This is a genomic window from Seohaeicola zhoushanensis, assembly GCF_014656415.1.
Classification (GTDB): Bacteria; Pseudomonadota; Alphaproteobacteria; order Rhodobacterales; family Rhodobacteraceae; genus Seohaeicola_A; species Seohaeicola_A zhoushanensis.
This window is the reverse complement of sequence record NZ_BNCJ01000002.1, coordinates 234860-278187: the sequence shown is the minus strand read 5'-3', so window position 1 is coordinate 278187 and position 43328 is coordinate 234860. Positions and strand designations below refer to the sequence as shown.

At 66.7% G+C, this 43328-nt stretch carries 43 protein-coding genes; 27 read left to right on the top strand and 16 right to left on the bottom strand.

Annotated features, from left to right (window positions below):
• Nucleotides 1-69: 69 nt before the first annotated feature.
• Nucleotides 70-2022, bottom strand: a complete 1953-nt coding sequence (gene urtB, locus IE266_RS05375) for an urea ABC transporter permease subunit UrtB (protein ID WP_229863929.1) — start codon at nt 2020-2022, stop codon at nt 70-72.
• Between the two features lie 59 nt (nt 2023-2081).
• Nucleotides 2082-3359, bottom strand: a complete 1278-nt coding sequence (gene urtA, locus IE266_RS05370) for an urea ABC transporter substrate-binding protein (protein WP_189679012.1) — start codon at nt 3357-3359, stop codon at nt 2082-2084.
• Nucleotides 3360-3816: 457 nt separating this feature from the next.
• On the opposite strand from urtA, the gene IE266_RS05365 reads away from it, so the two are divergent.
• The 4 genes from IE266_RS05365 to IE266_RS05350 are packed head-to-tail and all read left to right on the top strand — an operon-like array spanning nt 3817 to nt 5390.
• Nucleotides 3817-4599, top strand: a complete 783-nt coding sequence (locus IE266_RS05365; RefSeq protein WP_189679011.1) for an urease accessory protein UreD — start codon at nt 3817-3819, stop codon at nt 4597-4599.
• A gap of 3 nt (nt 4600-4602) precedes the next feature.
• Entirely contained in the window at nt 4603-4905 is a 303-nt protein-coding gene (locus IE266_RS05360; protein WP_189679010.1) for an urease subunit gamma, read from the top strand.
• Between the two features lie 12 nt (nt 4906-4917).
• Nucleotides 4918-5088, top strand: a complete 171-nt coding sequence (locus IE266_RS05355) for a hypothetical protein (RefSeq protein ID WP_189679009.1) — start codon at nt 4918-4920, stop codon at nt 5086-5088.
• Nucleotides 5085-5390, top strand: a complete 306-nt coding sequence (locus tag IE266_RS05350; RefSeq protein ID WP_189679008.1) for an urease subunit beta — start codon at nt 5085-5087, stop codon at nt 5388-5390. Before IE266_RS05355 ends, IE266_RS05350 begins: the two co-directional genes overlap by 4 nt.
• A gap of 23 nt (nt 5391-5413) precedes the next feature.
• On the opposite strand, the gene IE266_RS05345 is transcribed toward IE266_RS05350, so the two are convergent.
• On the bottom strand, nt 5414-6247 hold the full coding sequence (locus IE266_RS05345) for a c-type cytochrome (RefSeq protein ID WP_189679007.1): 834 nt from the start codon (nt 6245-6247) through the stop codon (nt 5414-5416).
• A 149-nt stretch (nt 6248-6396) separates the two neighbouring features.
• On the opposite strand from IE266_RS05345, the gene IE266_RS05340 reads away from it, so the two are divergent.
• The 7 genes from IE266_RS05340 to ureG all read left to right on the top strand — a co-directional run bounded on the left by IE266_RS05340 (nt 6397) and on the right by ureG (nt 11707).
• Complete coding sequence (locus IE266_RS05340; RefSeq protein ID WP_229863903.1) at nt 6397-6738, top strand: antifreeze protein; 342 nt, start codon at nt 6397-6399, stop codon at nt 6736-6738.
• Between the two features lie 10 nt (nt 6739-6748).
• Complete coding sequence (gene ureC / locus IE266_RS05335; RefSeq protein ID WP_189679006.1) at nt 6749-8485, top strand: urease subunit alpha; 1737 nt, start codon at nt 6749-6751, stop codon at nt 8483-8485.
• Nucleotides 8486-8620: 135 nt separating this feature from the next.
• Entirely contained in the window at nt 8621-8848 is a 228-nt protein-coding gene (locus IE266_RS05330) for a hypothetical protein (protein WP_229863902.1), read from the top strand.
• 406 nt (nt 8849-9254) lie between these two features.
• Nucleotides 9255-9857, top strand: coding sequence for a hypothetical protein (locus IE266_RS05325; RefSeq protein ID WP_189679005.1), 603 nt, complete (start codon nt 9255-9257; stop codon nt 9855-9857).
• Nucleotides 9858-9865: 8 nt separating this feature from the next.
• Entirely contained in the window at nt 9866-10318 is a 453-nt protein-coding gene (gene ureE, locus IE266_RS05320) for an urease accessory protein UreE (RefSeq protein ID WP_189679465.1), read from the top strand.
• Nucleotides 10319-10427: 109 nt separating this feature from the next.
• Entirely contained in the window at nt 10428-11081 is a 654-nt protein-coding gene (locus tag IE266_RS05315; RefSeq protein WP_189679464.1) for an urease accessory protein UreF, read from the top strand.
• Nucleotides 11078-11707, top strand: coding sequence for an urease accessory protein UreG (ureG, locus tag IE266_RS05310; protein ID WP_189679004.1), 630 nt, complete (start codon nt 11078-11080; stop codon nt 11705-11707). Before IE266_RS05315 ends, ureG begins: the two co-directional genes overlap by 4 nt.
• A 50-nt stretch (nt 11708-11757) precedes the next feature.
• Here the strand turns inward: ureG and IE266_RS05305 are convergent, their stop codons facing one another.
• Genes IE266_RS05305 through IE266_RS05295 form a run of 3 tightly spaced genes read right to left on the bottom strand, consistent with a single transcriptional unit; the run spans nt 11758 to nt 14033 of the window.
• Nucleotides 11758-12195, bottom strand: coding sequence for a response regulator (locus tag IE266_RS05305; RefSeq protein ID WP_189679003.1), 438 nt, complete (start codon nt 12193-12195; stop codon nt 11758-11760).
• On the bottom strand, nt 12192-13322 hold the full coding sequence (locus IE266_RS05300) for a sensor histidine kinase (RefSeq protein WP_189679002.1): 1131 nt from the start codon (nt 13320-13322) through the stop codon (nt 12192-12194). Before IE266_RS05300 ends, IE266_RS05305 begins: the two co-directional genes overlap by 4 nt.
• An 18-nt stretch (nt 13323-13340) precedes the next feature.
• Entirely contained in the window at nt 13341-14033 is a 693-nt protein-coding gene (locus tag IE266_RS05295; protein WP_189679001.1) for a response regulator, read from the bottom strand.
• A gap of 201 nt (nt 14034-14234) precedes the next feature.
• Here IE266_RS05295 and IE266_RS05290 point away from each other — a divergent pair, with 201 nt between their 5' ends.
• Complete coding sequence (locus IE266_RS05290) at nt 14235-14972, top strand: sensor histidine kinase (protein ID WP_189679000.1); 738 nt, start codon at nt 14235-14237, stop codon at nt 14970-14972.
• Here the strand turns inward: IE266_RS05290 and IE266_RS05285 are convergent.
• Complete coding sequence (locus IE266_RS05285) at nt 14969-15241, bottom strand: DUF1467 family protein (protein WP_189678999.1); 273 nt, start codon at nt 15239-15241, stop codon at nt 14969-14971. The two genes, IE266_RS05290 and IE266_RS05285, sit on opposite strands and share 4 nt — an antisense overlap.
• A gap of 3 nt (nt 15242-15244) precedes the next feature.
• Complete coding sequence (gene mce, locus IE266_RS05280) at nt 15245-15649, bottom strand: methylmalonyl-CoA epimerase (protein WP_189678998.1); 405 nt, start codon at nt 15647-15649, stop codon at nt 15245-15247.
• A 144-nt stretch (nt 15650-15793) separates the two neighbouring features.
• Here mce and IE266_RS05275 point away from each other — a divergent pair, with 144 nt between their 5' ends.
• Nucleotides 15794-16510, top strand: a complete 717-nt coding sequence (locus IE266_RS05275; protein WP_189678997.1) for a response regulator — start codon at nt 15794-15796, stop codon at nt 16508-16510.
• Between the two features lie 181 nt (nt 16511-16691).
• On the opposite strand, the gene IE266_RS05270 is transcribed toward IE266_RS05275, so the two are convergent.
• Genes IE266_RS05270 through IE266_RS05260 form a run of 3 tightly spaced genes read right to left on the bottom strand, consistent with a single transcriptional unit; the run spans nt 16692 to nt 20028 of the window.
• Nucleotides 16692-17408, bottom strand: a complete 717-nt coding sequence (locus IE266_RS05270) for a GNAT family N-acetyltransferase (RefSeq protein WP_189678996.1) — start codon at nt 17406-17408, stop codon at nt 16692-16694.
• Nucleotides 17409-17462: 54 nt separating this feature from the next.
• The gene (locus tag IE266_RS05265; protein ID WP_189678995.1) at nt 17463-18632 is read right to left on the bottom strand and encodes a DUF1501 domain-containing protein; all 1170 of its coding nucleotides are present in this window, start codon (nt 18630-18632) and stop codon (nt 17463-17465) included.
• Between the two features lie 10 nt (nt 18633-18642).
• Complete coding sequence (locus IE266_RS05260) at nt 18643-20028, bottom strand: DUF1800 domain-containing protein (protein WP_189678994.1); 1386 nt, start codon at nt 20026-20028, stop codon at nt 18643-18645.
• Between the two features lie 208 nt (nt 20029-20236).
• Between IE266_RS05260 and IE266_RS05255 the strand changes: the two genes are divergently transcribed.
• Complete coding sequence (locus IE266_RS05255; RefSeq protein ID WP_189678993.1) at nt 20237-21127, top strand: DNA-methyltransferase; 891 nt, start codon at nt 20237-20239, stop codon at nt 21125-21127.
• Here IE266_RS05255 and aspS read toward each other — a convergent pair.
• On the bottom strand, nt 21111-22892 hold the full coding sequence (aspS, locus tag IE266_RS05250; RefSeq protein ID WP_189678992.1) for an aspartate--tRNA ligase: 1782 nt from the start codon (nt 22890-22892) through the stop codon (nt 21111-21113). The two genes, IE266_RS05255 and aspS, sit on opposite strands and share 17 nt — an antisense overlap.
• Nucleotides 22893-23070: 178 nt before the next feature.
• On the opposite strand from aspS, the gene IE266_RS05245 reads away from it, so the two are divergent.
• The 12 genes from IE266_RS05245 to IE266_RS05190 all read left to right on the top strand — a co-directional run bounded on the left by IE266_RS05245 (nt 23071) and on the right by IE266_RS05190 (nt 37745).
• Nucleotides 23071-24300 carry an SAM-dependent methyltransferase gene (locus tag IE266_RS05245; RefSeq protein WP_189678991.1) on the top strand — a complete coding sequence of 410 codons (1230 nt, stop codon included), beginning with the start codon at nt 23071-23073 and terminating at the stop codon, nt 24298-24300.
• Nucleotides 24301-24459: 159 nt separating this feature from the next.
• Nucleotides 24460-27792 carry a carbamoyl-phosphate synthase large subunit gene (gene carB, locus IE266_RS05240; protein ID WP_189678990.1) on the top strand — a complete coding sequence of 1111 codons (3333 nt, stop codon included), beginning with the start codon at nt 24460-24462 and terminating at the stop codon, nt 27790-27792.
• A gap of 140 nt (nt 27793-27932) precedes the next feature.
• Nucleotides 27933-28577, top strand: coding sequence for a DUF433 domain-containing protein (locus IE266_RS05235; RefSeq protein WP_189678989.1), 645 nt, complete (start codon nt 27933-27935; stop codon nt 28575-28577).
• Nucleotides 28477-28950 carry a PIN-like domain-containing protein gene (locus tag IE266_RS27275; RefSeq protein ID WP_373310508.1) on the top strand — a complete coding sequence of 158 codons (474 nt, stop codon included), beginning with the start codon at nt 28477-28479 and terminating at the stop codon, nt 28948-28950. Before IE266_RS05235 ends, IE266_RS27275 begins: the two co-directional genes overlap by 101 nt.
• Before the next feature lie 281 nt (nt 28951-29231).
• Nucleotides 29232-30179: an ABC transporter permease gene (locus tag IE266_RS05225; protein ID WP_189678987.1), complete on the top strand. Its 948-nt coding sequence runs from the start codon at nt 29232-29234 to the stop codon at nt 30177-30179.
• Complete coding sequence (locus tag IE266_RS05220; protein WP_189678986.1) at nt 30176-30991, top strand: ABC transporter permease; 816 nt, start codon at nt 30176-30178, stop codon at nt 30989-30991. Before IE266_RS05225 ends, IE266_RS05220 begins: the two co-directional genes overlap by 4 nt.
• On the top strand, nt 30988-32595 hold the full coding sequence (locus IE266_RS05215) for an ABC transporter ATP-binding protein (RefSeq protein WP_189678985.1): 1608 nt from the start codon (nt 30988-30990) through the stop codon (nt 32593-32595). The genes IE266_RS05220 and IE266_RS05215 overlap by 4 nt, the downstream gene beginning before the upstream one ends.
• A complete protein-coding gene (locus IE266_RS05210; protein ID WP_189678984.1) occupies nt 32592-33449 on the top strand; it encodes an alpha/beta fold hydrolase in 858 nt (285 codons plus the stop codon). Before IE266_RS05215 ends, IE266_RS05210 begins: the two co-directional genes overlap by 4 nt.
• Nucleotides 33446-34918: an aldehyde dehydrogenase family protein gene (locus IE266_RS05205; protein WP_189678983.1), complete on the top strand. Its 1473-nt coding sequence runs from the start codon at nt 33446-33448 to the stop codon at nt 34916-34918. The genes IE266_RS05210 and IE266_RS05205 overlap by 4 nt, the downstream gene beginning before the upstream one ends.
• A complete protein-coding gene (locus IE266_RS05200) occupies nt 34911-35432 on the top strand; it encodes a signal peptide-containing protein (protein ID WP_189678982.1) in 522 nt (173 codons plus the stop codon). Before IE266_RS05205 ends, IE266_RS05200 begins: the two co-directional genes overlap by 8 nt.
• Nucleotides 35429-36334, top strand: a complete 906-nt coding sequence (locus tag IE266_RS05195) for a DMT family transporter (protein WP_229863901.1) — start codon at nt 35429-35431, stop codon at nt 36332-36334. The genes IE266_RS05200 and IE266_RS05195 overlap by 4 nt, the downstream gene beginning before the upstream one ends.
• Nucleotides 36335-36425: 91 nt before the next feature.
• Nucleotides 36426-37745 (top strand): sensor histidine kinase, encoded by a 1320-nt coding sequence (locus IE266_RS05190; RefSeq protein ID WP_189678981.1) that lies wholly within the window; start codon nt 36426-36428, stop codon nt 37743-37745.
• 4 nt (nt 37746-37749) lie between these two features.
• On the opposite strand, the gene pncB is transcribed toward IE266_RS05190, so the two are convergent.
• Both pncB and pncA read right to left on the bottom strand, forming a co-directional pair.
• Nucleotides 37750-39039, bottom strand: coding sequence for a nicotinate phosphoribosyltransferase (pncB, locus tag IE266_RS05185; RefSeq protein ID WP_189678980.1), 1290 nt, complete (start codon nt 39037-39039; stop codon nt 37750-37752).
• Between the two features lie 141 nt (nt 39040-39180).
• Nucleotides 39181-39774, bottom strand: coding sequence for a bifunctional nicotinamidase/pyrazinamidase (gene pncA, locus IE266_RS05180; protein WP_189678979.1), 594 nt, complete (start codon nt 39772-39774; stop codon nt 39181-39183).
• A gap of 97 nt (nt 39775-39871) precedes the next feature.
• Between pncA and trhO the strand changes: the two genes are divergently transcribed.
• Nucleotides 39872-40783 carry an oxygen-dependent tRNA uridine(34) hydroxylase TrhO gene (gene trhO, locus IE266_RS05175; RefSeq protein ID WP_189678978.1) on the top strand — a complete coding sequence of 304 codons (912 nt, stop codon included), beginning with the start codon at nt 39872-39874 and terminating at the stop codon, nt 40781-40783.
• A 76-nt stretch (nt 40784-40859) separates the two neighbouring features.
• On the opposite strand, the gene IE266_RS05170 is transcribed toward trhO, so the two are convergent.
• Both IE266_RS05170 and IE266_RS05165 read right to left on the bottom strand, forming a co-directional pair.
• Nucleotides 40860-42080, bottom strand: a complete 1221-nt coding sequence (locus IE266_RS05170) for an MFS transporter (RefSeq protein ID WP_189678977.1) — start codon at nt 42078-42080, stop codon at nt 40860-40862.
• Between the two features lie 69 nt (nt 42081-42149).
• A complete protein-coding gene (locus IE266_RS05165) occupies nt 42150-43304 on the bottom strand; it encodes a lytic murein transglycosylase (RefSeq protein WP_229863900.1) in 1155 nt (384 codons plus the stop codon).
• Between the last annotated feature and the right edge of the window lie 24 nt (nt 43305-43328).

Below are 43328 nucleotides of genomic sequence, written 5' to 3'. Positions count from 1 at the left end.
GCCCCCCCCCCCCCCCGCCCGTGCCGGGCGTCTCCCCCCGGAGATATTTATGAAGAAGAGAAGCCATGGTCAGTCTCCTGCCGCGCGGCCCTTGAGGGCGATGATGCCCCGTGGCCGGAACTGGATGAAGATGATGATGAAGATGATCATGTAGGTCTGCGCGGCGAGGGTGTTCGAGGGGTTCATCCATTCGACGCCCTTCTGGAAGAAGCCGATCATCGTGGCCCCCGCCAGTGCGCCCCAGATATTGCCGACGCCGCCGACCACCACGGTCATGAAGCTTTGCACGATGTAATCCTGGCCCAGTTCCGAGGTGACCTTGGCGAAGAGGCCGATGGCCACCCCGGCGATTCCCGCGATGCCGGAGCCGAGGCCGAAGGTCAGCATGTTCACCCGGTCGGGGTTGATGCCCATGCTCGACGCCATGCGGGCGTTCTGGGTCACCGCGCGGGTTTCGAGCCCGAGGCGCGTCTTCTTCATGATGAAGAGGAAGAGCGCGAGGAAGATCAGAGCGAGGATGAAGATGGCGATGCGGATGTAGCTGATGCCGACCACGTCGTTCAGCACCCAGGCGCCGTCAAGCCAGGCCGGCGCGGTGAGCGGGCGGGCCTGGGTGCCGAAGATGTTCTTGGCGATCTGCTGCAGGGCGATCGAGATGCCGAAGGTGGCGAGCAGGGTTTCCAGCGGGCGGTCGTAGAGCCAGCGGATCACCAGCCGCTCCATCGCCACGCCGGCGGCGAAGGTGACGGCGAAGGCCAGCGGCAGGGCGACGAGGATCGAGACGGTGTAATTCGGGATGAACTGCTGCACCACGTAGCCGGTATAGGCGCCCATCATGATGAATTCGCCATGGGCCATGTTGATGACGCCCATCACGCCGAAGGTGATGGCGAGGCCGATGGCCGCGAGGAAGAAGATCGAGGCCAGCGAGAGCGCGTCGAGCCCGAGGTCGAGCGCCTGCATCATCCCGACGTTGCGGTTGATCGCCGACATGGCGGCGACGGCGGCCGTGGTCACGGCGCGCGAGGGTTCTGCGTAGACCTCGTAGAAGACATGGCCGTCGAGTGCGGCGTCGAACTCCGCATCGGTGACGGTGGGCGGCGCCTTGCCTTCGGCGGCGAGCGCCGCATAGGCGCGGTCGCGCGCGGCGGGGTCGGTCAGGCGGGCGACGAGTTCGCCGCCGACGCGGCCATCGGCGATATTGGCGGCAAGGGCTGCCAGCCGGTCGGCGGCGGGCACATGCGGCTTGGCCAGCCCGCTCTCGGCGAGCAGCCTGTAGGCATCGTCGCGGCTGAGCGCTGTGCTGCCGGGTTTGAGCTGGCGGGCGACGTTCTCGCCCTCGGGGACGGCGCCCGGCGCGGCCTTGAGCCTGGTCGCCAGCAGAGGGTTCAGCGCGGCGCGCACGTCGAGCGCGATGTCGCCGGCCAGCGCCTCGATGGCCTCGACGCGGCGGGCCTCGTTCTCGCCGTGGCGGATCGAGAGCAGCGCCTCGGTGCGTTCCTTCAGCGCCTTGATGGCCGGGTCGGTCTCGGTCTCGATCGAGGCGCGCAGGGGTTCGAGGTGGCTGGCGTCGCCGTCGCGCTGGATCGTCTGAAGCGCGGCGCGGCGGCGCTCGGGGTTCGGATCGTTCAGCTGGAACTGCACCAGCGCGGCGCGCAGCAGCGCGCGGATGCCGCTGTTGGGCTTGAGCTGCTGCAGGGCGGATTCGGGCTCGTCGCCGAGTTTCGTGCCGCTGTCGAAATCGTAGAGGGTCTGTACCTTGCCGCCGGCGGATTCACCCCGGTAGAAGCGGCCGTCGCTGCTGCGCAGCCACATCTCCTTGTTTTCCCAGGCCCGCAGCACGGCCTGGGCCGGCTCAAGCCCGCTGCCAGCAAGGGCGGCGATGGCGGGTTCGATGGTCTTGCGCGAGCTTTCGAGGATGATGTCGCGGTGCTGCTGGAGCAGCGCCTGGACCGGGGCCTCCTGCGCCGAAACGGGCAGACTCAGAGACAGCACTGCGGCCAGAGCCAGGAGAATGCGCATCATGAATGAATTTCCCGTGTTGAGAGGAGGCATGACGCCTCCTCTCGCCTGGTCAGGGTTCAGTAGTTCGACTGGATCTGCACGCAGGTCTTGGTCTGCGTGTTGTACATCCCGCAGCCGAGGCCCGGCCAGTCGGACTCGAGGACGGCGGATTCCGGCAGGAAGTCGGTCCATGCATCGCCCGGCACCGGCTCGGTCTGCGAGATGATGTCGAACTGGCCGTCGGCACGGATCTCGCCGATCAGCACCGGCTTGGTCAGGTGGTGGTTCGGCAGCATCTTGGCGATCCCGCCGGTCAGGTTCGGCGTTTCCTGGCCGTACATGGCCTCGCGGACCTTATCGACCTCGGTGGTGCCGGCCTTCTCGACCGCCTGGACCCACATGTTGAAGCCGATGACATGGGCTTCCATCGGGTCGTTGGTCACGCGCTTCTCGCCGGCGAAGGCCTTCCACTTCTTGATGAACTCTTCGTTGACCGGCACATCGGCGGACTGGAAGTAGTTCCAGGCGGCCAGGTGGCCGACGAGGTTCGAGGTGTCGAGGCCCGAGAGCTCTTCCTCACCCACCGAGAAGGCGACAACCGGAATGTCGTCCGCCGAGATGCCCGCGGCGGCGAGTTCCTTGTAGAAGCCGATGTTGGCATCGCCGTTGATCGTGCTGATCACGCCGACCTTCTTGCCGTCGGCGCCCAGCGCCACCACGTCAGCCACGATCTTGGACCAGTCGGAATGGCCGAAGGGGGTGTAGTTGACGAAGATGTCTTCCTTGGGGATGCCCTTGGAGATCAGGTAGCTTTCCAGGATGTTGTTGGTCGTGCGCGGATAGACGTAGTCGGTGCCGAGCAGCGCGAACTTCTGGATCCCGAGTTCGTCGAGGAAGTAATCGGTGGCCGGGATCGCCTGCTGGTTCGGCGCGGCGCCGGTGTAGAAGACGTTCTTGGAGCTCTCTTCACCCTCGTATTGCACCGGGTAGAACAGCAGGCCGTTCAGCTCTTCGATGACCGGCAGAACCGACTTCCGCGAGACCGAGGTCCAGCAGCCGAACATCACGTCGACCTTCTCGACCGTCAGCAGCTCGCGTGCCTTTTCGGCAAAGAGCGGCCAGTCCGAGGCCGGGTCGACCACCACGGCTTCCAGCTTCTTGCCGAGCACGCCACCCTTGGCGTTCTGCTCGTCGATCAGCATGAGCATGGTGTCTTTCAGCGTGGTTTCGGAGATCGCCATCGTGCCCGAGAGCGAGTGAAGAACGCCGACCTTGATGGTGTCTTGCGCCCAGGCCGGAAGGGCCAGCGCGCCCAGCGCCAGGCCGGCTGCCAATGCGGATTTGAAAACCGTCATGTATTCCTCCAGGCGGGGAAACGGAGAGCGGTCCTTGCCGAACAAGGCGCTTCGTTCTACCTGATCCCCCGCAACATATTTTGTTGCACCCGTGTGGCGTCTTGCCCGATGTCCAAGTCATGCAGGACGTCACACACCCGCTTTTTCTCGATTCACGCCAAGGTGACGCTTAGGCAGGCATCAACATCCATGCGTTCTCGCCGCGATGCGGCAACATCCATGTGCCGATTCCGCCGGACTTTGGTCCGATGCGATTAATTTCTAGGCAATCACCCCTGAGATGCCCTTTTTTCGGGCGCGATCGGCGCGGATTTGGGCGTTTTGGGCAATTCGGTCGTGAATTCGGCCCTCATCCCGGTCAAACCTGACTCAGGACAGGCGCCGAGGAGAGGAGGCGGAGATCACCATTGCAACGCCCATTCCCGCGCCGAGGATCGAAGCGCGCCAGCCGCGCGCGGTGGGCCGGTCGCGTGTCGCTGCCCGGCTGCGCGACGGGCGGTCGGTGCTGAGCGACCTCTACCAGCAGGGCGCCTCCAAGGTGCTGGTGCCGCGCACCGCCGGCACCGCGCTGACCGCCGTCACGCTGAACACCGCAGGCGGAATGACCGGCGGCGACAGCTTTACCGTCGAGGGGCAGGCCGAGGCCGGCGCGCATCTGGTGATGACGACCCAGGCTGCCGAGCGGGTCTATCGCGCGCAGCCCGGCGAGGTTGCCACACTGACCTGCAAGCTGGAAGTCGGCGAAGGCGCGCGGCTGGACTGGCTGCCGCAGGAGACGATCCTGTACGACGCCTGCGCCCTGTCGCGCCGCCTGACCGCCGATCTTGCCCCCGGCGCGCGCTTCCTGATGGTCGAGCCGCTGATCTTCGGCCGCGCCGCGATGGGCGAGCGGCTGAGATCGGGCCTGTTCCGCGAACGTATCGAGGTGCGCCGCGACGGCGCGCTGGTCTTTGCCGATGCCACCCGGCTCGGCGGCGACATCGACGCGCAGCTGGACGAGACCGCGATCGGCGGCGGCGCCCGCGCGATGGCCTCGCTGCTCTTCGTCTGCGACACCGCCGAGGCGCAGCTGGGCGCTTTGCGCGCGCTGCTTCCCGCCACGGGCGGCGCCAGCCTGATCCGCCCCGGCGTGCTCTTCGCCCGCGTGCTGGCCCGCGATGGCTATACGCTCCGCCAAAGCCTGCTGCCGGCCATCGAGCGGCTGTCGGGCGCCCCCCTTCCCCGAACATGGATGCTCTGAACGATGCAACTGACGCCCCGAGAAAAGGACAAGCTGCTGGTCGCGATGGCCGCCGAGGTCGCCCGCAAGAGGCTCGCCCGGGGCGTCAAGCTGAACTACCCCGAGGCCGTGGCGCTGATCACCGACGCCGTGGTCGAAGGCGCGCGCGACGGGCGCTCGGTCGCAGAGATGATGCAGGCCGGCGCGCAGGTCATCACCCGCGAGCAATGCATGGAGGGCGTCCCCGAGATGATCCACGACGTGCAGGTCGAGGCCACCTTCCCCGACGGCACCAAGCTTGTCACCGTTCACAACCCCATTCGCTGAAAGGATACCCCGATGAAACGTCTTGCCCTTCTCGCCGGTCTCGCCGCCACGCCCGCCCTCGCCCATCCGGGCGCGCACCTGCATCCGCATGGCAGCGGCGACTGGCTGGCCCTGGTCATGGGCCTTGCCGTGGTCGCCGCAGCCGGCGGGCTGGCCTATGCCCGGTCGCGTAGCCGCAAATGATCCCCGGAGAGCTTTTCCCCGCCGAAGGCGACCTCGTGCTGAACGAGGGCGTCGAGGCGATCACCCTGCAGGTCGCCAATACCGGCGACCGGCCGGTGCAGGTCGGTTCGCACTATCATTTCGCCGAGACCAACCCCGCGCTCGACTTCGACCGCGCCGCCGCGCGCGGGATGCGGCTGGACATCGCCGCCGGTACCGCCGTGCGCTTCGAACCCGGCCAGCGCCGCGACGTGCGGCTTATCCCGGTTTCGGGCGCGCGCACCATCTATGGCTTCAACCAGGACGTGATGGGGGCGCTGTGAAGCAATACCCGCCCCCATCCTCGTCAGTTGACATCCGGCAGCGGTGGCACGCTGCGGATGTAGAGGATGATGGCGTCCAGGTCCTGGTCGGTCATTTTCGCCAGGAAGGGGAAGGGCATCGGCGGCAGCATGGCCGAGCCGTCGGGACGTGTGCCGGTGGTGATGATCTTCTTCAGATCGTCGTCGGAGAAACCCGCGATCCCGTCGGCATGGGGCGTGATGTTGGGCGCCACCGAAAGCCCCCAGGGACCGGGAAACTCCCAGCCGCCCTGCCCGTATCCGTTGACGATATCCGGCCCCATCTCGCCGGGCCGCGAGTGGCACTCCATGCAATGCGAAAGGTCGGCCATGTATTTCCCCCACTCGAGCGTGACGCCGGGTTCGGGTGCCTTGACCGACCCGACCGGCGGCCCGTAGGCGGGCGGCAATGGCATCTTGTAGGTACTGGCGGGCGGTTCGTTCTGCACGGCCGGCAAGGTGCGCAGGAAGGCCACGATCGAGGCGAGATCGTCGTCACCGATGTTGCGGTAGAAGGCAAAGGGCATCGGCGGGCCGATCAGCGACCCGTCGGGACGCAGGCCTTCGCGGATGGCGCGGCCAAGCTCGGCATCGCTCCATTGCGCCACCCGCCCGCCCGGGGTGATGTTGGCGGAATAGGCCGTCATCATCGGGTTCTCGTCGACCAGTCGCCCGGCCAGTTCCTTGTCCATCTCGAAGCCGGCCGGTCCGATCGGCGTGTGGCAGTTGCCGCAGCCCATCGGACCACGCACCAGGTATTCGCCGCGCTCGACCGAGCCTTCGGCCATGGCCATGCCCGCCATAACGGCGCCGGCACAGGCCAGTGTCATGACTTTCATTGCAATCACTCCCGCGAATCGCCGGTTTTTGTGCGCCGGCCTGCCGCGCATATTGCCAGAGCCTTTCCCCGCGCCATCTCGAATTGTGAGGCCGCACCGGATGAATCCGGCGGCTCCCCCTTGTCAGTGACAGCGAGATGAGACGCGCCATGAAACGCACCAGCCCCTACGGCCACCTGTTCCAGCACCAGATCGACGCGATGGCCAGCCTCGGCCATGCCATGATGCTGATGGCCGAGACCCAGGCCGTTATCGGTTTCCGCCTGCTCGGCATGGCCGGGGTCTGGTCGGTCACCGCGACCGAGAACCGCCGGATGATCGAGGAAAAGCTGCCCGCATTCACCGAATCGCTTGTCGCCGCCACGCTGGCCGGATCGCGGGGCGGTTCGCCCGCGCAGGTGCTCCACGCCTCGATCAAGCCGCTGCGCAAGCGCACCCGCCAGAATTCCCGCCGCCTTGCCAGGCGCGGCCCCCGCATTCCCAAGCCCTGAAGGATCGCCCATGCCCACCCGCATCGCCCGCGCCGACTATGCCGCCATGTATGGCCCGACCACGGGCGACCGGCTGCGCCTTGCCGACACCGACCTCATCATCGAGGTGGAGCGCGACCTGACCGCGCTTGGCGCCGGGGGCAACCATCCCCGCTATGGCGAAGAGGTCAAGTTCGGCGGCGGCAAGGTGATCCGCGACGGCATGGGGCAAAGCCAGGTGACGCGGGCGGCGGGCGCGGTCGATACCGTGATCACCAATGCGCTGATCGTCGACCATACCGGCATCTACAAGGCCGACGTCGGGCTGAAGGACGGGCGCATCCACAAGATTGGCAAGGCCGGAAACCCGGATACCCAGCCCGGCGTCGACATCATCGTCGGCCCCGGCACCGAGGCCATCGCGGGCGAGGGCCGGATCCTGACCGCCGGCGGGTTCGATTCGCACATCCACTACATCTGCCCGCAGCAGATCGAGGATGCGTTGCATTCGGGCCTGACCACCATGCTGGGCGGCGGCACCGGACCGGCGCATGGCACGCTGGCCACCACATGCACACCGGGCCCCTGGCACATGGCGCGGATGCTGCAGGCGGCGGATGCCTTCCCGATGAACCTGGCATTCGCCGGCAAGGGCAATGCCTCGCTGCCCGCCGCGCTCGAGGAGCAGGTTCTGGGCGGCGCTTGCGCGCTGAAGCTGCACGAGGACTGGGGCACCACGCCGGCCGCCATCGACTGCTGCCTCTCGGTGGCCGATGCGATGGACGTGCAGGTGATGATCCACACCGACACGCTGAACGAAAGCGGCTTCGTCGAGCATACGCTGAAGGCGATGAAGGGGCGCACCATCCACGCCTTCCACACCGAGGGCGCGGGCGGCGGCCATGCGCCCGACATCATCCGCGTCTGCGGCGAGCAGCACGTGCTGCCAAGCTCGACCAACCCGACCCGGCCCTTCACGGTGAACACGCTGGAAGAGCACCTCGACATGCTGATGGTCTGCCACCATCTCGACAAGTCGATCCCCGAGGACGTGGCATTCGCCGAAAGCCGGATAAGGCGCGAGACCATCGCGGCCGAGGACATCCTGCACGACATGGGCGCGTTTTCGATCATCGCGAGCGATTCCCAGGCGATGGGACGCGTGGGCGAGGTGCTGATCCGCACCTGGCAGACCGCCGACAAGATGAAGAAGCAGCGCGGCCGCCTGCCCGAGGAACAGGGCGACAACGACAACTTCCGCGTCCGCCGCTATATCGCCAAATACACCATCAACCCGGCCATCGCCCATGGCATCAGCCGCGAGATCGGGTCCATCGAAGAGGGCAAGCGCGCCGACCTGGTGCTGTGGAACCCGGCCTTCTTCGGGGTGAAGCCCGAGATGGTGCTGATGGCCGGCACCATCGTCTGCGCCCAGATGGGCGACCCCAATGCCTCGATCCCGACGCCGCAGCCGGTCTATACCCGGCCGATGTGGGGCGCCTATGGCCGTTCGGTCGAGCATTCGGCCGTCACCTTCGTGTCGGCCGCGGCCCAGGACAGCGGGATTCGCGCGCGGCTGGGCCTGGCCAAGCAGACCGTCGCGGTGAGCAATACCCGCAATATCGGCAAGTCCGACCTGGTGCTGAATTCGGCCACGCCGCATATCGAGGTGAACCCCGAAACCTATGAAGTGCGCGCCGACGGAGAGCTTCTGACCTGCCAGCCGGCCGAGGTTCTGCCCATGGCGCAGCGCTATTTCCTGTTTTGAATCAACTGGCCACGGCACAAATGCTGCAACTGCATAATAGGTATGCTGCAACTGCACTACTGCACCGCAGCATTCTGGCCTACCTTGGTTGGCAAGGGGGGGAACCCGCTCCAACAGTCAACGAGGTTTCCAGATATGAATACCGCAGTCACGCAGCAAGCCATCAAGTCCGGCCGTTCCAGCCAGGGTTTCGCAGGCTTTCTCGACGCACTCGGCCGGGGCTTTCGCGCCTATGCCGAACAACGCTCGCGCTCGGCCGAGATCAACGCGCTGAACGCGCTGACCGACGAACAGCTGGCCGCCAAGGGCCTGCGCCGCGAAGACATTCCCTACCACGTCTTCCGCGACCTGTTCTACGTCTGATTGCCCCGCCGGCCCGTCGCGGCCGGCCTGACGCGGTCCCACGGCCAGCGGACCGGCCCGACCTGAGGCGGGCCTGTCCGGGCTGGTCTTTTGCCCGGACGTTGGCCAGAGGCTCACAGGGTGAGTTGCGGCCTTCCTGTGCCTTCGCGCTCGCAATCCTCCTTATGCGCCGACCGGTGGTGATGGAGACGTCGCGCAATGCGTCGAGCCTTGGCCCTGCCCCTGGGGCTGCAGCGCCTCGCGGCTGCATCAACCGCTCCCCGGCCCGGCGCGGAGCTTCCCCTGTCGGGACGTCTCGCCCCAAGTTGTCGCGCCCCCCGGCCCGATGCGGCGGCCCCCGCAAATTCCTGTCATGCGCAGCATTATCCGATAGTCTGGCCCGAACCATAACAGATGGGCCTGCCGCATGATCCGATTCCCGCTGACCGCTCTCCTTCTTGCTGCCACTGGCATCGCCGGGGGCGCCCAGGCCGGCTGCCCGACCGGCGCGGACATGACCTCTGGCGTCACCTTCCGCCTGTCGACCGGCGAAACCGAGTCCTTCCGACGCCTCGACAACGGCCTGATCCAGGGCCTTTTCGCCTACGAGCCCGACCAGGCCTCCCGCACCTTGCTCGCCCGCGGGATCTACCTGCTCGAGGTGGTGACCCTCGAGAATGGCAAGCCCGATTTCACGACCCGGACCACCTACAGTTTTCCCCAGCCGCCTTCGGAACTTCCTCTGCCCGCTTCTGGCGGCGAATGGTCGGTGACGGCCGCAACTTATGGCGAGGGTCATATCGCGACCGAACGGCAGCACTACGCCTTTGGCGAGATGACCTGGCAGTCCTATGGGGCTTGCAACTATGACATGATCCCGATCACAATCCGTTATCCCGAACTGGACGACGAACAGCGGCACGACGTGCTGCATTTCCTGCCCGAACTCGGGCTCTCCTACCTGGCCGAGTTCCACGACAAGGACGGCTCGGACATCTACGATTACATCAGCATAGAGACCTCCCAGTGACTGAACCTGTGACCGAACTTCCCGCCTCCCGACAGCTGCGCCGCAAGGGCCACTGGTCCGGTCCCGTCGCCAGTTGCACGCTGACCTACGACGAACGCTTCCTGCGCCGGAAAGTGCTGACCACCGGCGAAGGCAGTCGCTTTCTCGTCGATCTCGAACACACCGAGTCGGTCGACCAGGGAGACGCCTTCGAACTGGGCGACGGCCGGCTGATCGCCGTGCAGGCAGCGGCCGAGGAACTGCTGGAGGTCCGGGGCGACGACCTCGTCCGCCTCGCCTGGCATATCGGCAACCGCCACACCCCCTGCCAGATCGAGCCCGACCGCCTGCTGATCCAGCGCAACCACGTCCTGCTCGACATGCTTACCCATCTCGGTGCCCAACTGCGCGAGGTGGTCGAACCCTTCACCCCCGAGGGCGGTGCCTACGGGCATGGCCGGACCCATGGCCACGAACACTGACCATATCATTGCCGCGAGGGCCGGTGCGGAGGGGACGAGTGCCCGGGCGGCCGGTCCGGCTGGCAAAGGCCTGGCCAGCGGCACGGTGACGGGAATGCCGCGCAGCGCCATGCCCCCGGCGCCCCTCGGCACGGATGCGGCGCTGCTCACGCTTGCACAATGGTTCTCCCCTGCCTTCCCGATTGGCGCATTCAGCTTCAGCCATGGATTGGACTGGGTGATCAGCGCAGGCCAGTTGCGTTCCGCGGCGGCGGTGGAACGCTGGATCGCCCATGTCCTGGCCCAGGGCAGTGGTCGCAACGACCTCATTTTCCTGGCCCATGCCTGGCGCGGCGAAGATCCGGCCGGCCTCGACACGCTTGCCCGCGCGCTCGCCCCCTCGGCCGAACGGCTGACCGAGACGGCCGAACAGGGCGCCTCCTTCGTCCGGGCCGTCAATGCCGTCTGGTCCCTCGACCTGCCGCCGCTGGTATATCCGGTGGCCGTTGGCGCCGCGGCCCGTGCCTGCAGCCTGCCGCTGGAGGCGACCGCCCGGATGTATCTCCACGCCTTTGCCGCCGCGCTGACGTCGGCCGCCGTGCGCGCCACCCCCTTGGGCCAGACCGAGGGCCAGGCCATTCTCGCGGCAACCAGCACTCTCATAGACCGGCTCTGCAAAGACACACTCGACACCCCGCTCGACGACCTCGGCGGCGCGGTATTTGCCGCTGACATCGCCTCGATGAACCACGAAACCCAATATTCCAGGATGTTCCGCACATGACCTCTCCGAACGGCCCTCTGCGCATCGGCATCGGCGGCCCGGTCGGCGCCGGCAAGACCACGCTGACCGCCGCGCTTTGCCGCGCCCTGCGCGACCGCTACTCGATCGCTGCGATCACAAATGACATCTACACGCAGGAGGACGCCGAGGCGCTGCTGCGACTGCAGGTGCTGCCCGCCGACAGAATTCTCGGTGTCGAAACAGGGGGTTGCCCGCATACCGCGATCCGCGAGGATGCCTCGATCAACCTGGCGGCGGTAGCAAAGATGCGCGAGCGGCATCCCGAGCTCGACATCGTGCTGATCGAATCCGGCGGCGACAACCTGTCCGCGACCTTTTCGCCCGAACTCGCCGACCTCACCATTTATGTCATCGACGTGGCCGCCGGCGAGGAGATTCCCCGCAAAGGCGGGCCGGCGATTACCCGTTCGGACATCCTGGTCATCAACAAGACCGACCTTGCCCCCCATGTTGGTGCCTCGCTTGAGGTAATGGAGCGCGACAGCATCAGGATGCGGGCCGGCCGCCCATTCCATTTCACTGCGCTGCGCCATGGAAAGGGGCTCGACCGTGTCATCGCCGATATCGAGACGATGGGCGGCCTGCATCCGGGCCAGGCGGCCTAGACGCCCGGACATCAAGGCCAGGAGCGCAGTGACGGCAAGTCGGATGCGCCTCAAGCCGCCATCCCATTGCTCCGGAGGAACTCCGTGTAGAGATCACAGAGCGCCTCCGCGCCAGCGGTATCCAGCGGCTTTTCGGCATAGCCCTGGACCAACCGCAGGGCTGACGCCCTTTCGCGGTCCCTCGGGCTGGACGAGGAGGTGAACATCGTCACCACAAGACTTGGCGGGGCAAGTCCGGCGGCGTTGCGCCTTTCAAGTTCCGCAACCGTGGCGAACCCGTCGCGGCCCGGCATGTTGATGTCCATCAGGATCAGCATGGGCAAAGTGCCCTTTGGCCAGGCGTTTGGCTTGGTGCAATATTCGTCGAGGAAAGCATCGCCCGAAACGGCCTCGCGGATCTCGCCGAAGCCGCCATGCCGGTCGAGCCGGCGGCGGGCGGTATAGCGATCAACCTGCTCGTCATCGACGACGATAACCGGAATCTTCATGTCAGAACGCTTTCGGATTGCGGAATGGACAGGGTGAAAACGCTGCCGACACCGGGTTTGGAACTGAAGGTGACCGAGCCGCCCAACCGCTCGGCTGCCCGGCGCACCAGCGTCAGGCCGATCCCGTCGCCGCTGTTGGAATGCAGCCGATCGAACGGATAGAAGACGCGATGCTGCACGTCGCCGGGCACACCGACGCCGTTGTCCGCCACGGACAGCCGCAGTCCGGGCGCGGCACGACAGGCCGAGACAGTGACCTCGGCTCGTTTCTTGGCAGGGTCGGCGAAGCGGCAGGCGTTCGACAGCATATGGCCGAGCATCATCGTCAGGGTCTTGCGGTCGGCGGTGATCGGTTCACCTGCCGCAACGTCGATCACAAGCCGGGGCGGATGAGGGATCGTCGCAGTGACCTCCGACCAGAGATCCCTGACCACGTCCCGCAGAGAGAAGCTTTCCACAGCGGAACTCGGGCCGCGGGTCATATCATTGACTGCCTCGATCAGCCTTGTTCCGCGACGCCCGATCTTCAGGGCCGCTTCGAGGATGCGCCGCGCCTCTTCTGAATTGCCCTCGTCGATATCGTCGACGGCAAGGCTCAACAGTCCACAGATCGAGGTAAGTGGCGATTTCAGCCCGTGGCTAGCGCTGCGGGCGATGTGCTTCAGATCGGCGTTCAGGCCCTCCAGCTCGACAGAACGACGTTCCAGTTCCGCCTCGACCGCCAGACGCGCACTGACGTCTACGGCCGTCACCAGGATGCTCGACCGGCCACCCGCGGTCACCGGCGCGAGGCCAAGTTCGAGCCGTCGGGTCTGGCCCATCCGCGTGACGCCGAACAAATCGAACCCGCCCCCCATGGGCCGCCGCGTGGGCGCTTTGAGGAAGCCATTGCGGCGGTGGGCATGAGACACACGCAGGTTCTCGGGCACCAGCATGTCGACCGGTGCGCCGATCATGCCACCAGGGGGGTAGTCGAACAATTGATCGCATTCACCGTTGGTCATCAGGATGACGCCATCTTCCGAGACCAGCAGCAGAGGCACGGGGCAGATTGCGAACATCAGCGTGAAGACCTGCAAGTCGGCAGGCTCCAGAGCGCTTTCCTCCACCGCCTTGCCTGCCGACATGAAAGATTCGCCCATGCTCTAGTGCCGGCGGTCGCCGGCCTCTCCCATCGCCTTGGGGTCGAGCAATGTCGCCCAGATCTGAATGCACTGACGCTCGATCCGCTCGAGCTCACCCGCCGTCTCGCCACTCGGGTCACGAACCGATTTGCGCAGCGACCGCATCTCGCGGATCACCCGGGCGAGTTTGGGCTGCAGGGTGCTGGTATATTTCGCCATGATCGAGGCCGTGGCCTCTTCGACATCGGCGCGCGCCAGCGGTTCCTGCCCCGCCACGTTAAGGCGCTCGATCGCCCCGATGATGCTGCGACGCAGCCGGTCGGCGGTCATCTGGTCCTTGGCAATGTAGTCGGCGCAACCCATCTTCAGCGCCTTGACCGCGACATCGGACTTGTCGTCGCCCGTGACCATGATGGTCGGGCAACTACCGTTGACCTCGTGCCGTCGGATCTTCATCAGCGCGTCGATCCCGTCTCCGCCGGGCAGGTTGTAATCGATCAGGATCACGTCGAAGCGATCCTGGTCCAGCATTGCCTCAAGCGCGTCGAGCGAGGCGATCTCGTCCATTATTATGCCCAGGCGGGTATCATGCGAGATGCGCCTGATCCGCCGCCGGTCGAAGACGCTGTCGTCCAGGACCAGCGCCTTGATGCCCGCTGCTGCATACGGCAGGCTGCGGGCATGCTTCTCCATTTCGTCAGCAAGCTGTTGCATCGAATCGTCCTCGTTAGCCCCGGATGACCTCACTTCGCCAACCTGACGGCAGAGCGTTACCCTCCGGTTAATCCCGCAACCTGAATTCCCTGAATTTGAATCGATCTCATGTGAATTCGGCGCATCCAACCGGGCGCGGTTAAGACCGTGTTAGGGCTTGTCCGCTAGCACTTGCGGCACAGTCTTGGCGCGAGGACACACATGGAACCACGAAAACGTCACGAATCGGGCCCGTCATCCCCCGGCGCCACGGCGCAGGAGTTCGAGAATTTCATCTATCTCGTTAGTCATGACGTGCGCAGTTCGGTTCGCGCCCTGCTGGAGCTGCCACAATGGATCGAGGAGGACCTTCGCGAGGCCGGAATTCGCATCGACGGATCCCTGAAGGAGAATCTGGCGCTGATGAATACCCATATGCGCCGGCTCGATCGCATGTTGATCGATCTGCTGATCTATTCCCGGATCGGCCGGATGCAGAGCGATGACGACGTACCCTGGGACGAGGCGATCGAGTCGGTCCTGGACCATCTGCGAATGCCGCCCGGGTTACGGTTGATCCGCGATATCGGCGCCCGCAGCATCCGGATCGGCCGCAACGACGCGGTGACCCTGGTCTCGTCCTTGCTGTCCAACGCGATCAAGCATCACGACCGCGACAAGGGCACCATACGGCTTTCAACCCGCGAGGAAGACGGTTGTATCTGTCTGGAGATTGCCGACGACGGGCCCGGTATTCCGCCAGATTCCCGCGCCCGTGTGTTCGAGGTGATGACGACGCTGAAACCGCGCGACCAGGTGGAGGGCAGCGGCATGGGTCTGGCAAATGTGCGCAAGATCGCCACCCATTACGGCGGCCGGATCGAGTGGGTCGATCCGGAGGCCGAACGTGGATGCCACCTGGTGTTGCGCTTCCCCAAGGCCGCGCCGCCACTCCATTAATCCCAGCGTGTCGGCCGGAAGACGTCGATGTCGTCCATGGTGATCCAGCCCGACAGGATGATCGTGGCGACGATTGCCCAGATCACCAGCGCGACGACGGATACGATGATCGCCTTGCGCTTGAGGTGATGCACTTCAGGCGCCCCGGAATGCGTGCCCGGAACGACGCTGCCGCTATCTCCCTGGGTCCGCAGCCGCATCGGCAGGGCCACGAAGAAGCAAAGGAACCAGATGATGACGTAAAGGACGATGCCAGAAACCGGACCCATGGCTCAGACCTGTTCCAGCTCGACGAGGCAGCCGTTGAAATCCTTTGGATGCAGGAACAATACGGGCTTGCCATGCGCGCCGATCTTCGGCTCACCCGAACCAAGCACCCGCGCGCCTGTTGCCTTCAGGTGATCGCGCGCCGCGAGGATATCGTCCACCTCGTAGCAGACGTGGTGAATGCCGCCAGCGGGGTTCTTCTCGAGGAAACCGGCAATCGGGCTGTTCTCCCCAAGCGGATAGAGCAGTTCGATCTTGGTGTTGGGCAGTTCTATGAAGACAACCGTCACGCCGTGGTCGGGTTCGTCCTGCGGCGCACCGACCTTGGCGCCCAGCGCATCGCGATACTGCGCCGACGCCGCATCGAGGTCGGGCACCGCGATGGCGACATGGTTGAGGCGTCCGATCATCCTGTTCTCCCTCCGATTGGGTCCGGCAACGCTTATGCGGCGGGGGCTGGCCAAGGGCAAGTGGACGTTTCAGCGCGGCCCGGCGTTAACCGGGCATTAGCTTGCCGAGGCTAGCCTGGAGGTGATCGCACAAGGGAGAGGATCATGGATGATTCGGACCGCCTGCCCGCCCCCTATCCCGGCCCCACGGCCGGCAGGCCCCTGCTTGGGCTGACCGTCCTGGTGGTGGAGGACAGCCGCTATGCCAGCGAGGCCCTACGCCTGCTCTGTCTGCGCAGCGGGGCGCGCATCCGCCGCGCGGACAGCCTGCGCGCGGCGCGACGGCACCTGCAGGTCTATCGCCCCACGGCGGTGATCGTCGACCTCGGCCTGCCCGACGGGTCGGGCACCGAACTGATCCGCGAACTCGACCGGGCGGTGCCGCGGATCTCGGTCCTGCTTGGCGCCTCGGCTGATCCTGGGGGCGAGGTCGAGGCGGCGGCCGCCGGGGCCGATGCATTCCTGGCCAAGCCGATCACCTCGCTTGCGCTGTTCCAGGCCGCGATCCTGTCGCGCCTGCCCGCTGACCGCCAACCGGCGGGGCCGCGCGGCATCAGCGACGAACACGTGGTGCCGGATCCGCTGGCGCTGCAGGACGACTTCACACTGGTCGCAAGCCGGCTCGAGGATCCGTGCGGGGCGGACATCGATTACATCGCGCAATTCGTGGCTGGCCTCGCATACAGCAGCAATGACGCTGCGCTGGCCGATGCGGCCAGCGCTCTGGCCCGTGCCCGCGGCTCCGGCAACCTAGCTGGGGCCGAGCGCAGCCAGTTGGCCGGAGTGCTTCAAGCCCGCCTGGCCGAACCGAGGGCAATCTGATGGTGGAAAGCTTCGTAATCGCAATTGCAACACTGCTTATCGCACTCTACCTGCAGGCCCGGCGCGCCGCGCGAGAAATCCGGGAGCGCGGCGAAAAGCATCCTCGGCTGATCCGGATCTTAGCCCCACGCGAGCGGTCATGACTCCGCTCCCAGCTCAGCTGGAACGGTGCTATCTAGCCTCAGCTGAGGGAGGGATCGCACGCAACCAGCACCGGCGCAGTCAGGTTGGAAAGGCTCTGTTTCTGAGCGCCGGAGGCCTCGAAATTCACCGGATCCAGCCAGGTCTCGAAGGCGGCGCGCAGCGCCGGCCATTCCTTGTCGATACAGGCGAACCAGGCCGTGTCGCGGTTGCGCCCCTTCACGACCAGCGCCTGCCGGAAGATGCCCTCGTAGCTGAAGCCGAGCCGCTGGGCCGCCAGGCGCGATGGCCGGTTCAGCGCGTTGCACTTCCATTCATAGCGGCGATATCCCGCGTCGAAAGCCCAGCCCATCATCAGCGCCATCGCCTCGGTCGCAGCGCGCGTGCGCTGCAGCGCAGGCGAAAAGCAGATATTGCCGACCTCGATCGACCCGGCCTCGGGCGCGATCCTGAGGTAACTGGCGGCCCCTGTAACCGAGTCGGTTTCCTTGTCGATGATCGCGTAGAAGAACGGATCTGCGCCCCGCGCGGCCGCCTCGGCCCAGTCGCGGTATTGCTGCGCTGTCTCGAACGGGCCCTGCGGCATGTAATCCCACAGCCAATGATGCCCGGCGAAGGCATCGAAAAGGGCCTGGGCATGCCTGGCCGGGTCAAGCCGTTCGAGGCGTGCATAACGCCCCTCCATCGCCTCGCCGCTCGGGCGTGGTGGCGGGGTCCAGTTCTCGACGATCGGGCCAATAGGTCTGTCAATGCTCATGACCGCGACACTAGGGGGCGAACGGCCGGCATGGAAGATGGATTCTCGGCGCGCCTAACGCAGGAACCCGGCATCGCGCCCCATGTCGAGGCCCGGGAAGACCACCTGCTCGATTGCCGCCCTGTCGAGGCCTGTGAGGCCATGCAGCAGCCAGGCCGCCGGCGCGCGTACATCAGCCGTTGGCATCAGGTCGCGCCGTTCGAACAGGGACGCCTCGTCGAGACCAGGCCAGGTGCCGTGGACCTTTCCACCGCGGATGGCACCGCCGGCGAGCACCATGGCGCCGCCGGTACCGTGGTCGGTCCCCCCGGTACCATTGATCCGCACGGTGCGCCCGAATTCGGTCATCGCGACCACGGCGGTCTTGCCCCAGACCGCCGGGCCCAGGGTGTCGCGCAGGGACGTAAGCGTGCCGGCCAGGCGTTCGAGGGCCGGTATCAGTGTCTTGTGCTGTCGCCCGTGCGTGTCCCAGCCATTGATCGAAAAGGCTGCGATCCGGGTGTCGCCACGCAACTGCTCGGCCGCGAATTTCGCGACTTCCAGGTGGGCGCCGGCCTTGTCCGCCCCGCCCATGCCTCCGCCGGCCAACATGGAAGCCTCGGCGAAGGCGGCGTGAAAGGCCGGGTCCTCCTGCATGATCCGCTCGGCCAGTTGCATGGCCTGCGGGCTGAGCGCCAGGTCGACCTCGGGGGTCCAGTCTGCCACCGGGGCCGCGCCGCCAAGGATCTTCATCTCGCCATGGCCGATGGCGAAGGCCGTGCGCGTTTCCACCCCTGGCAGTCGGGTCAGCAGCCGGTTCAGCCAGCCATCGCGCACCGCGCCCAGGGTGTCGGTGCCGGCCTCGAGGATGTCCTGCCCGTCGAAGTGGCTGCGCTTCTCGCGGTAGGGGGTCGAGACGGCGTGCACGAAACCCAGCTCGCCCGCGGCCCAGAGCGGCATCAGGGTGCCCAGTGCCGGGTGCAGGGAGAAGAAGCCATCGAGTTCGGCGGCACCGTTCTGCGGCCCGCCTGCCAGGGCGCCGCGCGCGCGGGCATAGTCCGGGTCGCCATAGGGCTGCACCACGTCCAGCCCGTCCATCGCGCCACGCAGAACGATCACCACCAGGCGCGCGTCCCAGGGGGCGGCGGCCAGGCTGATGCGGGTCAGGAAGGGGCTCGCGGCCGCCGAACAGCCAATCAGCGCAGAGCGGGCGAGGAAGCCGCGGCGGGTGAAGGGACGGGTCATGGCAGGCTCCTCAACGGCGCTGAAAGGCGGGCGAGGCCAAAACGAGGCCCACCGCCTCGGCCTGGCTCTCGGCGGCGGCGGCGGCAAAGCGCACCGCATCGGTGGCGAACCGGCCAAGCGCCTGATCGACGAAGGCGCGCGGATCGGGCAGCTGGGGGCGCAGGGTCTGCGGCACGTTCACCGCCCAGAGCAGCCGGGCGGCTACGCCCTGCGGGGTCACCCAGGCCTCGTCCTGCTCGGGAAAGCCGTCGGGGCCGTTCGGGGTCAGCCAGGGCTGGCCCATGGTGGCCAGGGGCCTGTCGAATCCCTGGCGAATCTCGCGCGGGCGCATCGCCGCCACCCGCTCGGGCGTCACCGCAAGTGCGCGCCAGGCCGAACCGACGAAATGCTGGGGCGGCTTCACGTTCCGCAGGGGTTCTGCCCAGGCGGCGGGATGGCCCAGCAGAACTGAGTAGACTTTGACGAGGTCGCCCCCGGTGTCGAGAAACCGGGCCGTCATTGCCGAAACGAGATCCGGATCAGGAGTATCGGAGACGAAATGCACCGCCAGCTTCCGCGAGATATGTTCCGCCGTGGCCGGATGCAGCGCCAGGTCGCGCAGGGCCGCATGTACCGAATCCAGCCTTGCCGGATCACCGCCGTAGCGCCGGCCCAGGATCGTTTCCGCACCCGGCTCGGCGTAGGCCGGGCGAAAGGCGAAACCGGATTGCTTGTTGACGCTGAGCCCGGTGAAGAGCTCGGCCAGCTGTCGCACGTCGTCCTGCGTATAGGGGCCGCCGACGCCCAGCGTGTGCAGCTCCATCACCTCGCGGGCGAGGTTCTCGTTCAGCCCGCCCAGCGCCTCGCGCCGCCTGGCGGCGCGGCTGTTGGGGCCGACCGAGGTGACCTGGTCCAGATAGTGCAGCATCAGCGGGCTGGTCACGGCCGCGATCACCAGGTCGGGAAAGCTGGCAGCGACATGCGGGCGGATCGAGGTTTCGACATAGGGCGCGACGCCGGTGCGCATCAGCACGTTCTTGCCCATGGCGGTGAAATGGTCGGCCCAGAAGGAGACGAGCCGTTCGCGGAATCCCGTGCCGGTCCAGGTCCAGCGCAGCTGCGCCTGCATCGCCCAGCCGAGCGAGGCCAAAGCCTGGTCGCGTCGCGCCTTCTTGAAGGCTTCGAGCGCCTGCATCTTGTCGCGCTTGTCCTGCGGATCCTCGCCCTTGCGCAAATGGCGTGTTGCCGTCAGCCAGGTCTCGTAGTCGGCATAGCTGTCTATGGCAAAGCGCTGCGCCATCTCGTCGGGGCCCTGCAGGCCCTGCAGCATGGCCTGGGTCGATGTTGGCGGCGCGATCGTCGGCGACAGGCCGCAACCAAACCGGATTTCCGCCAGATCGGGAGAAAAACCCGCCATGTGACCCCACTATTCAGATTGCCGGCAGCGGCCGGCCCTGCGCCAAGAATAGGGCCTTTCCGGCCCGCGTCATGCCTGAAACGCGCGGCCGCGGGGGTTCCGTCGGCGGATTGGCGGAATGCCGCGGATGCCCGCCCGGGCGTGACATCGCCGGCCCGGTCGGTCTATACCCCGCGGGCGCGGCGACGAGAAGGACAGGCAGGCAGAGATGAACCGGATCGTGTCCCTGCCCGACCAGCCGCCCGGACACAGCCTGGCCGTCTGCGACAACCGCGACTTCCTGGCGCGGCTGCCCGCCGGCGCCTTCAACCTGATCGTGACCTCGCCGCCCTACAACAACGGCAAGCCATACGAACGCCGCTCGACGCTCGGGGCCTATGTCGAGGAGCAGCGGGCGGTGATCGGCGAATGCGTCCGCCTGCTGGCCGAGACCGGGTCGATCTGCTGGCAGGTCGGCAACCATGTCGACGATGGCGAGGTGGTGCCGCTGGATGCGCTGCTCTACCCGGTTTTCAAGTCCTTCGGGCTGAGGCTGCGCAACCGCATCGTCTGGCATTACGGACACGGGCTGCATTGTTCGCGCCGCCTGTCGGGGCGCTACGAGACCATCCTGTGGTTCACCAAGTCCGACGATTACGTCTTCAACCTCGACGCGATCCGGATGCCGGCGAAGTTTCCGGGCAAGCGGCATTACAAGGGGCCGAAGGCGGGTGCCCTGTCGGGCAACCCGCTGGGCAAGAACCCGAGCGACATCTGGGAGATTCCCAACGTCAAGGCCGCCCATGTCGAGAAGACGCTGCACCCCTGCCAATTCCCGGTCGAGCTGGTCGAACGGTTGGTGCTGGCGCTGACCGATCCCGGCGACTCGGTGCTCGACCCCTATGTCGGCGTCGGCAGCAGTGTCATCGCGGCGCTCAAGCACCGCCGCTGGGGGTTCGGTTGCGATATTTCCGAGGAGTATGTCGCCATCGCGCGCACGCGGATTGCCCAGCTGGAGCGGGGCGAGCTGCGGCTGCGCGAGCGGGACACGCCGATCTACGACCCCGCGCTGCCGCGCGGGGGGCACAATCGGCGCAAGCGGCCTATTCCTTCGGAATGACCCGCAGGCCCAGTTCCATCAGCTGGTCGCTGGTGGGCTCGGAGGGCGCGTTCATCATCAGGTCTTCGGCGCGCTGGTTCATCGGGAAGAGGATGACCTCGCGGATGTTGGCGGTATCGGCCAGCAGCATGACGATGCGGTCGATGCCCGCCGCGCAGCCGCCGTGCGGGGGCGCGCCATACTGGAAGGCGTTGACCATCCCGCCAAAGCGGCGGCGCACCTCGTCCTCGCCATAGCCGGCGAGTTCGAAGGCCTTGAACATGATCTCGGGCTTGTGGTTCCGGATCGCGCCGGAAATCAGCTCGTAGCCGTTGCAGGCGAGGTCATACTGGAAGCCGAGCACCTTGAGCGGGTCGCCCGCCAGCGCCTCGATCCCGCCCTGCGGCATCGAGAAGGGATTGTGAGAGAAGTCGATCTTGCCGCTGTCGGCGTCCTTCTCGTACATCGGGAAGTCGACGATCCAGGCGAAGGCGAAACGGTCCTTCTCGGTCAGGCCGAGTTCCTCGCCAATCACGGTGCGGGCCTTGCCGGCGACCTTCTCGAACGCCTCGGGCTTGCCGCCCAGGAAGAAGGCGGCGTCGCCAACACCCAGGCCCAGCTGGAGGCGGATCGCCTCGGTGCGCTCGGGGCCGATGTTCTTGGCCAGGGGGCCCGCGGCTTCCATGCCGTTGTCGCCGTCACGCCAGAAGATGTAGCCCATCCCCGGCAGGCCCTCTTTCTGGGCGAAGGCGTTCATGCGGTCACAGAACTTGCGGCTGCCGCCGGTGGGCGCGGGGATGGCGCGGATCTCGGTGCCTTCCTGCTCGAGCAGTTTCGAGAAGATGGCAAAGCCCGAGCCGGCGAAATGTTCGGAGACGACCTGCATCTTGATCGGGTTGCGCAGGTCGGGCTTGTCGGTGCCATACCAGAGCGCCGAGTCGCGGTAGGAGATCAGCGGCCAGTCGGCGGGGGCGTCGACCTTCCTGCCCTTGCCGAATTCCTCGAAGATGCCCGCGATCACCGGCGAGACGGTGTCGAAGACGTCCTGCTGGGTGACAAAGCTCATCTCGAGGTCGAGCTGGTAGAAGTCGGTCGGCGAACGGTCGGCGCGCGGGTCCTCGTCGCGGAAGCAGGGCGCGATCTGGAAATACTTGTCGAAGCCCGAGACCATCAGCAGCTGCTTGAACTGCTGGGGTGCCTGCGGCAGGGCGTAGAACTTGCCCGGATGCAGCCGCGAGGGCACCAGGAAGTCGCGCGCGCCCTCGGGCGAGGAGGCGGTGATGATCGGCGTCTGGAACTCGCGGAAGCCCTTGTCCCACATCCGCTTGCGGATCGAGGAGACGACGTCCGAGCGCAGCACCATGTTCTTCTGCATCGTTTCGCGGCGCAGGTCGAGGAAGCGATAGCGCAGGCGGGTTTCCTCGGGGTATTCCTGTTCGCCGAAGACCATCAGCGGCAGCTCGCCGGCGGCGCCCAGCACCTCGAGGTCGCGGGCATAGACCTCGATCTCGCCGGTGGCGAGCTTGGGGTTCACCAGCGACGCATCGCGCGCCTTGACCGTGCCGTCGATGCGGATGCACCACTCGCTGCGGACCTTCTCGACTGCCTTGAAGGCCGGCGAGTCGGGGTCGCAGATGACCTGGGTGATGCCGTAGTGGTCGCGCAGGTCGATGAAGAGCACGCCGCCGTGATCTCGCACCCGATGGACCCATCCGGACAGACGGACGGACTCGCCCACGTTGGCGGCGGTCAGATCGGCGCAGGTATGGCTGCGATAGGCGTGCATGGCGGGTCCCTTCGGACGGATTTGGACGATCGCGCCGATACACCTTGCCGGGCGGGCCATGTCAAGGGGAACCCGACCCCCTGCCGGATCGTTAACAATTGTTTGGAAATTGCGCCAACCGGTGTATGATCCCGTTCGGGTTGGGAAAAACTCATCGGAAAAGCGCGGGGGGCCTGTGATGTGGCAGTCCGTTTTTGACAAGATGGTGCGCCGTCTGATCTCCGAGGGAAGCCTCGAGGTGATCTTTCCTGACGGTGTCAGACATACCTACGGCCCCGGCGGCGGGCTATCTGCTTCGGTGCATCTGCACAGTCCGGAGGTGGTCAAGGCGCTGTGCCTGCGCCCGGAACTGGCGCTTGGCGAGGGCTACATGGATGGCGCGATCACCATCGCGGGCGACGACATAGACTCGCTGGTGCGGATGATCCTGCGGAACGGCTATGCCAACAGGACCCCGCTCTGGGCGCGGACGGTCGATGCCGCGCGGTTCCGGCTGGGCCGGATCCTGCAGCGCAACGACCCCGAGCGGTCGCGGTCGAACGTGGCGCATCACTATGACATCTCGAACGATCTCTACCGGCTCTTCCTCGACCGGGACATGCAGTATTCCTGCGCCTATTTCACCGATCCCGAGATGAGCCTGGAGGCCGCGCAGGTGGCCAAGAAGGCGCATATCGCCGCCAAGCTGCGGATCGAGCCGGGGATGCGCGTGCTCGACATCGGCTGCGGCTGGGGCGGCATGGCGATCACGCTGGCGCGCGACTGGGGCGCGCGGGTGGTGGGCGTGACGCTGTCGCAGAACCAGCTGGCGCTGGCGCGCGAGCGGGTGGCCGAGGCGGGGCTGGAGGACCGGATCGACCTGCGGCTGCTCGACTATCGCCTGCTGGACGAGCCCTTCGACCGCATCGTCTCGGTCGGAATGCTCGAACATGTGGGCCTGCCGCAGTTCGACACCTATTTCGCCAAGGTCGCCGACCTGCTGACGCCGGACGGCGTGGCGCTGATCCACACCATCGGGCGCACCGGGGTGCCGATGGCGCAGTCGGAATGGATCAACCGCTATATCTTCCCCGGCGGCTATGTGCCGTCGCTGTCGGAACTGGCGCCCTCGATCGAGCGCTCGGGCCTGTGGAACTGCGATCTCGAGGTGTTGCGGCTGCATTATGCGCTGACCCTGCGCCACTGGCTGGCGCGGTTCGACGAGAACCTCGACACCGTGCGCAAGATGTATGACGACCGCTTCATCCGGATGTGGCGCTATTACCTGACGGTCTGCTACCTCGCCTTCGAGGAACAGGCGCAGGCGGTGTTCCAGTTCCAGCTGAGCCACAAGCGGGACGCGGTGCCACTGACGCGCGACTATCTCTACCCGACGCCACAGGCGCAGGCACGGCAGGCCGCCGAGTAGCTCGGCCCTGCCCCGTTACGGGCGGTGTTCGGGCCTTTCCCGAGACCTTGCGGGATCGGCCCTGCTTCCCCCTTGCGCCCGCGACGTCCATGCCTATAACGCAGGCAATTTGCGCGCCCCCTCCGGGGTGCGCTTTCTCACACGCAAAGAGGGGCTGCCATGCCGAAGAGAACCGATATCAAGTCGATCATGATCATCGGGGCCGGCCCCATCGTCATCGGTCAGGCCTGCGAGTTCGACTACTCGGGCGCCCAGGCCTGCAAGGCGCTGCGCGAAGAGGGCTACCGGGTCATTCTGGTCAACTCGAACCCGGCCACCATCATGACCGACCCCGAGCTGGCCGACGCCACCTATATCGAGCCGATCACCCCCGAGATCGTCGCCAAGATCATCGAGAAGGAGCGCCCCGACGCGCTGCTGCCGACGATGGGCGGGCAGACCGGGCTGAACACCTCGCTGGCGCTGGAAGAGATGGGCGTGCTGGAGAAATTCGGCGTCGAGATGATCGGCGCCAAGCGCGCCGCCATCGAGATGGCCGAGGACCGCGCCCTGTTCCGCGAGGCGATGGACCGGATCGGGCTGGAGAACCCCAAGGCCACCATCGTCACCGCGCCGAAGCTGCCGAACGGCAAGCGCGACCTGAAGGCCGGCGTGCAGATCGCGCTGGAGGCGCTGGAAGAGATCGGCCTGCCCGCCATCATCCGCCCCGCCTTCACCCTGGGCGGCACCGGCGGCGGCGTGGCCTACAACCGCGAGGATTACGAGCACTACTGCCGCTCGGGCATGGATGCCTCGCCGGTCGGCCAGATCCTGATCGACGAGTCGCTGCTGGGCTGGAAGGAATACGAGATGGAAGTCGTGCGCGACCGCGCCGACAACGCCATCATCGTCTGCTCGATCGAGAACGTCGATCCGATGGGCGTTCACACCGGCGACTCGATCACCGTGGCCCCGGCCCTGACGCTGACCGACAAGGAATACCAGGCGATGCGCAACGGCTCGATCGCCGTGCTGCGCGAGATCGGCGTCGAGACCGGCGGGTCGAACGTGCAATGGGCGATCAACCCGGCCGATGGCCGCATGGTGGTGATCGAGATGAACCCGCGCGTGTCGCGGTCGTCGGCGCTGGCGTCCAAGGCCACCGGCTTCCCCATCGCCAAGATCGCGGCGAAGCTGGCGGTTGGCTATACGCTGGACGAGCTGGACAACGACATCACCAAGGTCACGCCCGCCAGCTTCGAGCCGACCATCGACTATGTCGTCACCAAGATCCCGCGCTTTGCCTTCGAGAAGTTCCCGGGGAGCAAGCCGGAGCTGACCACCGCGATGAAATCGGTGGGCGAGGCCATGGCCATCGGCCGCACCATCCACGAGTCGATGCAGAAGGCGCTGGCCTCGCTGGAAACCGGCCTGACCGGCTTTGACGAGATCGCCATTCCCGGCGCGCCCGACCATGCCGCCATCGTCAAGGCCCTGGCCCGCCAGACGCCCGACCGGCTGCGCGTGATCGCCCAGGCGATGCGCCACGGCCTGTCCGACGAAGAGATCCACGGCGTCACCATGTTCGACCCCTGGTTCCTGACCCGGATCCGCGAGATCATCGACGCCGAGGCCGAGCTGAAGAAGAAGGGCCTGCCCACCACGGAAGAGGGCCTGCGCGCCGTCAAGATGCTGGGCTTCACCGACGCCCGCCTCGGCAAGCTGACGGGCCGCGACGAGGACAACGTCCGCCGCGCCCGACGCAACCTTGGCGTAAACGCCGTGTTCAAGCGGATCGACACCTGCGCCGCCGAGTTCGAGGCACAGACGCCCTACATGTATTCGACCTATGAAATGCCGATGATGGGCGAGGTCGAGGACGAGGCGCGCCCGTCGGACCGCAAGAAGGTGGTGATCCTGGGCGGCGGCCCGAACCGGATCGGCCAGGGCATCGAGTTCGACTATTGCTGCTGCCACGCCTGCTTTGCGCTGACCAAGGCCGGTTACGAGACCATCATGGTCAACTGCAACCCCGAGACCGTGTCGACCGACTATGACACCTCGGACCGTCTCTACTTTGAACCGCTGACCTTCGAGCATGTCATGGAGATTCTGCGCGTCGAACAGGAAAACGGCACGCTGCACGGCGTCATCGTCCAGTTCGGCGGCCAGACCCCGCTGAAGCTGGCGAACGACCTGCATGACGCCGGCATCCCGATCCTGGGCACCACGCCCGACGCCATCGACCTGGCCGAGGACCGCGAGCGGTTCCAGCAACTGGTGCAGCAACTGGGCCTGAAACAGCCGGTCAACGGCATCGCCCATTCCGACGCCCAGGCGCTGGCCATCGCCAAGGACATCGGCTTCCCGCTGGTGATCCGCCCCTCCTACGTGCTGGGCGGCCGCGCGATGGAGATCGTGCGCGACCAGTCGCAGCTCGAACGCTACATCTCCGAGGCGGTGGTGGTCTCGGGCGACAGCCCGGTGCTGCTCGACAGCTATCTCGCCGGCGCGGTGGAGCTGGATGTCGACGCGCTCTGCGACGGCAAGCAGGTTCATGTCGCGGGCATCATGCAGCATATCGAGGAGGCCGGCGTGCACTCGGGCGACAGCGCCTGCTCGCTGCCGCCCTACTCGCTGCCCGACAGCATCGTCGCCGAGGTGAAGACCCAGACCGAGGCGCTGGCCCGCGCGCTGAACGTCGTCGGCCTGATGAACGTGCAGTTCGCGGTGAAGGACGGCGATATCTACCTGATCGAGGTCAACCCGCGCGCCTCGCGCACGGTGCCCTTCGTCGCCAAGGCGACCGACAGCGCCATCGCCGCCATCGCCGCCCGCGTCATGGCGGGAGAACCGCTGAGCAACTTCCCGATGCGCGCCCCCTATGACGCCGATGCCGATTACGACACCGTCCTGCCGCTGGCCGACCCGATGACCCTGGTCGACCCGAACATGCCCTGGTTCTCGGTCAAGGAGGCGGTTCTGCCCTTCGCCCGCTTCCCCGGCGTCGACACCATCCTCGGGCCCGAGATGCGCTCGACCGGCGAGGTCATGGGCTGGGACCGAGACTTCCCCCGCGCCTTCCTCAAGGCGCAGATGGGCGCGGGCAACCCGCTCCCGCGCGAGGGCCGTGCCTTCATCTCGATCCGCGACGACGACAAGACGGCCGAGATGCTCGAGGCGGCGCAGATCCTGGTGGCGCAGGGCTTCAGCCTGGTGGCCACCCGCGGCACCGCCGCCTGGCTCAAGGGCCATGGCGTGCCTTGCGAGCAGGTGAACAAGGTCTATGAGGGGCGCCCGGACATCGTCGACATGATGAAGGACGGCGGCATCCAGCTGGTGATGAACACCACCGAGGGGGCTGCGGCGGTCGAGGATTCCAAGTCGATCCGCTCGGTCGCGCTCTACGACAAGATCCCCTACTTCACCACCGCCGCCGGCGCCCATGCCGCCGCGCTGGCGATCAAGGCGCAGTCCGAGGACGACGTGGGCGTGAAGGCGCTGCAGAGCTGAGGCTCTGAAAAGCCACAAGAGTTGCAAGTTGACGAATGCGGACTGCGTCTGCATTCTTCACTTGTTGCAAGGAGTATCATTTGCCCCTCGTTACAGCGATATTTGGACAGGGCATATATTCTCCCCGACAAGCAGCTCGCTTGATCGGAACCACGCCGGCTGAAATCCTGCGATGGACGCGCGGCTCCGGGCCTACGGAACCATTATGGCACGCTCACTATCAAGGAATTGACGACACAACAGAGCTGAGTTTCTATGATCTGATAGAGGTTCGCGTTGTCAAAGCCCTGCGGCGCGCCGGTGTATCACTGCAAGCGGTTCGTTTTGCGATAAACTATGCACGTGACAAGTTTGGCGTAAGCCACCCGCTTGCCACATTGCGGTTCAAGACCGATGGCCAAGAAATACTTGCAGAAGCCCTTGAACAAGACGGGGATCTTGTGAGCTTGTCGGCGAAGCGACCGGGACAAAAAGTGTTCTCGAAGATCGTCGATCAGTCTCTGAACGATCTCGAGTTCGACAATGGCGAAGTTGTGCTTTGGCGACCAAAGCGAACGACACATATCATCATTGATCCCAAGCGCTCGTTCGGGACACCGATTTTGGAAGACTTTGGGGTTTCGACCCAAACACTTTACAACGAACTGAGTTCCTATCGCGACATTACACGCCTTGCCAAGGCATATGAAATACCCAAAGCTCTTGTGGCTGAGGCGATTTCATTCGAGAGCAGGCTCGAAGAGCAAGCAAAATCAGCGGATGGTCAAAGCCCTATTCGATCATAACATGCCGCCGAGCATTGCTCGCGCGCTGAATGAAATCGTTGCCGTGGACGGCCATGAAGCCTGGGCTCTGCGCGACAAATTCAAGACGACCATAACGGATATCGATTATTTTACCCAATTGGGCCATGAAGGCGATTGGATAGTGATCTCGAAAGACCGATCGAATGCTAGGCGGGCGCCAGAGAGAGCTGCGATCCTAAAGTCGGGCGTTCTTGCATTCTACCTCGCAAGTTCGGTTGAGAAGCAGAGGCTAAACGAACAAGCTGCGACAATTCTTTGGCAGTGGGATAAGATTGTTGCACACAGGGGGACCACTGCGAGCGGCCTGTTCGAACTGCCGATTGGAAAGCGATCCAAGTTTCGTTCTCTATAGGTCCGGGCCTGATGGTGGGTTACACCGCTCACCCCCATAACCTCGCCCTCCGCCCCATTCCTGCCTCATTCCCCGGCGATTGTTTCTCCATCGTGCACAAGGATGGACCCTGACGATGCGCCTCGCCCTCTTTCTCTTCTCCGTCCTCTTCATCGCCGCCTGCAACGGCATCCCCTTCGTGCCGCTGATCTGACCCGCCGGAGAGGGGTCGGAACCGACCCGAGCGAAAGGCTCAAGATCGCCTCTGGACCCCGCTCGCGACCGCGCATAACGTCCGCGCGATGCTGCGATATTCTCTCAAGCGACTGCTTTCCCTCATCATCAGCCTGGTGATTGCCAGCCTGGTGATCTTTGCCGTGATCGAGGTGGCGCCGGGCGATCCGGCGAGCTTCATGCTGGGCGTCAATGCCCAGCCCGATACCGTCGCCGCGCTGCGTACAGAACTCGGCCTCGACGTGCCGAAATGGCAGCGATACCTGACGTGGGTTGGCGGCATGGTGCAAGGCGAATTCGGCACCTCCTATACCTACCGCACGCCGGTGACCCAGATGGTGGCCGACCGGCTGGTCGTCTCGCTGCCGCTGGCGCTCTACGCGCTGACGCTCTCGACGCTGATCGCCTTTCCGGCCGGCATCTATGCCGCCGCGCGGCGTGGCAAGGCGGGCGACGTCGCTGTGATGGGGGCAACGCAGCTGGGCGTGGCGGTGCCCAACTTCTGGTTTGCCATGATGATGGTGCTGATCTTCGCCATCAACCTGCGCTGGTTCAGCGCCGGCGGATTCGCGGGCTGGGACAAGGGGTTCCTGCTGGCCATGAAGTCGCTGACCCTGCCCGCGATCTCGCTGGCGCTGCCGCAGGCGGCGATCCTGGCGCGGGTGATGCGCTCGGCCCTGCTCGACATCCTGGGCGAGGATTTCATGCGCACCGCGCGGGCCAAGGGTCTGAGCCGCCGGCAGGCACTGTGGCGGCATGGGGTCAGGAACGCGATGATCCCGGTGCTGACCATCCTCGGGCTGCAATTCTCCTTCCTGCTGGCCGGCGCGATCATCATCGAGAACGTCTTCTACCTGCCGGGGCTTGGCCGGCTGGTGTTCCAGGCGATCTCGTCGCGCGACCTGATCGTGGTGGAATCGGTGGTGATGCTGCTGGTCTTCGCCGTGATCACCGTGAACTTCGTGGTGGACCTCGCCTATGCCGCCGTCGATCCAAGGCTGAGGGCCCGGACATGAACCGCAATCTGATCCTCGGCGGCGCGCTGGCCTGCTTCTTCGTCCTCGCGGCGCTGGTCTCCTTCGTCTGGACGCCCTTCGACTATACGGCCATGAACATCCCCGAGAAGTTCCAGCGCCCCAATGCGGTGCACTGGCTGGGCACCGATCATTTCGGGCGCGACATCTTCTCGATGATCATGGTGGGCGCGCGCACCTCGATAGCGGTGGCGCTGGTCGCGGTGTCCATCGGAATCGCCATCGGCGTGCCGCTGGGGCTGACCGCGGCGGCGCGCAAGGGCGGCTGGATCGACGAGATCATCATGCGCGGCAACGATCTGGTCTTTGCCTTCCCCTCGCTGGTCATCGCCATCCTCATCACCGCCGTCTTCGGCCCCGGCGCGATCAATGCGATCATCGCCATCGGCATCTTCAACGTGCCGGTCTTCGCGCGGATCACCCGCGGCGCGGCGCTGAGCCTGTGGGAGCGCGAGTTCATCATGGCCGCGCGGGTCGCCGGCAAGTCGGCGGCGCGGATCAGCTGGGAGCATATCCTGCCCAACGTGATGAACCTGCTGATCGTGCAGGGCACCATCCAGTTCAGCCTGGCGATCCTGGCCGAAGCGGGCCTGTCCTACATCGGCCTGGGCGCGCAGCCGCCGATCCCGAGCTGGGGCCGGATGCTGGCCGATGCGCAGACGCTGGTGGCCATCGCGCCGCATCTGGCGATGATCCCCGGCATCGCGATCATCCTGACCGTGCTGGGCCTGAACCTGATGGGCGACGGTCTGCGCGACCTGCTCGACCCCCGGCTGAGGGTGGCCCGCACATGAGCCTGCTGCAGATAGAGAACCTCTCGCTTGCGATCCACAAGACGCCGATCCTCAAGGGCGTGACCTTCGGCATCGAACCGGGCGAGATCGTCGCCGTGACCGGCGAGAGCGGGTCGGGCAAGTCGATGACCGCGCTGGCGGTGATGGGGCTGCTGCCCGAACGGATGGAGGCCAGGGGCGCGATCCGCCTCGACGGGCAGGACCTGCTGACGCTCTCCGAGGCGCAGATGTGCCGGGTGCGCGGGCAGTCGGTCGGCATGGTGTTCCAGGAGCCGATGACAGCGCTTAACCCGGTCAAGACCATCGGCGACCAGGTGGCCGAGACCATCCTCGTGCACAAGGCGATGCCGCCCGACCAGGCGCGGGCGAGGGCGCGCGAGGTGCTCGACCGTGTCGGCCTGCCGGCCGAGCGGTTCCCGCTGAGCCGCTATCCGCACGAGCTTTCGGGCGGGCAGCGGCAGAGGGTGGTGATCGCCATGGCCATCGCGCTGCGGCCCAAGCTGCTGATCGCGGACGAGCCGACCACCGCGCTCGACGTGACCACGCAGGCGCAGATCCTCGACCTGCTGAAAGGGCTGGTGGCGGATTTCGGCATGGGGATGCTGATGATCACCCATGACCTTGCCGTGGTCGCCGACATGGCCGACCGCATCGTGGTGATGCGCCACGGCGAGGTGATGGAACAGGGACCGACGCGCCGGCTGCTGGCCGAGATGAACCACCCTTATACGCGCAAGCTGTTTGCCGCCTCGACCCACAAGGTCGACCTGCCGCCGCCGCCGCCACCCGCGCCGCTGCTGGAGGTGCGCGAGGTGGTGCGCGACTATCGCCTGCCGCGCACCCGGCTGTTCGCCCAGCCCGGTACCTATCGCGCTGTGAAGGGGGTGAGCTTCACCCTCAACCGGGGAGAGCGCCTGGGGCTGGTCGGCGAATCCGGCTGCGGGAAGTCGACGCTGACACGGGCGATCCTCGGGCTGGAACCCGTGCAGGGCGGGCAGATCCTGCTGGACGGCGAGCCGGTGCTGACCGGCACCGCGCCGAACCTCAAGGTGCGGCGCAAGATGCAGGTGGTGTTCCAGGACCCCTTCGGCAGCTTCAACCCGCGCCACCGGGTCGACCGGCTGATAACCGAGCCCTTCCACCTGCTCGACGCGCCCCCGACCGGGCGCGCGCGCGAGGCCGCCATCGGGGAGGCGCTGGAGGCGGTGGGCCTGCGGGCCTCGGATTCGCGCAAGTATATCCACGAGTTCTCGGGCGGGCAGCGGCAGCGCATCGCCATCGCGCGGGCGCTGATCATCCGCCCCGAGCTGATCCTCTTCGACGAGGCGGTGAGCGCGCTGGACGTCTCGGTGCGGGCGCAGATCCTCGACCTGCTGGCCGAGCTGTGCCGGGCCTACAACCTGACCTATCTCTTCATCAGCCATGACCTGAGCGTGGTGCGCACGGTGACCGACCGGGTGATGGTGATGCAGTCGGGCGAGATTGTCGAACAGGGGGTGACGCAGGAGGTCTTCGACAACCCGGCCCACCCCTATACGCAGAAGCTGATCGCCGCCGCCCCGGTGCTGCCCGAGCCCGAGGCGCTGCGGGAGCGGCTCTCGTGAGGATCGAGGTCAACGGCGTCCGCCTCTTCGTCGATATAGAGGGGGCGGGGCTGGTGGCCGAGGGGCCGGTGATGCGCGAGAAGCCGGTGCTGATCGTGCTGCACGGCGGGCCGGGGCTCGATCATGCGATCTACAAGCCGGCGTTTTCGCAGCTGACGGATGTGGCCCAGGTCGTCTACCTCGACCATCGCGGCAACGGGCGCAGCGAAGACGGCGACCCGGCGCTCTGGACGCTGGACCAATGGGGCGACGACATCGACGCGCTTTGCGGCGTGCTGGGGATCGCGCGGCCGATCGTCTATGGCGCCTCGTTCGGAGGCATGGTGGCGCAGGCCTATGCCACGCGGCACCCCGAGAAGGTCGGTGCGCTGATCCTTGCCCATACCGCCGCAAAGGTCGACTTCGAGACCATGTTCGCGACCTTCGCGCGCCTTGGCGGACCGGTTGCCGAAGCGGCGGCGCGGGCCTATTGGACCGGCCCGACGCCCGAGCGGCGGCTGGCCTATCGCGATGCCTGCGTGCCGCTTTACTCGCTGAAGCCGGTCGACCCGGATTTCTGGCGGCGCACCATCGTCAAGGACCCGGTGGCGCTGCACTTCAATTCCGCGGATCGCGAGTTGGGGCAGATGGACTTTCGCGCCGCGCTGGGGCGGGTGACCTGCCCGGCGCTGGTGCTTTCGGGGCGCCAGGACCCGGTAATGCCTTGGCAATTTGCAGATACCATAGCGGCCAGCCTGACGGCGGCCGACGTCCGCGCGCATTGCTTCGAGGATGCGGCGCATATCCCTGACCTGGATGTGCCCGAGGCCTTCTTTGCCCTGCTGCGCGACTTCATCAAGGGAGTGAGCCGATGAACCAGCCGAAAATCACCACCAGGCCGACGCCCTGGTTCGATCCGTCGAAATGCCTGATCGGAGGCAAGTGGGTGGCCCCGCAGGCGGGCGAGACGCTGCCGCTGGTGAACCCCTCGGACGGGTCCGAGATCTGCCGCATCGCGCGCGGGCGCGAGGCCGATATCGACGCCGCCGTCGCCGCCGCACAGGCCGCGCGCGAGGGCGAGTGGGGCCGCATGACGGCGACCGAGCGCGGGCGCATCCTGACCCGGCTTGGCCAGATCGTGCTGACCCGGGTGGACGAGCTGGCCGCGCTCGAGGCCGCCGACGTCGGCAAGCCGCTGGGCCAGGCCCGCGCCGATGCGGTGGCGCTGGCGCGCTACTGCGAGTTCTACGGCGGAGCGGCGGACAAGGTGATGGGCGAGACCATCCCCTATCTCGCCGGCTACACCGTCTATACCCTGCGCGAGCCGCATGGGGTGACGGGGCATATCGTGCCCTGGAACTATCCGATGCAGATCATCGGCCGCTCGGTCGGCGCGGCGCTGACCATGGGCAATGCCTGCGTGCTGAAACCGGCGGAGGAGGCCTGCCTGACCGCGCTGGCCTTCGCCGATCTGGCGCAGGAGGCCGGGCTGCCGCCCGGTGCGCTGAACGTGGTGCCGGGGCTCGGTGCCGAGGCCGGCGCGGCGCTGGCCGGGCATCCGGGCATCCAGCACATGAGCTTTACCGGCTCGGTGCGCACCGGGGTGCTGATCCAGACCGCCGCGGCGAAGAACGTGGTGCCGGTGACACTGGAGCTGGGCGGCAAGTCGCCCCAGCTGGTCTTCGACGACGCCGATATCGACGCCGCCCTGCCCTTCCTCGTCAATGCGGGCGTGCAGAACGCCGGGCAGACCTGCTCGGCCAGCTCGCGCATCCTCGTGCAGCGCGGGGTCTACGAGACGGTCAAGGCGGGCATGGCCGAGGCCTATCGCGCGCTGACCGTGGGCCCGGCGCCCGAGGACCTGCGCCTCGGGCCGCTGATCTCGGCGCGCCAGAAGGAGATCGTGACCGGCTTCCTCGCCAAGGGCGCCGACCTGCCGATTGCCGGCGAGGGCACTATCGTGCCCCATGCGCCCGGAACCGGGGCCTATGTCAAACCGACGCTCTTCGCCGATGTCCCGCATGACCACGTGCTGGCCCGCGACGAGATCTTCGGCCCGGTGCAGGTGCTGATCCCCTTCGACACCGAGGAAGAGGCGGTGAAGATCGCCAACGGCACCGACTACGGCCTGGTCGCCAGCATCTGGACCCGCGACGGCGCGCGCCAGATGCGGCTGGCAAAGGCGCTGCACGCGGGCCAGGTCTTCATCAACAACTATGGCGCCGGTGGCGGGGTCGAGCTGCCCTTCGGCGGCGTCGGCAAGTCGGGCCATGGCCGCGAGAAGGGGTTCGAGGCTCTGTATGGCTTCTCGCAGCTGAAGACGGTCGCCGCCCATCATGGCTAGGGCCGGGGTCTTCCTCGGCCTGATGGGCCTGGCGGTGCTGGTGGCGGCGGCCTTCGGGGCGCTGCACAACCAGGTGAGCTATACCGTCGGCCCCGACTATTTCCACGCCTTCAAGTTCCGCCAGTTCACCATCCCGCGCGAGATGGACCCCCGCCTCGGCGCCGCCGAGGTCGGGGTGCTGGCAAGCTGGTGGATGGGCGTTCTGATCGGCCTGCCGCCCTTCGTGATGGGCGTGCTGACCCTGCGCCCCGCCGCGCGGTTCTTCCGCGTCGGGCTGGCGGCGATTGCGCTGGCGGCCTTCGTCACCGCGCTGACCTCGCTGGCGGGGCTGGTCTTCGGCCTCTACGTGGTGACGCCCGAGACCGCGGCCGCCGTGACGCTGCCGATCAAGGTCGGCGATCCGGTCGGCTTCCTGCGCGCCGGGATGATGCATAACGCCAGCTACCTCGGCGGCTTCCTCGGCACCATCGCCGCCTTCTGGCTGGTGCGCCGCCGCGCGCGGGCCACGGCGTGAGCGCCCGGCCCGAGGACCGTACCGGGCAGGCCATCCTGCTGTCGCTGGTGGCCATCGTCCTGTTCGACCTCATGGGCCTGGTCATCAAGCACCTGTCGCCGCACTACTCGGCCGCCGAACTCTCGGCCTATCGCAATGTGGTCGGGCTGGTGCCGACCGTGATCGCGCTCTGGCTCTCTGCTGCCTGGCACAGCGGCGGGCGGCAGTGGAAGGTGCGGCAATGGCCGCTTGCCTGCGCGCGCGGGGGGATCATCGCGCTGGCCCAGCTCTGCTTCTACTACGCGCTCGGCACCCTGCCCTTCGCCACGGCGGCGACCATCAGCTATTGCAACGCGATGTTCATGACAGCGCTGGCGGTGCCGCTGCTGGGCGAACGGGTCGGCCCGGCGCGCTGGTCGGCGGTGCTGATCGGCTTTGCCGGGGTGATCCTGGTGATGGGCCCGGGGCGCGAGACCTTCTCGGCCGCCGCCCTCGCGCCGCTGGGCGCGGCCTTCGCCTATGCGCTGGCAGGGGTGCTGGCGCGGCGCATCGACGCCGGGGTGCCGAGCGCGCTGGTCAACCTCTATTCCTCCTCGGTCGCGCTGTTCGGCTCGGTGCTGCTGGTGCCCCTGATGGGCGGCTTCTCGGAGATCCGCCAGACCGAGGATATCGGCTGGATCGCCGCAATGGGGTGCTTCGGCGGGCTGGCGGTGCTCTGCATGGTCACCGCCTACCGCAAGACCGAGCAGAGCAACATCGCGCCCTTCTCCTATTTCGGCATACCAACCGCCTTTGTCTTTGGCTGGCTGTTCTTCGACGAGGCGCCCTGGAGCGACCTGTTCCCCGGCGCCATCCTGATCGTGATAGGCGGGCTGCTGGTGATCTGGCGCGAGCGCCGGCTGAGGCGGGGTCGGACCGCCTGAGAAAGCCCCGGCAGCCGCTCAGGGATTATTAACGATTCGCCGCCTAATGTGCCGCCCTGCCCGGATCAACGGGACTGCAGGGAAAGGCCGGATGACCCCCGAAAGGCAATTGAAACGGAACATCAGGGTGCTGACGCTGAGCCTGCTGGTGGTTGCCGCGTTTACCTCGGCGCTCTTCGCCTTCCTGTTCCTGTCGTTGCGGCAGGACCAGGCACGGCTGGGTGAGCGGCAGCTGCGCTATTACACCACCATTCTCGACCAGCAGCAGAGTCTGGGCTATGGCGGGTTGATCCACAACTTCAAGAACTGGGTGCTGCGGCCGGACGAACCGCGCTATCGCGAAGCCGCCGTGGCCGCGGCCGAACGATCGATGGCTGTGCTCAACAGGCTGGCGGCGCAGGTGGCGGCGGCGGAACTCGACCTGCCGCTCGGCGCGCAGCGCGCCATGATCGCGGAGTATCGCGCCTATATCGACGTGATCACCCGGATGCACCGCGAAGGCCGCAGCGCCTCCGAGATCGACGCTGCGGTGCGCGTCTCCGACGATGCCGCTCTGGCCGAACTCGCGGTGGTGCGCGCTCGGGTCGAAGCGCGGATGAAGGCGCAGCAACTGGCGCTGGACGACCGTAACCTCGTGCTCTTCATACTGCCCTATGCGCTGGCGGCGATGCTCTCGCTGGGGCTTCTGGTGCTGATGCGGCAACGCGCGCGGATGCGGCTGGAGCATGACGCCCGGCGGATCGAGGAGATCGAGCAGTTCACCCAGGTCGCCGCCCATGACCTGCGCGCGCCACTGCGCCAGATCGCGGCGCTGGCCGAATTCGCCACCGAGGACGCGGCGGAGGGCAGCGCGCAGGACTTCGGCGCGGTGCGCACGCACCTGGGCGCGATCTCGGAGCGCGCGGCGTTGCTCGATTCGCTGATCAAGGCTGTGTTCCGCTACATCCTGATCGAGGGCGCGGCGCAGGAGATCAGCGAGGTCGACCTGCGCCAGACCGTCGACGCCATCGTGCAACTGCACGTGCCGCCCGGCGTCTCGGTGCGGCTGGAGGGCACCTTTCCCGTGGTGCGCGCGCAGCGGGTCGAACTCGAGATCATCCTGCGCAACCTGATCTCGAATGCGGTCAAGCACCACCCCCAGAACCGGCCCGACATCATCATCCGCTATCAGGCCGACCGCCGGATTCACCGCTTCGAGGTGGAGGACAACGGCCCCGGCATTCCCGGCGAGCACGCCGGGCGGGTCTTCGACATGTTCTGGACCATGTCCAAGGCCAGCAAGCCCGACGAGGTCAGCGGCGTCGGCCTGGCGCTGGTGCGCCGGATCGTGACGCGCTGGGGCACGCAGCTGTCGCTGCGCCCGGCGCAACCGAGCGGCGCGGTGTTCTGTTTCTCGATGCCGCGGTTCTGAGGTGTCAGACCTCGACCGGCATGCGCTGCTGTTCGCCCACCCCGAAGACGCGCTTGTAGCGCTCGATCTCATCCTTCGGCCCCATCGCCTTCTCGGGGTTGTCCGAGAGCTTGACGGTCGGGCGGCCATTGGCGCTCACCGCCTTGCAGACCAGCGAGAAGGGCGCCAGCGCATCATTGGCCACGAAGCCGCGGAAATCATTGGTGAGCAGGGTGCCCCAACCGAAGGAGACATTGACCCGCCCGGCGAAGCGGGCGTGCAACTCGACGATCTTGTCGACGTCCAGCCCGTCGGAGAAGATCACCCGTTTGGTATTCGGATCCTCGCCGCGCGCGCGCCACCAGTCGATGGCCAGCTCGGCCCCCGCGGCCGGATCGCCGCTGTCGATCCGGATACCGGTCCAGGTGGTCAGCCAGTCGGGCGCATTCTCGAGGAAGCCCTTGGTGCCATAGGTATCGGGCAGGATGATCCGCAGGTTGCCGTCATGCTCCTCGTGCCAGTCCGACAGCACCTCGTAGGGCGCGCGGGCCAGTGCCTCGTCACTCTCGGCCAGGGCGGAATAGACCATCGGGAGTTCATGCGCATTGGTGCCGATCGCCTCGACCTCGCGGCGCATGGCGATCAGGCAGTTCGAAGTGCCGGTGAACTTGCGGCCCAGCCCCTCGATCATCGCCTGCACGCACCAGTCCTGCCAGAGGAAGGAATGCCGCCGCCGGGTGCCGAAATCGGCGATCGCGATGGTGTCGATCTGGCGCAGGCGCTGGATCTTCTCCCAGAGCCGGGTCATGGCGCGGGCATAGAGCACCTGCAGCTCGAACCGCCCCATCGAGTTGAGTACCGCGCGGCTGCGCAGCTCCATCAGCACTGCCAGCGCCGGGATCTCCCAGAGCATCACCTCGTGCCAGGCGCCCTCGAAGGTCAGCTCGTATTGGTCGTCCTTGCGCTCCAGGTGATAGGGCGGCAGGCGCAGGTTCTCGAACCATTCCATGAAATCGGGGCGGAACATCTGGCGCTTGCCGTAGAAGGTATTGCCGCGCAGCCAGGTGCTCTCGCCGCGCGAGAGCGACAGCGAGCGGATGTGATCCAGCTGCTCGCGCAGCTCACCCTCGTCGATCAGCCGGGCCAGCGGCACGTGTTTCGATCGGTTGATCAGCGAGAAGGTGACACGGGTGTCCGGCTTGTTGCGGAAGACCGACTGGCACATCAGCAGCTTGTAGAAATCAGTGTCGATCAGCGAGCGGATGATCGGGTCGATCTTCCACTTGTGATTGTAGACGCGTGTCGCGATGTCCAATGCTCTTCCCCGGCGGTCTTATTTCCGGCGCACAGGTTACACGACAGGGACCGCTATCCAAGCGGAATCAATGCGCTGCCGGTGGGTCGGCGGGTTGCGGCGCTGCCGGTCGCGCGGCAGCGGCCCGCATCGCACCCGGCCTCAGACCAGTTGCACCCCGGCTTCGCGCATCGCCGACTCGGCAGCGGCGACCGATCCGTCGAGGTCGATGCCCCGGCAGGCGGCGAGCGCGACGCTGACCCGGAACCCCAGTCGCGCGGCGTCGAGCGCCGAGTAGTTCACGCAGAAATCGGTGGCGAGGCCGGTCAGCACCAGCTCGGAGATCCCCCGCGTGCGCAGGTAGCCGTCAAGGCCGGTGGGGGTGGTGCGGTCGTTCTCGAAGAAGGCGGAATAGCTGTCGATGCCGGGGCGGAAGCCCTTTCGGATGATGAGATCGCCATCGGTGCGCAGGCCGGGGTGGAAGGCCGCGCCGGGGGTGTTCTGGATGCAGTGGTCGGGCCAGAGCACCTGGTCGCCATAGGGCATCTTCACCATCGAATAAGGCGCCGCGCCGGGATGCGCCGAGGCGAAGGAGGAATGCCCTGCAGGGTGCCAGTCCTGGGTCAGGATCACCGCGTCGAAACTGTCCATCATGGCGTTGATCGGGGCGACCACGGCGTCGCCCTCGGGCACCGCCAGCGCGCCGCCGGGGCAAAAGTCGTTCTGCACGTCGATGACGATGAGGGCGCGGGTCATGGCGGTCTCCTTCTGCTGCCCTATCGGTAGGCGGGGCATGGGCCCGCGTCAATCGGTGCGCTTGCCGCGCCGGCCGCGCCGGCCTAGAGAGCGGGCCATGTTCACCATCGCCGCACTCTATCACTTCACCCGTTTCGACGACCCCGCCGCGCTGAAGGGGCCGCTGGAGGCGCTTTGCCGGGCCGAGGGCGTCAAGGGCACGCTGCTGCTGGCCCGCGAGGGTATCAACGGCACCATCGCCGGCCCGCGCGCGGGCATCGACGCGGTGCTGGCGCATATCCGGGCGCTGCCGGGCTGCGCCGGGCTGGAGTGGAAGGAGGCCGAGGCCGCCGAGGAGCCCTTCGGCAAGCTGAAGGTGCGGCTGAAGAAAGAGATCGTCACCATGGGCCAGCCCGATGTCGACCCGCTGGCGGGGACCGGGCATTACGTGGCGCCGGCCGAGTGGAACGACCTGATCCGCCAGCCCGACGTGGCGGTGATCGACACGCGCAACGATTACGAGGTGGCGATCGGCACCTTCGAGGGGGCGGTCGACCCTCAGACCCGCAGCTTCCGCGATTTCCCGGCCTGGTGGGAGGCGAACCGCGAGCGCTTTCACAACAAGCGGATCGCGATGTTCTGTACTGGCGGCATACGCTGCGAGAAGTCGACGAACTACCTGCTGGGGCAAGGCGTGCCGGAGGTCTACCACCTCAAGGGCGGCATCCTGAAATACCTGGAGGAGATCCCCGAGGATCAGAGCACCTGGCAGGGCGACTGCTTTGTCTTCGACGGGCGGATCAGCGTCGGGCACGGGCTGAAGCCGGGGGCGCATCTGCTTTGCCATGGCTGCCGGCGGCCGCTGGAGCCCGAGGATACGGGCCGGCCGGAATACGAGGCGGGGGTGTCCTGCCATCACTGCTTCGACGAAACCAGCGCCGAGGACAAGGCGCGGTTCCGCGAGCGGACGCGGCAGATGAAACTGGCGCGTGAAAGGGGCGAAAAACACCTTGGCGGAGAGGTGTCCTAGCTGGGACGGGGGGTCAAGTTATTGACTCAAAACGATTAAGGCAGAGTGACCTTTTCCGGGGCGGTTCTCGCCTGCCTCAAACCACCGCCGCCTTCGGCGCTCTTGGCCTCGACCGGGCGAGCAAAAGCAGCATGACCCCGACGGTCAGCCCGTTCCACAACACCCCGTTCAGGAAGGCCATCCGGTAGCTGCCGGAGAGGTCGTAGATCCAGCCCGACATCCAGCCGCCGATGGCCATGCCCAGCACCGTCATCATCAGCACGAAACCGACCCGCGCCCCGGCCTCGCGCGCGGGCATGTATTCGCGCACAACCAGCGCATAGCTCGGCACGATGCCGCCCTGGCTGAGGCCGAAGACCAGGCTGATGACATAGAGCGGCACCATCGCGTCCCAGGGCAGGTAGAGCGCCAGGGCCAGCGCCTGCAGCAGCGCGCCCACCAGCACCGTTCGCACGCCGCCGAGGCGGTCGGCGACGAGGCCGAAGAAGATCCGGCTGGCGGCTCCGCCCAGCAGCATCAGCGAGAGCAGGTCCGCCCCCACCGCCGGGCCGTAGCCCAGGCCGATGCAATAGGCGACGATATGGACCTGCGGCATCGACATGGCGATGCAGCAGCCGATCCCGGCCAGGCCCAGCAGCCATTGCAGCTGGCGCGGCGTGAAACCGGCGCTCATCGCCTTGAGGTCGGAGGCCGCCTGGGCGACGCCATGGGCCTCGTCCGGTAGTCGGCGGCGCAACAGCAGGGCCAGCGGGATCACCGCGACGAGGGTGACAACCGCCAGCAGCAGGTAGACCTGCCGCCAGTCGCCATTGACCAGCATCGGCGTCAGGATGGTGGGCCAGATGCCGCCCGAGATGTAATTGCCGCTGGCCACCAGCGCCACGGCGATGCCACGGCGGCGCAGGAACCAGTGCGAGATATCGGCCATCAGCGGGCCGAAGCCGACCGCGGTGCCGAGGCCGAGCAGCAGGTGGGTCAGCCAGAGCAGCCCCATCGTCGGTGCCACCATCGACAGCAGGTAGCCGCAGGCCGAGATCACCGAGGCCCCGATCAGCGCCAGCGTCACCCCGAAGCGATCGACGACGCGCCCGATCAGCAGGTTGCCGGCGGCAAAGCCCATCATCGTCAGCGTATAGGCCAGCGAGGCATCGGCCCGGCTGACACCGAACTCGGCCTCGACCGCGGGCAGGACCAGGACGATGGCCCAGATCCCCACGTTGGCGACCATCGCGATGGCCATGGTGACGCAGAGACGGAACCAGGAATATGCGCTGTCGTGAATATCGGTGGTGCTCATGCGGGCGACGCTAGGGCCGCCTCGCACAATTTGCCAGCATGATTATCCGGGTTCCGGGGCTTTGCGCCCCTACCCCAGCCGGCGCAGCAGCTCCATCGAGGGTTCGCCGGTCTCGGCCAGGCCGTTGCGGCGCTGGTAGTCGCGGATGGCGCTGATGGTCTTGGGGCCGATCACCCCGTCGCTGCCGCCGGTGTCGAAGCCACGCGCGGTGAGGCGCTGTTGCAGCGCCTTGCGGTCGTCCAGCGTCATGCCGCGCGCGTCGGGGCCGAACTTGGCGCGCAGCGGCCCGCCGCCGGCGAGGCGGTCGGAGAGGTGGCCGACGCCCAGCGCGTAAAGGTCGGAGTTGTTGTAGCGCTTTATCACCGAGAAGTTGCGGAAGACGGCGAACTGCGGCCCGCCCGGCTGCGGCTGGATCACCGAGACCGGGGTGCCGGAATTCGCGGCGGACGAGCCGAGCTCGCCGCCCCAGGGGCGGCCCCGCTCCCAGCCCGAGCGCGAGAGATAGGCGGCGGTCGAGGCCAACGCGTCGGTGGGATCGTCGGACCAGATGTCGCGCCGCCCGTCGCCGTTGAAGTCGACGGCATAGGCGAGATACGAGGTCGGGATGAACTGGGTATGGCCCATCGCCCCGGCCCAGCTGCCGGTCATGCCGGCAGGGGTGACATCGCCGTTTTCCAGGATCTGAAGCGCCGCGATCAGCTGCCCCTCGAAGAAGGCGCCACGACGGCCGTCGAAGGCCAGCGTCGCCAGCGAGGAGATGATCGGCGCATTGCCGCGCCGCTCGCCGTAGAAGCTTTCCAGCCCCCAGACCGCGACCACGACGTTGGCCGGCACGCCATAGCGCGCTTCGATGGCCGAGAGCGTGCCGCCGTGGCGCGCCAGCGCGGCGCGGCCCTTGGTGATGCGCTCCTCCGAGGCGGCGATGGCGAGGTAGTCTTCCAGCGTGCGGGTGAACTCGGTCTGGTTGCGGTCACGCTCGACCACGCCGGGCAGGAAGCCCACGCCGCGAAAGGCGCTGGCGACGGTTGCCGGCGAGATGCCCTTGGCGATGGCGCGCGCGCGGAAGCCGTCGACCCAGGCGTCGAAGGCAGGGTTGGGCGCGGTCGGCCACGACGGGCCCGGCGCCGATACCGTGGTCATCGGCCCCACCGGGTTCGAGCAGGCCGCCACCAGCCCGCCGCCCAGAATGGCGAGCATCGCCCGCCGGTCTATCCTGTAATGCATGATCCTGCCCCCGTCTGCTGCGGT

What these genes read in the sequence shown, in the direction of transcription:
- urtB (WP_229863929.1), bottom strand. Translation starts at nt 2,022, where the DNA reads ATGCGCATTCTCCTGGCTCTGGCCGCAGTGCTGTCTCTGAGTCTGCCC.
- urtA (WP_189679012.1), bottom strand. Translation starts at nt 3,359, where the DNA reads ATGACGGTTTTCAAATCCGCATTGGCAGCCGGCCTGGCGCTGGGCGCG.
- IE266_RS05360 (WP_189679010.1), top strand. Translation starts at nt 4,603, where the DNA reads ATGCAACTGACGCCCCGAGAAAAGGACAAGCTGCTGGTCGCGATGGCC.
- IE266_RS05355 (WP_189679009.1), top strand. Translation starts at nt 4,918, where the DNA reads ATGAAACGTCTTGCCCTTCTCGCCGGTCTCGCCGCCACGCCCGCCCTC.
- IE266_RS05350 (WP_189679008.1), top strand. Translation starts at nt 5,085, where the DNA reads ATGATCCCCGGAGAGCTTTTCCCCGCCGAAGGCGACCTCGTGCTGAAC.
- IE266_RS05345 (WP_189679007.1), bottom strand. Translation starts at nt 6,247, where the DNA reads ATGAAAGTCATGACACTGGCCTGTGCCGGCGCCGTTATGGCGGGCATG.
- IE266_RS05340 (WP_229863903.1), top strand. Translation starts at nt 6,397, where the DNA reads ATGAAACGCACCAGCCCCTACGGCCACCTGTTCCAGCACCAGATCGAC.
- ureC (WP_189679006.1), top strand. Translation starts at nt 6,749, where the DNA reads ATGCCCACCCGCATCGCCCGCGCCGACTATGCCGCCATGTATGGCCCG.
- IE266_RS05330 (WP_229863902.1), top strand. Translation starts at nt 8,621, where the DNA reads ATGAATACCGCAGTCACGCAGCAAGCCATCAAGTCCGGCCGTTCCAGC.
- IE266_RS05325 (WP_189679005.1), top strand. Translation starts at nt 9,255, where the DNA reads ATGATCCGATTCCCGCTGACCGCTCTCCTTCTTGCTGCCACTGGCATC.
- IE266_RS05315 (WP_189679464.1), top strand. Translation starts at nt 10,428, where the DNA reads ATGCCCCCGGCGCCCCTCGGCACGGATGCGGCGCTGCTCACGCTTGCA.
- ureG (WP_189679004.1), top strand. Translation starts at nt 11,078, where the DNA reads ATGACCTCTCCGAACGGCCCTCTGCGCATCGGCATCGGCGGCCCGGTC.
- IE266_RS05305 (WP_189679003.1), bottom strand. Translation starts at nt 12,195, where the DNA reads ATGAAGATTCCGGTTATCGTCGTCGATGACGAGCAGGTTGATCGCTAT.
- IE266_RS05300 (WP_189679002.1), bottom strand. Translation starts at nt 13,322, where the DNA reads ATGTCGGCAGGCAAGGCGGTGGAGGAAAGCGCTCTGGAGCCTGCCGAC.
- IE266_RS05295 (WP_189679001.1), bottom strand. Translation starts at nt 14,033, where the DNA reads ATGCAACAGCTTGCTGACGAAATGGAGAAGCATGCCCGCAGCCTGCCG.
- IE266_RS05290 (WP_189679000.1), top strand. Translation starts at nt 14,235, where the DNA reads ATGGAACCACGAAAACGTCACGAATCGGGCCCGTCATCCCCCGGCGCC.
- IE266_RS05285 (WP_189678999.1), bottom strand. Translation starts at nt 15,241, where the DNA reads ATGGGTCCGGTTTCTGGCATCGTCCTTTACGTCATCATCTGGTTCCTT.
- mce (WP_189678998.1), bottom strand. Translation starts at nt 15,649, where the DNA reads ATGATCGGACGCCTCAACCATGTCGCCATCGCGGTGCCCGACCTCGAT.
- IE266_RS05275 (WP_189678997.1), top strand. Translation starts at nt 15,794, where the DNA reads ATGGATGATTCGGACCGCCTGCCCGCCCCCTATCCCGGCCCCACGGCC.
- IE266_RS05270 (WP_189678996.1), bottom strand. Translation starts at nt 17,408, where the DNA reads ATGAGCATTGACAGACCTATTGGCCCGATCGTCGAGAACTGGACCCCG.
- IE266_RS05265 (WP_189678995.1), bottom strand. Translation starts at nt 18,632, where the DNA reads ATGACCCGTCCCTTCACCCGCCGCGGCTTCCTCGCCCGCTCTGCGCTG.
- IE266_RS05260 (WP_189678994.1), bottom strand. Translation starts at nt 20,028, where the DNA reads ATGGCGGGTTTTTCTCCCGATCTGGCGGAAATCCGGTTTGGTTGCGGC.
- IE266_RS05255 (WP_189678993.1), top strand. Translation starts at nt 20,237, where the DNA reads ATGAACCGGATCGTGTCCCTGCCCGACCAGCCGCCCGGACACAGCCTG.
- aspS (WP_189678992.1), bottom strand. Translation starts at nt 22,892, where the DNA reads ATGCACGCCTATCGCAGCCATACCTGCGCCGATCTGACCGCCGCCAAC.
- IE266_RS05245 (WP_189678991.1), top strand. Translation starts at nt 23,071, where the DNA reads ATGTGGCAGTCCGTTTTTGACAAGATGGTGCGCCGTCTGATCTCCGAG.
- carB (WP_189678990.1), top strand. Translation starts at nt 24,460, where the DNA reads ATGCCGAAGAGAACCGATATCAAGTCGATCATGATCATCGGGGCCGGC.
- IE266_RS27275 (WP_373310508.1), top strand. Translation starts at nt 28,477, where the DNA reads ATGAAATACCCAAAGCTCTTGTGGCTGAGGCGATTTCATTCGAGAGCA.
- IE266_RS05225 (WP_189678987.1), top strand. Translation starts at nt 29,232, where the DNA reads ATGCTGCGATATTCTCTCAAGCGACTGCTTTCCCTCATCATCAGCCTG.
- IE266_RS05220 (WP_189678986.1), top strand. Translation starts at nt 30,176, where the DNA reads ATGAACCGCAATCTGATCCTCGGCGGCGCGCTGGCCTGCTTCTTCGTC.
- IE266_RS05215 (WP_189678985.1), top strand. Translation starts at nt 30,988, where the DNA reads ATGAGCCTGCTGCAGATAGAGAACCTCTCGCTTGCGATCCACAAGACG.
- IE266_RS05205 (WP_189678983.1), top strand. Translation starts at nt 33,446, where the DNA reads ATGAACCAGCCGAAAATCACCACCAGGCCGACGCCCTGGTTCGATCCG.
- IE266_RS05200 (WP_189678982.1), top strand. Translation starts at nt 34,911, where the DNA reads ATGGCTAGGGCCGGGGTCTTCCTCGGCCTGATGGGCCTGGCGGTGCTG.
- IE266_RS05190 (WP_189678981.1), top strand. Translation starts at nt 36,426, where the DNA reads ATGACCCCCGAAAGGCAATTGAAACGGAACATCAGGGTGCTGACGCTG.
- pncA (WP_189678979.1), bottom strand. Translation starts at nt 39,774, where the DNA reads ATGACCCGCGCCCTCATCGTCATCGACGTGCAGAACGACTTTTGCCCC.
- trhO (WP_189678978.1), top strand. Translation starts at nt 39,872, where the DNA reads ATGTTCACCATCGCCGCACTCTATCACTTCACCCGTTTCGACGACCCC.
- IE266_RS05170 (WP_189678977.1), bottom strand. Translation starts at nt 42,080, where the DNA reads ATGAGCACCACCGATATTCACGACAGCGCATATTCCTGGTTCCGTCTC.
- IE266_RS05165 (WP_229863900.1), bottom strand. Translation starts at nt 43,304, where the DNA reads ATGCATTACAGGATAGACCGGCGGGCGATGCTCGCCATTCTGGGCGGC.